Here is a 56846-nt window from a genome sequence, read left to right as displayed (position 1 = left end):
AGGAAGGACCCCCATGCCCCCGCGCCGCCGCAGCGCCGAGACCGAGCAGACCTCCTGGCGCGGCGTGGAACCGGCTCCCGTGATCTTGCTCAGCGGTTCGGAGGAGCACTTCGCGACCCAGGCCCGACGTCGCGTGCTCGCCCGGATGCGCGAGCAGCGCGGGGAGGTCGAGGTCCACGAGCTCTCCGCCCGGGACTACGCCCCCGGAGCCCTGGCCCAGGCCACCGGCCCCTCCCTGTTCGGGGACGCCCGCCTGGTGCGGGTCCAGGAGCTGGAGCGGATGTCCGAGGAGTTCCTCACCGAGGCCCTCGCCTACGTCAAGGCCCCGGACCAGGAGTCCGTGGTCCTGCTGCACCACGGCGGCGGCAATCGCGGGAAGAAGCTGCTGGACGCGATCGGCAAGGCCGGGCACCCGGTGGTGTCCTGCCGGCCGCTGAAGACGGACCGGGACGCCTCGGAGTTCCTGCACGCCGTCGTGCGCGAGGCCGGGCGGCGCATCGAACCGGATGCCGTGCGGCTGCTGATCGCCGCGACCGGGCGCGACGCCGCCGAGCTGCACGCCGCGGCCCGGCAGCTGCTGGCCGACGGGCCCGCCACGATCACCGATGCCGTGGTGGAGCGGTACTACGGGGGACGCACCGAGGTCACGGCCTTCAAGGTCGCCGACGCCGCCGTCGCCGGGAACCCCGGATCGGCGCTGCGCGCGCTGCGCCAGGCCCTGGACTCCGGGGTGGACCCGGTGCCGCTGGTCGGCGCCCTGGCCATGCGGGTGCGCACGATCGCCCAGGTGCACGGACGCCGGGACAGTCCCGCCCAGCTGGCCCGGGACCTCGGCATGGCGCCCTGGCAGGCCGAGCAGGCCCAGCGGGACGCCCGCCGCTACGCCCCCGAGGCGCTGGGGGAGGTCATCCGGGCCCTGGCCGAGGCCGACGCGCAGGTCAAGGGCGAAGCCCAGGACCCGATCTACGCCCTGGAGCGGGCCGTGCTCACCCTGGCCACCGCGGGACGCCGCCGCTGACCAGCCGCCCGAGGCCTCCTCCCGCAGGATGGGTCTCCGGGTCTCCCACCCTGCGCGCGCAGCGGCGCGCCCGGGGCGGGGCCGAGCGGATGGGGGCGGGCCGTGCGGATGCGACGAGGCCCCGTCGCCTCCACCCCCGGAGGGGAGTGAGGGAACGGGGCCTCGAGCGGCTGGCCGTGAGGGGGCGTTACGCCAGGGAGTTCACCCGAGCGGCCAGACCGGACTTCTTGTTGGCCGCGTTGTTCTTGTGCAGCACGCCCTTGGAGACGGCCTGGTCGAACTTGCGGGAGGCGACGCGCAGGGCCTCGGCGGCCTCTTCCTTGCTGCCGGACTCCACGGCCGCGTTGACCTTGCGCACCGCGGTGCGCAGCTCGGACTTGTAGGCGTTGTTGCGCAGGCGGGCCTTCTCGTTGGTCAGGATGCGCTTCTTCTGGGACTTGATGTTCGCCACGTGAAAAGTTCTTTCTGTTCCGTCGAATGGGTCAGTGAGGGCAAACGCAGCGGATCGCGACTGAGCGGCGTGGGGATGCCGAGGGTTCCGTCATCGCTGCGCAGTGCCCGATGACCATCGGACACACAGCCGTCCACTCTAGCAGACCGCGGAGGTTCAGGCCACCGGTGGGGGAGCGCCGTCGGCCGCGACGACGAGGCCCCCGCCCGTCGCCTCAGCGGCGGCGGGGCACGGCGCGGACCACCCGCTCGAAGACCTCGCGCGGCAGCACCGCACCCTCCCGGCGCACAGTTCCGGGATCCACGCGGATCACCCGGTCCACCAGGATCTCGGAGGCCCGACCCTGCCGGTCCCACGGGCCGGAGCCGATGTCCAGGTAGCGGTCGTCGCGGTGCGCGGCGTTGGTGTGATCCTTGCTGGTCAGCATCAGCCCCAGCAGCCAGCGCCCGTCCCGACCCACCAGCAGCACCGGCCGGTCCTTGCCGCGCCGGTGATCCTCCTCGTAGGGCACCCAGGTCCACACGATCTCCCCGGGATCCGGCCGCCCGTCCGGGCGCGGCCCGTGGACTGCATCCAGGGCCCCGGCGTAGTCCCCGGGATAGGCTCCGGTGTTCCCGGCGCGGTGCTCGGACGGGGCGGCGACCGCCCCGGAGCCCCGCCGCGAGGAGGAGCTGCGGGTGGTCTCCGGCTGCTGGGAGGCGTACCGGCGCCAGAGGCGCTGGGCGGTGCGCAGCACGCGGGTCACGGTGCGGCGATCGATCTGCATGCTCCTCACCCTAGGCCACCGTCGGTCCCGCACGGGGCCGCCGCCCCCGCCCCGCGTCCACCCCGGGGCCCTCGCGCGGCGAGGAGCGGATGCGGGGAAACGGGCCCGCTCGTGGGAAACTGGGGCGAGGCGCGGATCAGCGTCGGGTCCCGTGGTCGGACCCGCTCGGCATCCCCGCGCCTGCCGAAAGCACCCGTTGACGAGCGGCGCCGTCTCCCCGCGCCAGGAAAGGATGCCCGTGGCCCCCCAGGCAGCCCACGCCCCGCAGCCCGCGGCGACGGACCCCGCGGTCCTGCGCAACTTCTGCATCATCGCGCACATCGACCACGGCAAGTCCACGCTGGCCGACCGCATGCTGCAGGCCACCGGCGTCGTGACCCCGCGGGAGATGAAGGCGCAGTACCTGGACCGGATGGACATCGAGCGCGAACGCGGCATCACCATCAAATCCCAGGCGGTGCGCATGCCCTGGGAGGTGGACGGCACCGCCTACGCCCTGAACATGATCGACACCCCCGGGCACGTGGACTTCACCTACGAGGTCTCCCGCTCCCTGGCCGCCTGCGAGGGCGCCCTGCTGCTGGTGGACGCCGCCCAGGGGATCGAAGCCCAGACCCTGGCGAACCTGTACCTGGCCATGGAGAACGACCTCACCATCATCCCGGTGCTGAACAAGATCGACCTGCCGGCCGCCCAGCCGGAGAAGTACGCCGAGGAGCTGGCCAACCTCATCGGGGTGGAGCCGGAGGACGTGCTGAAGGTCTCCGGCAAGACCGGCGAGGGCGTGCCGGAGCTGCTGGACCGGATCGTGCGCGACCTGCCCGCCCCCCAGGGTCGGCCCGACGCCGCGCCGCGGGCCATGATCTTCGACTCCGTCTACGACTCCTACCGGGGCGTGGTCACCTACGTGCGCGTCGTGGACGGGCGGCTCACCCCGCGCCAGAAGATCCAGATGATGTCCACCGGCGCCGAGCACGAGCTGCTGGAGATCGGGGTGATCTCCCCGGAGCCCAAGCCCACCGAGGGCCTCGGCGTCGGGGAGGTCGGGTACCTGATCACCGGCGTGAAGGACGTGCGCCAGTCCCGCGTCGGGGACACCGTCACGGACGCGAAGAAGCCGGCCGAGCAGAACCTCGGCGGCTACGAGGACCCCAAGCCCATGGTCTTCTCCGGGCTGTTCCCCATCGACGGCTCGGACTACCCCGTCCTGCGCGACGCCCTGGACAAGCTCAAGCTCAACGACGCCGCCCTGGTCTACGAACCGGAGACCTCCGCGGCCCTGGGCTTCGGCTTCCGCTGCGGCTTCCTGGGGCTGCTGCACCTGGAGATCGTGCGCGAGCGCCTGGAGCGGGAGTTCGACCTGGACCTGATCTCCACCGCGCCGAACGTCATCTACGACGTCGTCGCCGAGGACGGCACCTCGATGCGGGTGACCAATCCCTCCGAGTTCCCCGAGGGCAAGATCGCGGTGATCGAGGAGCCGATGGTGGCCTGCACGATCATCGTGCCCAGCGAGTTCATCGGCGCGGTTATGGAGCTGTGCCAGTCCCGGCGCGGGCAGATGGGCGGGATGGACTACCTCTCCCAGGACCGCGTGGAGCTGCGCTACCGGATGCCGCTGGCGGAGATCGTCTTCGACTTCTTCGACCAGCTGAAGTCCCGCACCCGCGGCTACGCCTCCCTGGACTGGAAGCTGGACGGGACCCAGGAGGCCGACCTGGTCAAGGTGGACATCCTGCTGCAGGGGGAGCGGGTGGACGCCTTCTCCGCGGTGACCCACCGGGACAACGCCTACTCCTACGGCACGGCGATGGCCGCGAAGCTGCGGGAGCTGATCCCGCGCCAGCAGTTCGAGGTGCCCATCCAGGCGGCCATCGGTTCGCGGATCATCGCCCGGGAGAACATCCGGGCCATCCGCAAGGACGTGCTGTCCAAGTGCTACGGCGGGGACATCTCCCGCAAGCGCAAGCTGCTGGAGAAGCAGAAGGAGGGCAAGAAGCGGATGAAGATGGTCGGGCGCGTGGAGGTCCCCCAGGAGGCGTTCATCGCCGCCCTGTCCTCCGGGGAGCAGACCAAGGACAAGCCGAAGAAGTGAGCCCGGCCCAGCCCACGGGGGATCCGGCCCCGTCCGACGGCCTGCTGCCGGCCTCTGTGCTCGACGGCGCCGAGCGGCGCAGCCTGAGCCTCTACGTGCACGTGCCGTACTGCTCGGTGCGCTGCGGGTACTGCGACTTCAACACCTACGCCGCCGAGGACTTCGGCGACGGCGTGAACCGGCTCAGCTACGCCGAGGACGCGATCCGCGAGCTGGACCTGGCCGCCGGCGTCCTCACCCGCTCCGGCCTGCCGGCCCGCCCGCTGAGCACGGTGTTCTTCGGCGGGGGCACCCCGACCCGTCTGCCGGCCGAGGACCTGGCGCGGATCCTGCGCGCCGGGATCGAGCGCTTCGGCATCGTCGACGGCGCGGAGGTCACCACCGAGGCCAACCCGGATTCGGTGACCCGCGAGGACCTCGCCCTGCTGAAGGAGGCGGGGTTCACGCGCGTCTCCTTCGGGATGCAGTCCGCGGTGCCGCGGGTGCTGGCCGTGCTGGATCGCACCCACACCCCGGCCAACGTCCCCAAGGTGGTCTCCTGGGCCAGGGAGGTGGGCCTGCAGACCTCGGTGGACCTGATCAGCGGGGCGCCGGGGGAGACCCTGGCGGAATGGGAGACCTCGGTGCGCGCGGCCATCGACTGCGCCCCGGACCACATCTCGGCCTACTCGCTGATCGTGGAGCCGGGCACCAAGCTCGCCGCGCAGATCCGCCGCGGGGAGCTGTCCCCGGTGGACGACGACGCCCAGGCGGACATGTACCTGCTGGCCGACCGCCTGTTCGGGGAGGCCGGGTACTCCTGGTACGAGGTGTCCAACTGGTCCCGCTCCGAGGACACCCGCTCCCGGCACAATCTCGCGTACTGGCGCAACCGGGACTGGTGGGGGATCGGCCCCGGCGCGCACTCGCACATCAACGGCGTGCGCTGGTGGAATCTGAAGCACCCCGTGCCTTACGCCCATCGCGTGCGTCAGGGCCTGTCCCCGGCGGCGGCTCGGGAGCACCTGGATGCGGACACCCGCTACGTCGAGGACGTGATGCTCGCCGCGCGCATCCGGGAGGGCGTCGCGATCGAGGATCTGCGGGGGCCTGGCCGGGAGGCGGTGGGCTGGCTCGAGGGCCAGGGGCTGATCGAGCCGCAGGCCCGGGCCGAGGGCAGGGTCGTGCTCACGCTGCGTGGGCGGCTGCTGGGGGACGCCGTCGTGCGCACCCTGCTGGGGGACTGAGCCGCAGGGACGTCCTCCAGACGGGGCTCGGGGCGAGCCGACCCCGGGGTTCGACGTCGGGGTCCCGGATCCGAGCCCGGTCGGGATCAGCCGCGGCGGGCGGAGATCCGATCCAGCAGCCGGGTGTTGAAGCGGTACTGGTAGGGGTTGCCCCGGTTCACGTGCACCCCGGCCACCAGGGAGGACAGCGCGAGGAAGACCCAGACCACGGCCGCGATGAGGCCGAACAGCCACCCGATGGCGGGCACGGGGGACAGGGCCACGCAGACCACGATCAGCACGCTCGGCAGGAGGGTGAAGTTCAGGGCCTCCCGGGACTCCTGGGCCGTGAAGCGACCCCGGGCGCGCAAGGTCAGGTAGATCAGGCCGGAGGGGATGCACCCCACCACCCCGCCGAAGTGGGCGAGGGTGGCCATCGTGCGGTCATCCTTGACGCTCAGCGGCTGCGGCATCGCGTTGGTCCCCTCGAAGGGAGGAGTCTGCTCGGTGGTGGAAGTGGTCCCCAAAACTTCTCGCTTCATCCTGTCTCGTCAGCGGCCGCGCGGGTCGTGCGGGCATCGCCTCCAGCTTACCGGGCCCGAACCGGCGACGGCGGAGGCCGGGATCACCCATGGCGAAGATCACATGAGGCGGTGGGGGTCAGGGGTGATCGGTGAGGAAGTCGATGATGTGCTCCACGGGACCGAGGATCCCGGGATCCAGGTCCGTGTAGCTGTTCACCCCGGCCAGGATCCGGCGCCAGGCCCGGCCGCGCTCGGCCGCGCTGGCATGGGGCCACCCGATCCGCCGCAGCACGCCGGTCTTCCAGTCCTCCCCCCGCGGGACCTGCGGCCAGGCGGACAGCCCCACGGCGCGCGGGCGCACCGACTCCCAGACGTCCACGTAGGGGTGGCCCACGAACAGCACGTGCTCGCGGGCCCCGGGCAGGCCCAGAGCCTGCTCGGCCAGACGGGACTCCTTGGAGCCGGGCACCAGGTGATCGGCCAGCACCCCCAGGCGTCGGCCCGGACCCGGCTGGAAGTCGCGGATGGTCTGCTCGACGTGATCCAGTCCGTGCATCGGCTCCACCACGATCCCCTCGACCCGCAGGTCATCCCCCCAGACCTTCTCCACCAGCTCGGCGTCGTGCACCCCCTCGACCAGCATCCGCGAGGCCCGCGCCGTGCGGGCCGGGGCCTGGGGGAGGGCGACCGAACCCGACCGGGTCCGGGCGGGCCCGCTCGGGGCGGCCCGGGGCGGCGGGGGGACCAGGCGCACGGGGCGGCCCTCGTACAGGAAGCCGTAGCCCAGCGGGAAGGCCCGCACCGCGCCGTGGCGGTCCTCCAGGCTGACCACCCGCTGCCCGCCGATGGTCTCCAGGCGCACCGCGGCCCCGACCCACCCGGTCTCCAGCTCCTCCAGGACCATCCCGGCGCGCACCGGCAGGTCCTCGGTGCGCGGGCCGCGGCGGGCGGCGGAGAGCTCCTCGAGGGACTGCGGCCCCCAGTCCTGTGCGTGCATCCTCGTCGCTCCTCCCTCGGCGGCCCGGTCGGCGATCTGCGACCGGCGGATCATCCCGACGTCGGCGGCCGGCGCGCTCCGGACCCGGCCCGCGCTTTCCTCGATATCGGCACGGGCGTAGGATTAGCACTCGGGTCATCCGAGTGCCAGATCGGACCGCGCCGCGCGCCCCCGACTCTAGCGCCGCAGCCGGCCCCCGGCCCAGCCCGGGCCCCGCCGATCCGACCCGTGTCCTCGGCCATCGCCGTCCCCGGCAGAACACCAGGAGCCAGACCGTGAACCATCCGCGCCGCCTCGAGGTGCTCAGCGCCATCGTGGAGGACTACGTGCATTCGCGGGAGCCGGTGGGATCCAAGGCCCTCGTCGAGCGGCACCGGCTCGGCGTCTCCAGCGCGACGGTGCGCAACGACATGGCCGCCCTGGAGGATGAGGGCCTGATCGCCGCCCCGCACGCCAGCGCCGGGCGCATCCCCACGGACAAGGGCTACCGCGCCTTCGTGGACCGCATCGACGCCGTGCGGCCGCTGACCCCGGCCCAGCGCCGGGTCATCGTCGAGTTCCTCGGCTCCTCCCACGATCTCGACGAGGTCATGGCCCGCACGGTGCGCCTGCTCTCCCAGCTGACCCACCAGGTCGCCGTCGTGCGCTATCCCCGGCGCACCGGGGAGCGGGTCCGGCACCTGGACCTGGTGCCCCTGGAGCCGGACACGGCCCTGCTGATCCTCATCACCAGCCGCGGGCGCGTGCTGCAGCAGCCGGTGCCCCTGCCCGTCGACGCCGGGCACGCGGGGGAGGACCTCGCCCTGCTGCGCACCCGCCTGCTGGAGGAGCTGGTCGAGGCCCCGCTGGATGCGGCTGCGGCCCGCGCCGACACCGTGCTCGCCACCCTGCCGCCCGGGGCGCGCGAGGCCGGGGCGCGGGTGATGGCGGGCCTGGCGGGCCTGGCCGACGGCGGCGCGCAGGACCGGCTGCTGATGGCCGGGACCAGCTACCTCGCCCAGTCCACCCGGGACTTCCGCAGCAGCATCGCCCCGATCCTGGATGCGCTGGAGGAGCAGGTCGTCATGCTGCGCCTGCTCTCGGAGCTCGGGGAGGAGCACCCCGGAGCCACCGGCGTCTCGGTGCGCATCGGCGCCGAGAACGCCGCGACCCCCCTGACCGACGCCTCGGTCGTGGCCAGCGTGTACGGTCCGGCCGGCAGCGCCCAGCTGGGCGTGGTCGGACCGACCCGCATGGACTACCCCGAGACCATGGCCGCCGTGCGGGCCGTGGCCCGCTACCTCTCGCGCCTGCTGCGCGAGGACCAGCCCTGACCCGCACCCGACCCTGACCATCGACCCCGCCACGCGGTGAGCACACCGCGAGAAGAAGGAACGAGCACACCGTGAGCAGCCACTACGAAACCCTCGGCGTCTCCCGCGACGCCAGCCCCGAGGAGATCAAGAAGGCCTACCGGAAGAAGGCCCGCACCCTGCATCCCGACGTCAACCCCTCCCCGGAGGCCGCCGAGGAGTTCAAGCGCGTCTCCCACGCCCACGACGTCCTCTCCGACCCGGAGAAGCGCCGGATCTACGACGCGACCGGCAACGAGAACGGCACCGCCGGCGGCTTCGGCGGTGGCGGCGGATTCCCCGGCGGGGGCTTCGGCTTCTCCGACATCTTCGAGACCTTCTTCAACGGCGCCCAGTCCTCCCGCGGCCCGGCCAGCCGGGCCCGGCAGGGCCAGGACGCCCTGATCACCGTGCGCATCGACCTGCGCGAGGCCGTGTTCGGCGCCGAGAAGGAGGTCATGGTCGACACCGCCGTGACCTGCCCGGAGTGCTCCGGGAAGGGCACCCAGGACGGCACCGAGCCGGAGACCTGCGAGGTCTGCCACGGGCGCGGGCAGGTCCAGCGCCAGGTCCAGTCCATCCTCGGCAACGTGGTGACCACCGCCGAGTGCCCGCACTGCCACGGCTTCGGCACCGTCATCAAGCACCCCTGCCAGGAGTGCTACGGCGAGGGCCGGGTGCGCCAGCGCCGGCCGCTGACCGTGAAGATCCCGGCCGGGGTGTCCACCGGCACCCGCATCCGGCTGTCCGGGCAGGGCGAGGCCGGCACGGGCGGGGGATCCAACGGCGATCTCTACGTGGAGATCCGGGTCAGCCCGGACGAGGTCTTCACCCGGGAGGGAGACGACCTGCACGCCAGCATCACCGTCCCGATGACCGCGGCCGCCCTGGGCACCTCGGTCACCCTGGAGACCTTCGACGGACCGCGCGAGGTCACCGTGGAGCCGGGCACCCAGAACGGGCAGACCATGACCCTGCGCGGCCTGGGCGCGACCCGCCTGCGCGGCAGCGGCCGCGGCGACGTGATCGCGCACCTGCAGGTCACGACCCCGACCCGCCTGAACGACGAGCAGCGCGAGCTGCTGCGGAAGCTGGCCCAGCTGCGCGGGGAGGACGACGGCGCCGGGCAGACCGTGCAGCGCGGCTCCGGGCAGGGCTTCTTCTCCCGGCTGCGCGACCGCTTCCAGGACTGACCCCGCCACCGCACAGGAGCCGCCATGACCCGCCCCGTCTTCCGCGTCCCCACCGATCTCCTGCGCGACGCGCGTTCGGAGGACTCCGTCGAACTGACCGGCCCGGAGGGCCACCACGCCCGCACCGTGCGTCGCCTGGGCCCCGGCGAGGAGCTGGATCTGGTCGACGGGCGCGGGCTGCGCGCCCCCGGCGTCGTCCGGGAGCTGCTGCCCGAGGGCCTGTTGGTGCGCCTGATGGCCGATCCCGCCCCGGAGCCGGTCGGCCGACTCGTGCTGGTCCAGGCCCTGGCCAAGGGGGACCGGGACCTGATGGCCGTGGAGATGGCCACCGAGCTCGGGGTCGCGGCGATCGTGCCGTGGCAGGCCGAGCGCAGCATCGTGCGCTGGAAGGGGGAGCGGGCCGCGCGCTCCCACGCCAAGTGGGAGCGCACCGCGGCGGCGGCCGCCAAGCAGGCCCGGCGCGCCGTCGTGCCCGACGTGCTGCCGCTGGCCGATCTGGAGGCCCTGCTCGGGCAGGTGGGCCCCGAGGACCTGGTGCTCGTGCTGCACGAGCAGGCCCGGAACCCGCTGAGCCGGGAGGTGCCCGCCCGCCTGCCGGATCCGCAGGGCCGGGGCCGGGTCCTGCTCGTCGTGGGTCCGGAGGGCGGGATCTCGCCGGAGGAGACGCGCCGGCTCGTCGCGGCCGGCGCGCACCCGGTGCGCCTGGGCCCGGAGGTGCTGCGCACCTCCACGGCCGGGGCCGCCGCCCTGGCCGTGCTGCAGGTCCTGTCCGGGCACTGGTCCCAGCTCGGTCCGGGGTCCGAGGGCGCCGATCCCGACGGGACGGATCCCCTGACCCCCGATCCCGACGAACCCGCCGCATCCTCCTGAGGATCCCTCCCGCCGGACCCCGGGCGCAGACGAGCCCGGGGGCGGGCGGGTAGGCTGGGATGGAGCATCCCGCCCCCGCGCACGCCCACCGTCGAAAGGCTCTCCGCCGCCGTGCTCTCCGATTCGCCGACCGGCGACTCCCGCCCGCTGTCCGTCTCCCGCACGTATGCCTTCGCCTCGCGCGAGGCGATGATCGGGGCCTTGGGCCCCCAGGACTCCTCGCTGCTGGTCATCGAACAGGCCTTCCCCGACGTCTCCCTGCACCTGCGCGGCCTGGAGGTCGGGGTCAGCGGTCCCTCCGCCCAGGTGCAGCTGGTGCTGCGTCTGCTCGAGGAGCTGGAGGCCCTGGCCCGGCAGGACACCCGCATCACCGTGCAGACCGTCCAGCGGCTCACGGACCTGCTCGTGCGCAACATGGCCCAGGCCGCGCCGAGCCTGACGCAGAACATCCTCTCCAGCCGGGGCCGGAAGATCCGCCCCAAGACCGTCAACCAGTCCGCGTACGTCGAGGCGATCGACGCGAACACGGTCGTGTTCGGCATCGGCCCGGCCGGCACCGGCAAGACCTACCTGGCGATGGCCAAGGCCGTGCAGGCCCTGCAGGCCAAGGAGGTCAACCGGATCATCCTGACCCGCCCGGCGGTGGAGGCGGGGGAGTCCCTGGGCTTCCTGCCCGGCAGCCTCAACGAGAAGATCGACCCGTACCTGCGTCCCCTCTACGACGCCCTGCACGACATGATGGACCCGGATTCCATCCCCCGGCTCATGGAGGCCGGGACCATCGAGGTCGCGCCGCTGGCCTACATGCGCGGGCGCACCCTCAACGACGCCTTCGTGATCCTCGACGAGGCGCAGAACACCACCGCGGAGCAGATGAAGATGTTCCTGACCCGCCTGGGCTTCGGCTCCAAGATGGTCATCACCGGGGACGTCACCCAGGTGGATCTGCCCCGGGGGGCCGCCTCGGGGCTGCGGCAGGTGCAGACGATCCTGCGCGATGTGCAGGACGTGCACTTCGCGCGCCTGGAGGCCGTGGACGTCGTGCGCCACCAGCTGGTCAGCGACATCGTCACCGCCTACGGGCGGTGGGAGCAGGATTCCGCCCACGCCCGGGACAAGCGGGCGCGCGACGCCGCCCGGGCGGGTTCCGCGGACTCCCGGAGAGACTCGCGGGACGCCGGGAGCGCCGGGGCGGATGCGGGGGAGCGGGCATGATCCTGGACATCGAGGTCTCCGAGCCGAGCACCGACGCCGAGCGCACGGCCTTCGCGGAGGTGGACCTGGCCCAGCTGCGCGCCCTGGTGGACTTCGCCGGCGCCCGTCTGCACCTGGGGGAGGAGGTCGAGCTGTCCCTGGCCGTGGTCACCGACGAGCAGATGGCCCAGCTGCACCGGCAGTGGATGGATCTGCCCGGGCCCACGGACGTGATGTCCTTCCCGATGGACGAGCTGAGGCCCGGCACCGCCGAGGACCCGGCGGCCGGGGTGCTCGGCGACGTCGTGCTGTGCCCGACGGTGGCCCGGGAGCAGGGTGAGCGCGCGGGGCACGGAACGGCCGATGAGCTGTGCCTGCTCACCGTGCACGGGATCCTGCACTGCCTGGGCTATGACCACGCCGAACCCGAGCAGGAGCGGGAGATGTTCGCTCTGCAGCGGCGGATCCTGGAGGACTTCCTCGGACACCCCGCCCCGGTCGAGACCCGCCACTAGAAGGAGGCCGTCATGAGCACCGTCCTGCTGATCCTCGCCGTCCTCGTCCTGCTGGGCCTGGCCTTCCTGATGACCGCCGCGGAGTCCGCGTTCACCTACCTGCCCCGCCACGAGGCGGAGACCGTCAGCCGGGAGGAGGGGCGGGCCAGCCTGCGTGCGGTGCTGGCCGATCCCCGGCCGCACATGTACGCACTGCGCTTCACCCGCATCGTGGGGGAGTCCGCGGTCAGCGTGATCCTCCTGCTGCTGCTGATGCGGGTGCTGCCCTGGGTCTGGCTGGCGGCGGTGCTGACCGTGCTGCTGGCCTCCCTGGCGGGCTTCGTGCTGGTCGGGGTCGCCCCGCGCCACCTAGGCCGGGCCCATCCGCTGCGGGTGGCCGGTGCCACGGCGAAGCTGCTGCGGGCCCTGACCCGAGGCATGGGGCCCGTGCCCCGCTGGCTGATGCGACTGGGGGCGCGGATCTCCCCGGCCACCGAGGAGAACGCCGGATTCTTCACCGAGGAGGAGCTGCGCGAGTTCGTGGACCGGGCCTCCACCACGGATCTGATCGAGGACAGCGAGGCGGCCATGCTGCACTCGATCTTCGAGCTGGACGACACCCGCATCCGCGCCGTGATGGTGCCGCGCCCGGACATCGTCAGCTTCGAGGCCGAGGACACCCTGGACAACGCCCTGAACCTCTTCCTGAGGTCCGGCTACTCCCGCATCCCCGTGCTGGGCGAGGACGTCGACGACGTGCGCGGCTTCCTGTACCTGAAGGACGTCGCCGAGGCGATGCTCGCGGATCGGGGCCGGGCCCGCGAGCGCGGCGTCGGGCAGCTGCTGCGTCCGGCCAGGTTCGTCCCCGAGTCCCAGAAGGTCTCGGAGCTGCTGCCCCAGATGCAGCGGGAGGGGACCCACATCGCCGTCGTGGTGGACGAGTACGGCGGCACGGCCGGGCTGGTCACGCTGGAGGATCTCATCGAGGAGCTGGTGGGGGAGATCGTGGACGAGTATGATGCCGCGGCCCCGGAGGTCAGCGCCGAGGGGGATGCCTACCTGGTCTCGGCCCGGCTGTCGGTGGGGGACCTGGGAAACCTGTTCGACCTGGACCTGGAGGACGACGACGTGGATACGGTCGGGGGGCTGCTGGCCAAGGCCCTGGGGCGGGTGCCGATCGTCGGGTCGGAGGCGCAGATCTACGGGCTGAAGCTGAAGGCCGTTAGGCTCGAAGGACGCCGCAACCGGGTGGGCACGGTCCTGGCCAGCCCCGTCGCCCCGGAGCCGGCCGAGTCCGCCGCCGAGCACGAGGAGTGACCATGGAATTCGCCGCCGTTCCCGAGGGCTTCCGGGCGGGCTTCGCCGTGCTCGTCGGGCGCCCCAATGCCGGGAAGTCCACCCTGACCAACGCCCTGGTGGGTCAGAAGGTGGCCATCACGTCCAACCGTCCGCAGACCACCCGGCACACGATCCGGGGGATCGTGCACCGTCCCGAGCACCAGCTGATCCTCATCGACACCCCGGGGCTGCACCGGCCGCGCACCCTGCTGGGTCAGCGGCTGAACGACCTGGTGGCCGAGACCCTGGCGGAGGTGGACGTCATCGGGTTCTGCCTGCCGGCCGATGAGCGGATCGGTCCCGGGGATCGCTACATCGCCGCGCAGCTGGCCGCGGCCGGGAACCGGCCCGTCGTCGCGATCGTCACGAAGGCGGATGCGGTGCCTCCGCAGCGTCTGGCCGAGCAGCTGCTGGCCGTGCAGGCCCTCGGCGAGGAGACCATGGCCGCCGAGCAGGAGGCCCGCCGGCAGCGTCGGGCCCGACGCCGCGGCTCCGGCGCGGGTGCGCCGAAGGCCGAGTCCGATGCCGGTCGCTCCGGCTGGGCCGACGTCATCCCCGTCTCCGCGGTCAGCGGCTACCAGGTGGAGGCGGTCGCGCAGGTGCTGGGCTCCCACCTGCCGGTCTCCCCGCCGCTGTACCCGGAGGGGGATCTCACGGATGAGCCGGAGGCGGTGATGATCGCCGAGCTGGTGCGCGAGGCGGCCCTGGAGGGGGTCCGGGACGAGCTGCCGCACTCGGTGGCCGTCACGGTCGAGGAGATGGTCGACCGGGAGGGTCGCCCCGCCGAGGACCCGATGGTGGATGTGCACGTGAACCTGTACGTGGAGCGGGAGTCCCAGAAGGCCATCATCATCGGGCGCCGGGGCTCGCGGCTGAAGGAGATCGGCACCAAGGCCCGGGCCGGGATCGAGCCCCTGCTGGGGGCGAAGGTGTACCTGAGCATCCACGTGAAGGTCGCCAAGGACTGGCAGCGCGATCCGCGCGCCCTGGGCCGGCTGGGGTTCTGATCCCGACTCACGGGCGGCATTCAGCCGGGCGTCGTAGAATCGAGCGCGACCCCGGCCTCTTCCCCCAGGAGACTCCGTGCCAGAAACCTCCAGCGCCCCCGAGCAGGACGTCCGCGCCGTGCCCCGCGGTCGGCACTTCCGCAACGACGGACTGGTCTCGCGCAGCGGCCTGTGGGCCGCGCTGTGCTGCATCGCCCTGCTGCTGGTCGTGATGGGCGCCGGCGGCGTCGCGGCCCTGCGGCTGCGGCACAACGTCAGCACCGACGCCCTGAACCTCGGGGGCAGCGAGAACCTCGAGGACGGTCCCCTGGACATCCTGGTGATCGGATCGGACACCCGCGCCGGGGCCAACAGCGCCTACGGCGACGCCGCCGATGCCTCCTCGGGGGCCCGCTCGGATGTGATGATGCTGGTGCAGATCAGTCAGGACCGGCAGAACGTCAGCGTCGTCTCCTTCCCCCGGGACCTGATGGTGGACATCCCGCAGTGCACCAACCAGAAGACGGGGCAGACCTACCCTGAGTCCCCGGACACCCAGATCAACGAATCCCTGGATCACGGCGGGCCGGGGTGCTCGGTGGCCACGATCAACAAGATCACCGGGATCAACATCGACCACTTCATGCTCGTGGACTTCAACGCCGTCAAGCAGCTCAGCTCCGTGGTGGGAGGGGTGCAGGTCTGTGTGGACCAGGCGGTCGATGATCCCTACTCGGGGCTGAAGCTGCCCAAGGGGGAGTCGGAGGTGGAAGGGGAGCAGGCCCTGTCCTTCCTGCGCTCCCGCCACGGCTTCGGCGACGGCTCGGACACCACCCGGATCAAGGCCCAGCAGGCGTTCCTGGCCTCGCTGCTGCGCAAGGTCAAGGCGCAGGGGACCCTGACCAACCCGGGGACGATGTACCGGATCGCGGAGGCGATCACGCAGAACGTGACCGTGGATTCCGGGCTGACCGATCCCAGCACCCTCGTGTCGATCGGCAGCATCTTCGCCGGCGTCGACCTGGACAAGGTGGTCTTCGCGACGGTGCCGAACGAGGCCTATCCGGCCAACCCGAACAAGCTGCAGCTGTCCGACTCCGCGCAGCAGGTCTTCGCGACCCTGCGCAAGGACGGATCCCTGGCGGCGAAGGAGCAGCCCTCCGCCTCCGCCTCCGCGCAGCCCTCCCCGTCGGCGTCGGTGGACCGCTCCGTGCCGGTCTCGGTGATCGATGCGACCGGCACGAGCTCCCAGGGGGAGCACGTGGCCGACCTCGTGGAGAAGCTGGGCTACACGCAGGTCACGCACCAGCAGGCCCAGAACCAGCTGGCCGGCACGACCGTGTACTACAGCACCGGCTATGAGGAGCAGGCGGAGCAGATCGGTCAGGCCCTGGGGGTTGCGGCGGAGCAGATCCAGCCCAGCGAGGCCTACGCCGGGGTCGCGGTGCTGCCCGGGCTGGACTTCACCTCGGGCGACAAGGTCAAGGCCGATGACCAGGAGATCGTCGGCGGCGCCTCCGGGCAGACCGCGCAGGAGTCCCCCTGCCAGCAGGCCTTCGGGTACTAGGCCCGGGCGGCCCGCGCGGTGCGGGAACGCCCGAGCCGGTCCCGGTTCGTCCATTATCTGGACTCCGGGGCGGGCAGGGGGCGTGCGGCGGGGCACGGTGATACGTTGCTGATGTGATGCACACGGCAGTACTCCGACGCCTTAGCCGCCGCAGCGAGGTCAGCTTCCCCTAGGCCGACCCCCTCGCTGCGGAGCCGCCGCCCGCGTCGACCGCCCATCCTGACCCAGGAAGAAGGCGAGTGCCTTGCCCAACCGCCAGCAGCCCTCCCCGATGCCCACCCATCGGTATCGTCCCTATCTCGAGCAGCTGCCCGTGTCCCTGCCGGACCGCACCTGGCCGGACCGGGTCATCACTCAGGCCCCGCGCTGGTGCGCGGTGGACCTGCGCGACGGGAACCAGGCCCTGGCCGATCCGATGGACACCGACCGCAAGCTGGCCATGTTCAAGCTCCTGGTGGCCATGGGCTACAAGGAGATCGAGGTCGGCTTCCCCTCGGCCTCCCAGACGGACTTCGACTTCGTGCGCACCCTCATCGAGGGTCGGCACATCCCCGAGGACGTCACGATCCAGGTGCTGGTCCAGTGCCGGGAGCACCTGATCGAGCGCACCTACGAGGCCATCGAGGGCGCCCCCTCCGCGATCGTGCACTTCTACAACTCCACCTCGGTGCTGCAGCGCCGGGTGGTCTTCCAGGCGGATCAGGACGAGATCCTGGACATCGCCCTGCGCGGGGCCCGGCTGTGCGCCAAGTACGAGGAGCAGCTGGGCAGCGCCGTGCCCATCACCTACGAGTACTCCCCGGAGTCCTACACGGGCACCGAGGTCCAGTACGCGGCCCGGGTCGCCAACGCCGTCGCCGCCGAGCTGGGGGTCGGCGACGGCCGCGAGGTCATCATCAACCTGCCGGCCACCGTAGAGATGGCCACCCCCAACATCTACGCCGACTCCATCGAGTGGATGCACCGGCACCTGGAGCACCGGGAGAACGTGGTGCTGTCCCTGCACCCGCACAACGACCGCGGCACCGGTGTGGCCGCGGCCGAGCTGGGGTACCTGGCCGGGGCCGACCGGATCGAAGGGTGCCTGTTCGGCAACGGCGAGCGCACCGGCAACGTGGACCTGGTGACGCTGGGACTGAACATGCTGACCCAGGGCGTGGATCCGCAGATCGACTTCTCCGACATCGAGCACATCCGCCACACCGTGGAGTACGCGAACCAGCTGCGCGTGCCCGAGCGCACCCCCTACGGCGGGGAGCTGGTCTTCACGGCCTTCTCCGGGTCCCACCAGGACGCCATCAAGAAGGGCTTCGATGCGATGGCCCAGCGGGCGGAGCAGACCGGGCAGGACCCCGCGGACATGGAATGGGCGGTGCCGTACCTGCCGATCGACCCGAAGGACGTCGGGCGCGACTACGAGGCCGTGATCCGGGTAAACTCCCAGTCCGGCAAGGGCGGGATCGCCTACCTGCTGCAGCGGCAGAAGGGCCTGGAGATGCCCAAGCGGGCGCAGGCCGAGTTCTCCGCGCTGGTCCAGGCGCGCACCGACGAGCAGGGCGGGGAGATCACCAGCGTCGCCCTGTGGGAGATCTTCCGGGACGAGTACCTGCCGGCCGAGGAGCCGGGGGCTGCGCGCTGGGGCCGGTTCCGCATCGCCTCGATGACCACCGAGGCCGCAGACACGGGGGACACGACGCTGCGGGTGCGGCTGGAGGCCGGGGGCCGTGTCCTGGAGCGCTCCGGCACCGGCAGCGGCCCGATCGACGCGATGACGCAGATCCTCTCCCGCGAGGGAGTGGATGTGCGCGTGCTGGACTACTCCGAGCACGCGCTGAGCTCGGGGGAGTACGCCCAGGCCGCCAGCTACGTCGAGGCGGCCGTGGGGGATCGGGTGCTGTGGGGCGTGGGCATCGACGCCAACACCACCCGCGCCGGGCTGAAGGCCGTGGTCTCCGCGGTGAACCGCGCGCTGCGCTGAGTCGGGGCGTTCGGATCGGCCCGTGCCGTGGCCGCCGTCGGCCGGGACCCTGCGCTCCCGGCCTCGAGCGGGCTGCCGTGGGAGAATGGAGGCGTGCCTCTGACCGCGATCCCCGCCCGCAGCTCCCGGGACCTGCTGCTGATCCTCGCGACCCACCCCCTGGGGGAGGCCGACCGGATCATCGTGGGTCTCACCGCCCACCACGGGATGCTGCGCGCGGTGGCCAAGGGGGTGCGGCGGGCCTCGTCGAAGATGGGGGCGCGCCTGGAGCCGTTCATGGTCGCGGACGTCTCCTTCGTCTCCGGACGCTCCCTGGCCACGATCACCCAGGCCGTGACCGTCAAGGCCTACTCCGCCCCGCTGGTGGCCGATTGGGACGCGTATGTGGCGGCCAGCGCGATCTGCGAGGTCGCCGACCGCATCGGGCAGGGGGAGCAGGACACGGCCGCGGCGCTGTTCCCCCTCACGGCCGGGGCGCTGTCGGCCCTGGCGCGGCACCTGCACGATCCGCGCGACGTCCTGGACTCCTACCTGCTGCGCGCCCTGGCAGCGGCCGGCTGGTCGGTCAGCACGAACCGCTGCGTGCGCTGCGGGGGTGAGGCGGACCTTCTCGGGTGGTCCGTGCGCGACGGCGGCGCCGTCGGCTCCGGATGCCTGGAACCGGGGGACCGGCCCCTGCGCGCCGGGGATCTGGACCGCCTCGACGCCCTGGCCCGGGGTGACTGGGCCGCGCTGGACTCGGCGGACGACGATGCCTCGCGTCGTCGGACCGGGCGGCTGGTGCGGGCTTCGGTACAGTGGCACCTGGACCAAGCGTTCCGGTCCTTCGATCTGCTGGAAGAAAGGCCTCGATGAATCAGCCGGTGCAGCCCTTCCTCCATCCCAGCGGTCGCACCGCGCCGGACATCCCCCGGCGCTTCGTGCCGCAGCACGTCGCGGTGGTCATGGACGGCAACGGCCGGTGGGCCAACGCCCGCGGTCTGCCGCGCAACGAGGGCCACAAGGCCGGGGAGCAGGCGCTGCTGGACGTCGTGGCCGGGGCCATCGAGATGGGGATCCCGTATGTCAGCGCCTACGCCTTCTCCACGGAGAACTGGAAGCGCTCCCTGGACGAGGTCAGCTTCCTCATGCGCTTCTGCACGGACGTGCTGGAGCGCCAGCTGGAGACCCTGAAGTCCTGGGGGGTGCGCATCCGGTGGGCCGGGCGCAGACCCCGACTGTGGACCTCGGTGATCCGGCAGCTGGAGCAGTGCGAGCGGGAGACCAGAGAGAACACGGTGTGCACGCTGGTGATGTGCGTGAACTACGGGGGCCGCGCCGAGATCGCCGATGCCGCCGCCGCCATCGCCGCCGACGCCGCGGCAGGGCGCCTGAAGCCGGGCTCGGTCACGGAGAAGACCTTCGCCCGGTACCTGGACGAGCCCGAGGTGCCCGACGTCGACCTGTTCCTGCGCACCTCGGGGGAGCAGCGCTTCTCCAACTTCCTCCTGTGGCAGTCGGCCTACGCGGAGATGGTCTTCATGGACGTGCTCTGGCCGGACATGGACCGGCTCGTGCTGTGGCGCGCGGTCGAGGAGTACGCCCGGCGGGACCGACGCTACGGGGCGGCCGTCGACAAGGCTTCAAGCAACACCTGAGATTGAACAACAGACCTTCAACTGCAACCTGAGATATAACGAGCGAGGATGAACATGGTGCGCTTCTACCCGACCTTCTTCCGCGTGGTCTTCTCCGGGATGGATCCCGAACGAGCCCACCGCATCGGCTTCGACGGCATCAAGGCGGCCCGGGCCACCGGCGCCTCCCGGCTCCTGCGGGTCCTGTGCGCCCCCCACCCGCAGCTGCGCACCCGCGCTCTGGGGCTGGACTTCCCGTCGCCCTTCGGTCTGGCCGCCGGCTTCGACAAAGGCGCAACCGGCGTCGCGGCGCTGGCGGATCTGGGGTTCGGGCATGTTGAGGTCGGCACCATCACGGCCCAGGCCCAGCCCGGCAATCCCCGCCCGCGGCTGTTCCGCCTCGTGCGCGACCGCGCCGTGATCAACCGCATGGGCTTCAACAACGACGGCGCCGGGGCCATCGGCCCGCGCCTGGCCGCGGCGCACGCGGACCTGGAGGGGGCTCGGAGCGGACGCCGCGTCCGCCCCGTGATCGGGGTGAACATCGGCAAGACCAAGATCGTGCCCCTGGAGGAGGCCACCGCGGATTACCTGGAGAGCACCCGCGCCCTGGCCCCGCAGGCCGATTACCTGGCCGTGAACGTCAGCTCCCCGAACACTCCCGGCCTGCGGGATCTGCAGACCGCGCAGAGCCTCGAGCCGCTGCTGCGCGCGGTCGGGGAGGAGGCGGACCGGGTGGCCGGGCGTCACGTGCCCCTGCTGGTGAAGATCGCCCCGGATCTGGAGGACGAGCAGATCCGGGAGATCGCCGAGCTGGCCGAGCGAGTCGGTCTGGACGGGATCATCGCGGTGAACACCACGATCGCCCGCGAGGGCCTGGGCCTGCGCAGCGACCCCGCGGAGGTGGCCGAGCGCGGCGCGGGCGGGCTCTCCGGCGAGCCCCTGCGTCGACGGGCCCTGGAGGTCCTGGATCTGCTGCGCGGCATCGTCCCGGAGTCCATGGCCGTCGTCTCGGTCGGCGGCATCACCACGGCCCAGGATGTCTACGAGCGCCTGGAGCACGGGGCAGACCTCGTGCAGGGCTACACCGCGTTCCTCTACGAGGGCCCGTTCTGGGTCCGCCGGATCAACCGCGGCCTACGCCGGCTGATGGCTCGGCGGGATCCCCGCCGCTCCCGCTGAGGCGGGGATCAGGCGGGGCGCTCCCCGTGGCGGACCTGGGGCTTGGGCAGACGCAGGCGGCGGATCATCATGGCCCGGTTCCACGCGTACCAGGCCGAGCCCTGCTGGACCGTGGTGAACTTCTCGACCAGGCGGGATTTCAGCTTCCGCCACATCAGCCAGGTGTCGATGATCCATACGAGGATCAGGATCCACATGATGTTCACCAGGATGGGCTGCTGGGCCGGCAGGAACATGCTTCCGATGAACAGGATCAGCAACACGACGATGAAGAAGTCGCCGATGTTGCGCCGGGAATCCACGAAGTCGCGCGCGAAGCGGCGCTGCGGGCCCCGATCGCGCGCGGGCAGGTAGCGTTCGTCGCCGGTCTGCATCGCCTGGTTCTGCAGGATCCGCGCCTCGCGGGCGGCCTCGCGGTTGGCTTCCTTGGCCGCCTTGCGATCCTGGGGGACCAGCGGACGACGCCGGGCGGCCTCCTGCTCCTTGCGGCTGGGGGTGGGGCGGCCCTTGCCGGGGGTCGTTCCGCGCCCGCCGTCGTGTGGGCGGGTCGGCGATTCCCGGACGCTCTCCTGGGCGGGATCGGGCCGATCTTCCTGGGATTTCTTCTTCTTTCCGAACACCCGACCATGGTACCGGTCCGCCGTCCCGGTGCGGCCCGGGCGCACGACCTGCCGGGCGGGCCGGTGGGAAGCCCGCGCGGCGGCCCGGGCCGGTGCATGCGGGGCGGGCGCGGATAGGCTGGAGGGCATGAGCACCGATGCAACACCCCACACGCCCGCCGACCGCCCGCAGGAGCACGCCGCGCTGATGCGCGCGGTGGAGGAGGACTTCCCGCGGATCCTCGAGCAGCTCACCGAGCTGGTCGCCATCCCCTCGATCGCCTGGGAGAGCCACGACCTCAGCCAGGTGTCCCGCAGCGCGGAGGCCGTCGCCGAGCTGGCTCGCCAGGCCGGGCTGGAGCAGGTGGAGATCCTCACCGCCGCCCGCCCGGACGGATCCCAGGGGATGCCCGCCGTCGTCGCCTCCCGACCGGCCGCCCCGGGGTATCCGACCGTCATGCTCTACGCCCACCACGACGTGCAGCCGGTCTCCGATCCGCAGCAGTGGAACACCGAGCCCTTCGTCGCCACCCCGGTGGGCGATCGGCTCTACGGCCGCGGGGCCGCCGATGACAAGGCCGGGGTCATGGTCCATCTGGCCTCGGTGCGCCACCTGATCGACACCCTCGGGGATGACCTGCGCCTGGGCATCACCCTGTTCATCGAGGGGGAGGAGGAGGCGGGCTCGCCCAGCTTCGAGAACTTCCTGGCTCAGTATCGGGACAAGCTGGCCGCGCAGACCATCGTCGTCGCTGATTCGGCGAACTGGCGGGCCGGGGTCCCGGCCCTGACCTCGAGTCTGCGCGGGGTCGTCTCCGGCACGGTCACCGTGCGCATGATGGACCACGCGCTGCACTCGGGGATGTTCGGCGGGCCCCTGCTGGATGCGACCACCGTGATGGTCCGGCTGCTGGCCACCCTGCACGATGCCGACGGCGCGGTCGCCGTCGAGGGCCTCGTGCGCGCGCCGGAGCCGGAGCTGGACTACGACGAGGCCGACTTCCGGGCCGACGCCGGGGTGGCCGAGGAGGCGGCGCTGGCCGGGCGCGGATCCCTCACGTCGCGGCTGTGGGCCCAGCCGGCGCTGTCGGTGATCGGAATGGACGTGACCCCGGTGGAGCACTCCTCCAACACGATGGTCGAGACCTGCCGCGCCCGGGTCAGCCTGCGGCTGGCACCGGGCCAGGACCCGGCCGAGGCCCACCGACTGCTGGAGCGGCACCTGCGCGAGCACGCTCCCGCGGGCGTGCAGGTGACCTACGACGCGGGGGAGGCAGGCAGCCCGTTCGAGGCCGACACCTCCTCGGCCTCGGCCCAGGCCGTGCTCGCCGCGATGGGCGAGGCCTGGGGCGTGCAGCCGGTGCTGACCGGCATGGGCGGCTCCATCCCGTTCGTCGCCTCGCTGACCGAGACCTTCCCGCAGGCCGCGATCCTGATCACCGGCATCGAGGATCCGGACACCCGCGCCCACAGCGCCAACGAGTCCCTGTACGTCCCGGACTTCCGCCGGGCCATCGAGGCGCAGGCGCTGTTCCTGGCGCGGATGAACGAGAACGGCTCCGGGTCCGAGGCCGCCGGGGAATAAACGGAAGGCCCACCGCCGTTGGCCACAGGTGCACGGCGGACTAGGCTTTCGGAACACGAGGACGGATCCGCCAGATCCCCGATCGGGAAAGGAACACGACCATGAGCGTCGCCACCGAAGAGACTGCCACCGAGATGCCCACCCACGGGGTGACCCTGACCGAGGTCGCCGCCGAGAAGGTCCGCTCCCTGCTCGAGCAGGAGGGCCGCGAGGACCTGCGGCTGCGGGTCGCCGTGCAGCCGGGCGGCTGCTCCGGGCTGATCTACCAGCTGTACTTCGACGAGCGCGTGCTCGACGGCGACGCCGTGCGCGACTTCGACGGCGTCGAGGTCATCGTGGATCGGATGTCCGTGCCGTATCTGGACGGCTCGACCATCGACTTCGAGGACACCATCCAGAAGCAGGGCTTCTCCATCGACAACCCCAACGCCCAGGGCTCCTGCGCCTGCGGGGACTCCTTCCACTGATCCGCCCACGCGGATTCCCGAGCGTAACGTGGCCCGCATCCCCCCTCCCAGGAGGGCGGATGCGGGCCGCGTTCGCGTGCGGCTGCTGCCCCGGGATCACGCGGCGGCGCGGTCCTCGAGACCGGGATGTCGCAGCCGGGCGAGGCGCGCGACACGGGATATCCTGATGACACAGTGTCAGTGCGAACTCGCAGGTGCGGGTAAGCTTCTGAAGAGAAAACCAGGCTAGGGTCGGTCCCGGCTTCCCCTCCGGGAGGCACACCGGACCGCCCCTGCGCCGCATCACACGCATGGATTTAGAGGAAGGGCAGTCTGTGAGTTCGCAGCATCGAACCGGCTCCCGGTGGACCAAGACGCTCGTCGTCGGGGCATCGGCCGCGGCCACCCTGCTGATGACGGGGTGTTCGGACGTCGCGCAGCGAGGCTTCCTGCCGACGCAGCGGGGCACCACCAACCACGTGGACACGATCATGGATCTGTGGATCGGGTCGTGGATCGCGGCGCTGGCCGTGGGCCTGATCACCTGGGGTCTGATGCTGTGGTGCATCATCGCCTACCGGCGTCGCAAGAACGAGACCGGGTACCCCAAGCAGGTGGGCTACCACCTGCCGCTGGAGATCTTCTACACGCTGGTCCCGATCATCCTGATCGTCAGCCTCTTCTCCTTCTCCGATCGCGTCGAGCGCGAGGTGGACGCCCGCTACGACCACCCCGACGTCACCGTCGAGGTCTACGGCAAGCAGTGGGCCTGGGACTTCAACTACGTGGACTCCAACGTGCACACCTCCGGGGCGCAGGCGGACCTGACCGGCAAGGAGGGCGTCGAAGAGAAGCTGGACACCCTCTACCTGCCGGAGCACTCCAAGGTCGAGCTGCAGCTGAAGAGCCGCGACGTCAACCACTCCTTCTGGGTTCCGGCGTTCCTGCAGAAGCTGGACACGATCCCCGGCCAGACCAACTACATGAGCTTCACCACCGGCGGTACGGGGGAGTACCAGGGCAAGTGCGCCGAGCTGTGCGGTGAATACCACTCCGAGATGCTCTTCAAGGTCAAGGTGGTCTCCCAGGAGGACTACCGGAAGCAGATGGAGCTGTTCGCCGACGAGGGTCACCCGCAGAACCACGGGATCCTCGGCGACGAGTACAACCGGAACCCGAACAAGACCAAGACCGACCAGTAGGGAAGCACCGATGTCTACCTTCGAGTATTCAGCGGACCAGACCCAAGTTGCTCCGCGCGCCGTGCCCCGCTCCCGCGGGCGCATCGTCGTCAACTGGCTGACGTCCACCGACCACAAGACCATCGGGTACATGTACCTGATCGCGTCCTTCACCTTCTTCTGCCTCGCCGGCGTGATGGCGCTGATCATGCGCCTGGAGCTGTTCGAGCCGGGGATGCAGATCCTGGAGACCAAGGACCAGTTCAACCAGCTGTTCACGATGCACGGCACCCTGATGCTGCTGATGTTCGGCACGCCCGTGTTCGTCGGGTTCGCCAACGTCATCGTGCCCCTGCAGATCGGCGCGCCCGACGTCGCCTTCCCGCGGCTGAACGCGCTGGCCTTCTGGTTCTTCCTGTTCGGCTCGCTGGTCGCGATCGCCGGGTTCCTCACCCCGCAGGGTGCGGCCTCCTTCGGCTGGTTCGCCTACGCCCCGCTGAACTCCACCACCTACAGCCCCAGCGTGGGCGGCGACCTGTGGGTCTTCGGCCTGGCGCTGCAGGGCTTCGGCACCATCATGGGCGGCGTCAACTTCATCACCACGATCCTGTGCATGCGCGCCCCGGGCATGACCATGTGGCGCACCCCGGTGTTCACCTGGACCACCCTGATCACCGCGATCCTGATCATCATGATCTTCCCGCCGCTGGCCGCGGCGCTGTTCGCCCTGGGGATGGACCGTCGCCTGGGCGGTCACATCTACGACGCCGAGAACGGCGGGCCGATCCTGTGGCAGCACCTGTTCTGGTTCTTCGGGCACCCCGAGGTGTACGTCCTGGCGCTGCCGTTCTTCGGCGTCGTCTCCGAGATCATCCCGGTGTTCTCCCGCAAGCCGATCTTCGGCTACAAGGGCCTGGTGTACGCGACCATCGCGATCGCCGCCCTGTCGGTGACCGTGTGGGCGCACCACATGTACGTGACCGGCGCCGTGATGCTGCCGTTCTTCTCCTTCATGACGATGATGATCGGCGTGCCCACGGGCGTGAAGTTCTTCAACTGGATCGGCACGATGTGGCAGGGTTCGATGACCTTCGAGACGCCGATGCTGTGGGTGTTCGGCTTCCTGCTGACCTTCCTGTTCGGCGGCGTCACCGGCATCATCCTGGCCACCCCGCCGCTGGACTTCCACCTGTCCGACACCTACTTCGTGGTGGCGCACTTCCACTACACGATCTTCGGCACCGTGGTGTTCTGCGCCTTCGCGGCGACCTACTTCTGGTGGCCCAAGTTCACCGGCAAGATGCTGAACGAGCGCCTGGGCAAGATCCACTTCTGGCTGCTGTTCATCGGCTTCCACACGACCTTCCTGATCCAGCACTGGCTGGGTGTGGACGGCATGCCGCGTCGCTACGCGGACTACATGGTCGAGGACGGCTTCACCTGGATGAACCAGATCTCCACGATCGGCTCGATGATCCTGGCGGTGTCGATGATCCCGTTCTTCTGGAACGTGTACATCACCACCCGCTACGGCAAGAAGGTCGAGGTGGACGATCCCTGGGGCTTCGGCGGTTCGCTGGAGTGGGCGACCTCCTGCCCGCCCCCGCGGCACAACTTCACCGCCCTGCCCCGGATCCGCTCCGAGCGCCCCGCGCTGGATCTGCACCATCCGGAACTGTCCACCAACCACGACGTCGCCGCGGCGGCCCGCAAGGCCGCCTCGGTCAGCGCCTAGGGGAGGAGACACGCTATGCGCATCACCGGTCTGATCTTCGGAGGCCTCGCGGTCTTCCTGGTCCCCGTGGCCATCGTCTACGGCTTCATGACGGGCTTCGAGGAGTGGGTCGGATTCCCCGCCCTGCTGCTGACCGCCATCATGTGCGGGTTCCTGGCCTTCTTCATCTTCTTCACGGAGAAGCACCACCCCGATCAGCCGTCGGACAACCTGGACGGTGAGATCGTGGACGCCGCCGGGGACTACGGGTTCTACTCCCCGTGGAGCTGGTGGCCCCTGATGCTGGGCATCGTCTGCGCCATCGCCGTCGTCGGCATGGCCGTGGGCTGGTGGATCCTGGCGATCGCGGCCCCGCTGGCCGTGGTCGGCCTCGTCGGCTGGGTCTACGAGTACAACCGCGGGGCCCACGCCCACTGACACCCCTCCGCCGCGGATCCCCGGTGTGGGGAACCGCGGCCGCCGGGTAGGTACCGGCACGATACGGGAGCGTCCCCCTCGGTGCAGAGCATGCTCTGCACCGAGGGGGACGCTCCTTTTTCGTATGCTTGCGCCCCTGTGCCCCTGTCTGATGCCCTCGCGGGGCCGCTGCGCTCGGAAGCCGGCTTTCTTCTCCCGGCCCGCGGCCTTGCGGGGATGCGCACGCCTCGGGCCCGCGGACAGTCTGCCCGAGGGGCGTCCGTTCTCGTGGCGAGCAGCTGTCGCCGTGGCGCCCGTCGATGCCGGGCCCCGCCGGGCGCCATCGGCCCGGTGGGGGACCGGGGACCATCTGCCGAGGGCTGCCTCATGCTGGAGCCCCCCGCAGGGTCCGATACCGGTCCCACGGGCCCCGGTTCTCCGCCGGAGGCAACCCTCTGTCTGTCCCCTACGGGCGAGCCAAGTCGGGGGATCCGGGTGGTCTCGTTCCCGGACTGACCCTGGGCCGATCCCAGACCGACGGGGGCGACGCTGGGCCGACCGGGGAGTGCTCCTCTGGTTTTCGCCAAACCGTCGGCGCCATGCCGGAAGCCGGGGCGGGTCCCCGGCAGAAGGACCTACCCCGGATCATCGGATGCAGGACGCCCGCCCCGCGTCCGGCTCCGGCGATGCCTTCCCGGTGATGCCGCGTGCCCGCAGCGTCGTGAGTGCAGCACTCCCGAGTGCGTTGAGATGAGGGTTTAGTGCTGGGGTACACTGTTCGTTCTCAGGTGCGTCCCGTCGTGCGGTATCCCAACACGATCCCCGCATCTCAGCACGCATCCGGTATCTCCGCGGGGGCGGGGAGAGAGACGAGTCAGGAAGCGACGCCCAGGACGCTGGATCGGCCCTGCGGCTCCTGCGGCTCTCCCCGGCGGGGACCAAATCCACCGTGTGACCGCACGTACTCAACGTGATGACCGAGACCCGACCGAGAGCCTGCCCCTCGTCCCCTCTCGCGCTCCCACCTGGAGCCGGGCACCGCGCCGCAGCACCCGCCCAGCCCGGATATGGCACCCCCGGCCTGCGCCCGCCGCGCCGGCCCCGTGCTCCAGCGCCTCTCTGCGTCTGTGTGCGCCTCCGAACGCAAGTCAGCGGGCAGCCCCGCAAGAGTGGTGACGGTGGGCCGACGCCGCCAGAGGGGGCGCCGGATCCGCTCCGGGACAGGGCACCGGCTCCGGAACAGGGACCTCAGGGCCTCGCCAGTGCGGCGCAGGGCGACGTGGAGGCGAGGGCGGGTCCCCGTTCGGACCCGGTGGGTGTGTGCCGGCCGGGTCTCACGTCATGAGCACCAGGGGACCGGAACCGGCATCGGCCGCGTTTGGGGACGGGTTCGTCGCTTCGGGACGGGGTATTCCGGTCCCGAAACGACGAACCCCTCCCGAACGGCCCGCGAGGTGAGCCCGGTCCGAACCCGGCCCAGAGTATGCGAAGAGACCCCGCGCATCAGCCGATGCGCGGGGCCTGTCCAGACCGGGGGAGCGGATCAGTGCTTCTCGTCGGACTCCAGCTCGTGGTGGTGCTGTGCCGCCTCCAGCTCACGCGGGGTGACCGGGGCGACCCGGTCGTGGAAGAACAGGCGGGACAGGGCCCCGCGGATCTTCTCCTTGCCGCCGATCTTCCCGTCCTCATCCGGGGTGGCCGGCTGGTAGACGGGGGACTCGAAGGAGACCAGGCGGTACCGGTCGTACTCGTTCAGCGGCTCGTGGATCTCGATGAACTCGCCGTGCGGCAGCTGGACGACCCGACCGGACTCGACGCCGTGCAGGACCAGCTCCCGGTCCTTGCGCTGCAGGGACAGGCAGATCCGCCGAGTGATCTCGAAGGCGATGAACGGGCCGAAGAAGAACAGGAACCGCAGCACGTAGAGCACGTCGTTGAAGGCCACGTGGAAGTGGGTGGCGATCAGGTCGGAGCTCGCGGCGGTCATCATCACGGCGTACCAGGTGATCCCGGCGACCCCGGCACCCGTGCGGAACGGGGCGTTGCGGGGACGATCCAGGATGTGGTGCTCCCGGTTGTCCTTGGTCACCCACCGCTCCAGCCACGGCCAGGTGAAGAACACGCCCAGCAGGATAGCGGCGGGGATCATCGGCAGCAGGACCGCCAGGACCCAGGTGCCGCCGGCCTGCAGCTGCCAGTGCCACGGCCAGGAGCCGGGCATCAGGCGCAGGGCGCCGTCGACCCAGCCGATGTACCAGTCCGGCTGCGTACCGGCCTGCACGGGGGAGGGATCATAGGGGCCGTAGTTCCAGATCGCGTTGATCGTGGTGGTCGCCCCGAGCAGGGCGATCACGCCGAAGACGATGAAGAAGAACCCGCCGGCCTTCGCGGCGTAGACGGGGCCCACGGGGAAGCCCACGACGTTCTTCTCGGTCCGGCCCGGACCCGGGTACTGGGTGTGCTTGTGCACGACGACCATGAACAGGTGGATGGCCACCGTCAGCAGGATCAGGGCCGGCACGATCATGATGTGCAGCGTGTACAGGCGCCCGATCACGTGGTGGCCCGGGAACTCCCCGCCGAAGAAGAACAGGGAGAGGTAGGTGCCGACCAGCGGGATCGCCTTCATGACGCCGTCGATGATGCGCAGGCCGTTGCCGGAGAGCACGTCATCGGGCAGGGAGTAGCCGGTGAACCCGGCGGCCATGGCCAGCACGAACAGCGTGCCGCCGACGACCCAGTTCAGCTCGCGCGGGCGGCGGAAGGCGCCGGTGAAGAACACGCGCATCATGTGCACCGCGATCGCGACGACGAACATCAGCGCGGCCCAGTGGTGGACCTGGCGCATGAACAGCCCGCCGCGGGTCTCGAAGGAGATGTCCAGCGCCGAGGCGTAGGCCCCGGACATCTCCACGCCCTTCATGGGCACGTAGGCGCCGTCGTAGATGACGGTGTCCATGGTGGGGTTGAAGAAGAAGGTCAGGTAGGTCCCGGACAGGATGAGGATGACCAGGCAGTACAGGGCCACCTCGCCGAACATGAAGGACCAGTGATCCGGGAAGATCTTCCGGCCGAACTCCTTGATGATCCCGGACATCCCGACGCGGGAGTCGACGAAGTTGGCAATGCGGCCGGTGCGGGTCTCCGGCTGGTATTCGGTCACAGCGTTGGACATGATCAGGCCTCACTCGCCATTTCTTTTTTCTGCTTGCCGCGCTCCCAGTAGGCCGGGCCGACGGGCTCGTGGAAGTCGCTGCGCGCCTCCAGGTAGCCCTCGGCGTTGACCCGGATGGGCAGCTGGGGCAGGGCGTGCGCGGCGGGGCCGAAGATGACCTCGCACTCGTGGGAGGCGTCGAAGGTGGACTGGTGGCAGGGGCACAGCAGGTGGTGGGTGCGCTGCTCGTACAGGGCGATGGGGCACCCGACGTGCGTGCAGACCTTGGAGTAGGCGACGATGCCGTCCACGTTCCAGTCCTCGCGGCCCTTGGAGACGTGCATCTCCTCGGGCTTCATGCGCATCAGCAGGACGACGGCCTTGGCCTTCTCCTCCAGGTAGCCGTCCTGGTGGGAGATCCCGAGGATGTTCTCCGGCAGCACGTGGTAGGCGGAGCCGATGGTCACGTCCGCGGCGCGGATGGGGGTCCCGGAGGGGTCCCGGACCAGGCGCACGCCCTCGCCCCACAGGGTCTGCTTGAGCACGCCGGGGTTGATGGGGCCGAGCTCGCGGAACAGGGTCACGAAGGTCAGCGGCGCGAGGATCACGGCGCCGATCAGGGTGTTGCGCAGCAGCGGGCGGCGCTTGACCCCGGACTCCTCGATGATGGTCTCCACGATCTCCTGGGCCTCGGCCCGGTCGGGCTCGGCGGAGATCTCGTGGCGCATCTCGACCATCTCGTGATCGGGCATCAGGCTGCGGGCCCACTGCACGATCCCGACGCCGATGCCGAACATCGCGAAGGAGATGCCCAGCCCCAGCAGCAGGTTCTGCAGGCGCAGCCGCGCGGTGGGATCGGGATCCATGACGTCGTAGATGTCGCCGTCCACGCGGACCCCGAAGAAGCCCACGAAGAACAGCAGCGAGCCCAGCATCGAGAGCACGAACAGCCAGGAGACGCGGTGCTCGGCCTTCTTGGCGGCCTTCGGATCCACATCCGTCAGGCGCGGACGGTGGTGGGGAAGCCCCGGATCGGGGAACGAGCCCTCGCGGTGCTGATCGGAGGTAGCGACGGCGCCGGAGCTCTCCGGTGCTGCGTCACGATGGTTGCCCATGTGTTCCTCTATCTTCCTAGGTACGAATTCTTGTGTGTGAGCGCGGCCTGTCCGCTCAGGCGGAGCGGGAGGTCAGCCAGACGGTGAAGGCGATGACGATGCCCAGCCCGATGGTCCAGATGAACAGGCCCTCGGAGACGGGGCCCAGGGAGCCCAGCGCGAAGCCGCCGGGGGTCGTGTTGGTCTCCAGGGACTTCAGGTAGGTGATGACGTCGCGCTTCTCCTCGGGGGTGATGTTCGCGTCGTTGAACACCGGCATGTTCTGCGGGCCGGTCTCCATGGCCTCCCAGATGTGCTTCTCGGAGACGCCCATCAGGGTCGGGGCCCACTTGCCGCGGGTCAGCGCACCACCGGCGCCGGCCGCGTTGTGGCACATGGCGCAGTTGGCCAGGAAGACCTTGGCGCCGTTGGCGGCGTCGCCCTTGGACACGTCCACGTCCTCGTCGTCGGGCACCCCCGGGCCCGCGCCGAGGGAGGCCACGTAGGCGGCGAGCTGCTTGATCTGCTCGTCGTTGAACTGGCCGGGCTTGACCTGGGCCTGCACCCCCTGCATCTCCAGCGGCATGCGCCCGGTGCCGATCTGGAAGTCGACGGCGGCAGCGCCCACGCCGATCAGCGACGGGCCCGCATCGGTGCCGGCGGCCTCGGTGCCGTGGCAGGTGGCGCAGTTGGCGCTGAACAGCTTCTCACCCTGCTCGATGTCCTGGCTGGTGTACGCGGCGGTGTCAGCCTGGGCCTGGTTGGAGGCGGTGGCAACTGCGTAGAGACCGCCGGTGAGCACCAGGGCGATGGCCAGGAGGACGACGGCCGCCAGCGGGTGACGCCGCTTCTGGGAAAGTGCCTTCACGTCAATGATCCTTCGGTGTGTGAGTGAGTACGTGGGGGAGCCCGCGGGACGGTGCTACTTCAGGAAGTAGACGACGGCGAACAGGACGATCCACACGACGTCGACGAAGTGCCAGTAGTAGGACACGACGATCGCGGAGGTGGCCTCGTAGTGCCCGAATCGCTTGGCCACCAGCGCCCGTCCGATGATGAACAGGAACGCGATGAGCCCAGCGGTCACGTGCAGCGCGTGGAATCCGGTGGTGATGTAGAAGGCCGAGCCGTAGGCGTTGGCGGCGATGGTCACGCCCTCCTGCACCAGGGTCGCGTACTCCATGGCCTGCAGGCTCACGAACACGGCGCCCATGATGAAGGTCAGGAAGAACCACTCGACCATGCCCCACTGGCCGATCTGGAAGATCGAGCCGGTGCGGCGGGCCTTGAGCTGCTCCGCCTTGAACACGCCGAACTGGCAGGTCACGGAGCTGAGCACCAGGACCACGGTGTTGCCGAAGGCCAGGGGCACGTCCAGCAGCTTCGTGTCCTCCGCCCAGATCTCCGGCGAGGTGGCACGCAGCGTGAAGTACATGGCGAACAGGCCGGCGAAGAACATCAGCTCGCTGGCCAGCCACACCACCGTGCCTACGGACACGATGTTGGGCCGGTTCAGGGTCGGTGCCGCCGACTGACTGGGGGTATGGGATGCAGTTGTCACACAGACATTATGTCGGTAAAACTCACAGGCCACCAACAGGCGCGCCCATGTCGACCCCTCGGCGTGTCCCTCACAGGGCCTGCGGCCCGCCGAATCCCGCGTGTTTCCGGCCGCCGACCATCGTAAAGATCACGTAACCCGTACCGGCGCGGATGGCAAGGGCAGGGGAGCGGTTCCCAGCAGACTCCCAGAACACGTGCGGATGCTCCCCAGGGTGGCGGCGCACCCTGCGCGCGTGTTCTCCTAGTCTTTAAGGCATGACGACGCAGCAGAGCACCGGAACCAGCTGGACGCAGCTCCTCCTCGCCATCGAACGGCGGGAGGACCTCACCGAGGAGCAGGCCGCCTGGGCCATGCGCGAGATGATGAGCGGGAGTGCGGACCCCGTGGTCGTGGCCGGATTCCTGGTCGGGCTGCGCACCAAGGGGGAGACGGCCGCCGAGCTGCGGGGCCTGGCCGAAACCATGCTCGCCATGGCCCGGCCCTATGCCGGCTCACGGGAGGCCGTGGACATCGTGGGCACGGGCGGGGACCGGCACAACACGGTGAACATCTCGACGATGGCGGCCCTGACGATCGCCGGCGCGGGGGAGAAGGTGGTCAAGCACGGCAACCGCGCCTCGACCTCCGCGACCGGCTCCGCGGATGCCCTGGAGCGCCTCGGGGCGCCCCTGGATGCCCCCCAGGAGCGGATCGAGGCGGCCGCCGACGCCGTCGGATTCAGCTTCCTGTTCGCCAACACCTACCACCCGGCGATGCGCCACATCGCCCCGGTGCGCCGCGCCCTCGGCGTCCCGACCGTGTTCAACGTGCTGGGGCCGCTGGCCAACCCCGCCCGGGTGCGCTCCTCGGTGATCGGCGTCGCGGACCCGAGGATGGCTCCGCTCATGGCGGAGGTCTTCGCCCGCCGCGGGGACCGCGCCCTCGTCTTCACCGGCGCCCGGAACCTCGATGAGCTCAGCCTGATCGGGCCCAACGAGATCTGGGAGACTGCGGACGGGCAGATCCAGCGGGTGCGCCTGGAGCCGGCGGACGTGGACCTGCCCGGAAACACCCTGGAGGACATCACCGGCCGGGACGCCGCGCACAATGCGGAGGTGATCCGCCGGGTGCTGGCGGGGGAGCCGGGTCCCATCCGGGACACCGTCGTGCTCAACGCCGCCGCCGGGCTCGTGGCGCGCCGGGCGGACGTCGGCCGCCCGCTGGCCGAGCGGATCGTCGAGGCGATTCCGCGCGCGCAGCGGGCCCTGGATTCGGGGGCCGCGCAGCGGTTGCTGGAGCGCTGGATCCGGTTCCTGACCGATGGAGAGCTCGACGAAGACACAACCTCAGCTTGAGGTTGACCTCTGCCGGATGTCCTCAGGGGCAACGGCGGGCGAGCAGCCGCCCCAGCGCACGGTGCCCGAGCAGGAAGATCCCGGTGACGATCAGGGTCACGACGACGAAGCTCCAGTGTGTGCCCTCACCGACGAGGCGGCGCAGCACCATGCCGAGCAGCACCGTGCCCAGCCACACGACGATCCCGGTGGGCCAGAGCCCGCCCGGGGCGCGCCAGGCGCGGCAGACCAGCCAGGTGACGGCCAGGCCGACGAGGAACGGCCAAGCCGTCACCGGGGTGCCCAGCAGATCTTCGCCGTGCGAGAGCCTGCCGAGGCCGGCGAACACCACGACAGCGAGAACGTCGGCCGTCAGAACGGGCCACACCGCCCGCGTCGGCGCGGCGTCGGAGGATGATGCGGTGGTGCGGGGATGCCGAGAGCTCATGATCTCCGAATCTACCGGGGACCTCGTTTCGAGCCGCATCCGCCGCCGCCGGAGGAGGGGCGCTCCGCGCTCAACTTTACATAATGTCGATTATCGGCGTGTTATGGGGCGGCGGGATCCCGCGCATGAGGTGGCCCTCGGTGCCCGGATTCGGCAGGATGGTGAGCACGAGCCGACATCGCCACCGGAGAGGAACCCACCCGCCATGTTCGACTGGTTCGCACAGAATCCCTGGGCCCTGTGGCTGCTGGTCGTGCTCCTGCTCGGCGTGATCGAGATGTTCTCGCTGGAGTTCGTCTGCCTGATGATGGCCGGCGGCGCGGCGGCCGCCGCGGTGACCGCCGTCGCCACCGGTTCCTGGCCGATCCAGGTGCTGGTGTTCGCCGCGGTCTCCCTGGCCCTGCTCGGTCTGGTGCGCCCGTCCATGGTCCGGCGGCTGAACCGCAACACCCCGGAGACCCGCAACAACGCCGAGGCGCTGGTGGGTCGACCCGTGCAGGCCCTGGAGCGGGTCACCGGCCTCCAGGGGCTGGTGCGCCTGGAAGGCGACGTCTGGACCGCTCGCAGCGCGGGCGGGCTGAGCCTGGACACCGGCGCCTTCGGACGGGTCGTGCGCATCGACGGGGCGACCGCTGTGGTCGACCCCGACGCCGATGCCGGCGAGTCCTCCGTCTCCGCCCACTGACCCTCGACACCATCCACCATCACCGGCGGGGCCGCGTCCCCTCCCTGACCCCCGAGGAGAAACCATGAACGGCGGAACCGCAGGACTGATCCTGCTGGCCCTGCTCATCCTGTTCGTCGCGGTCGTGCTGTTCAAGGCCGTGCGCATCATCCCCCAGGCTCGTGCCGGGATCGTCGAGCGCCTGGGCAAGTACCACACCACCTTGAACCCCGGTCTGCACTTCACGGTGCCGTTCATCGACCGGGTGCTGCCCCTGATCGACTTGCGCGAGCAGGTGGTCTCCTTCCCGTCCCAGTCCGTGATCACCGAGGACAACCTCGTGGTCGGCATCGACACCGTGGTCTACTTCCAGGTCACCGATCCGCAGGCGGCGACCTACGAGATCACCAATTACATCCACGCCGTGGACGAGCTGACCAGCGCGACCCTGCGCAACGTCGTCGGCGGGCTGAACCTGGAGCAGACCCTGACGTCCCGCGATCAGATCAACGCCGAGTTGCGCGGGGTCCTGGACTCGACCACCGGGCGCTGGGGGCTGCGCGTGTCCCGCGTGGACATCAAGGAGATCACCCCGCCGGCCTCCATCCAGGATTCGATGGAGAAGCAGATGCGCGCCGAGCGGGACCGGCGTGCCGCGATCCTGACGGCCGAGGGCGAGAAGCAGTCCCAGATCCTCACCGCGGAGGGTGAGCGCCAGGCCGCGATCCTCTCCGCGGAAGGCGACGCGAAGGCCGCGATTCTGCGGGCCGACGGCGAGGCTCAGGCCGTGCACAAGGTGTTCACCGCGATCCACCGGGCTAAGCCGACCCAGAAGCTGCTCAGCTACCAGTACCTGCAGACCCTGCCGAAGCTGGCCGAGGGCAGCGCGAACAAGCTGTGGTTCGTGCCGACCGAGCTCGGCGACGCCCTGCGCGGCATCGGCAAGGCCTTCGGCGACGGCACCCCCGGGGATCCCCTCTCCCCCTTCGGCGGGACGGATGAGCAGGAGCCCGCCCCGGAGCCTGAACCGGAGGACGAGCCGATCGTGGACAGCCCAGAGCTTCGCATCACCGATGAGGACCTCACCGCGGATCCCACGCGCACCAGCGTGGATCCCGACGAATTCGAGATGCCGCCCTCCAGCATCGACCCGGAGGCCCCGGCGTCCGCGGCGGATCCCTTCCCCCGCACCCCCGCCTCCGGCACCGCAGCCGAACCCGAGGCCGGCGCCGAGCCCGACGAGGGACCCGCCCGCTCCTGAACCGCCGGTGCGGGTCGGCCCAGGATGAACCGGGCATCCCGGGGAATAACGGGCCGGTCCGTCCGGTTGTAGGGTGACAGAAAAGCGCGTCCCCGGCTCGCGAGCCGGAGACCGGGACGAGACATGCGAAGGGATCACCGATGAGCGATCGCAGCCTCCGGGGCATGCGCCTGGGCTCTCAGTCCATGGAGACCGAAGCCGGTGTGGAGCCGGCCCCGCGCCAGCGGGTGGAGTACCGCACCGAGGACGGCGAGCGGGTCTTCGTGATCTTCGCCGCCGAGGCGGAGATCCCCCCGACCTGGACCGCCAAGTCGGGCAAGGAGGCCGTGCTGGTGGACGGGTCCAAGCCGGACGCCTCCCACGAGAAGCCCGTGCGCACGCACTGGGACATGCTGCTGGAGCGGCGCAGCATGGAGGAGCTGGAGCAGACCCTCCAGCAGCGCCTCGAGTACTACCGGGAGCGCCACGCCGTCTGAGGCGCCGGAAGACCCACGCCGCGCTCCTTGCGCCGCAGACGGTGCGACCGCGGAGCGCTGAGGGCGGCGAAAGGCCCCCGCCCACCCTTCACGGGTGCGCGGGGGCCTTTCTCATGCTGTGGGAACGGGCCCGACGGCGCCGGCTTACTCCCCTGCCGCCTGGGCTGCTCAGGCTCGGGAGAACAGCTGGCGCACGCGGCGGCCCAAGGTTGCGGCCCGCGCACTCAGGCCCCACCGGGCCACCTTCGTCATGGACTCCAGGATGACCCCGGAATCCATCTTGGAGTTGCCCACCTCGCGCTCGACGAAGGTGATGGGCACCTCCACCACGCGCATCCCGGCCAGCTCCGCTCGCCACCCCAGATCCACCTGGAAGCAGTAGCCCACGGATTCGACGCCGTCCAGGTCGATCCGCTCCAGGGTGGTCCGTCGGAAAGCCCGGTAGCCGGCGGTGATGTCCTTGACCCCGGTGCCCAGCATCACCTGGGTGTACACATTCGCGCCGCGGGAGAGCGCCTGCCGGTACCACGGCCAGTTCTCGGTCTCGCCGCCCGGGACGTACCGGGAGCCGATGGCCAGATCCGCGCCCCGCTCCACGGCCTCCAGCAGGCGGCCCAGCTGCTCGGGCTGGTGCGAGCAGTCCGCGTCCATCTCCACCAGCACGTCGTAGTCCCGCTCCAGGCCCCAGCGGAAGCCGGCCAGATAGGCCGCGCCGAGGCCGGCCTTACCCTGCCGGTGCAGGACGTGCACGTGCTCATCGGCGGCCGCGATCTCATCGGCCAGCTGTCCCGTGCCGTCGGGGCTGTTGTCATCGACCACCAGGATGTGCACCTGCGGCTGCGCGGCGCGCAGGCGACGCACCACCACCGGCAGCGCCTCCCGTTCGTCATACGTGGGGATCACGGTCAGGGTCTTCAGTCGCACAGGGCACTCCTCATCGCCGCGTCCCAGGGCGCGCGGCGAGCATAGTCTCGGGTCGCTGGCCAGTATATCGGCCAGCCCTTCCCCGCACCGACCCAGCGACCGGGCACCCCGTCCGACGGGCCTCTCACCAGGTCAGCTCCGAGGTGCCGATCAGGGAGAGGCGGGCCTGCGGGAGCGGGACATCCGGCCCCAGCGCGGGCAGCAGCGGGGTGCGGGCTCGGGGATCCGTGCTCCATGCGGCGATCCTCTCATCGGCGGTCTGCACCATGAGCGCCTCCGTGCGCCACCCGATGAGATCCGCGGGGGCCTCCGGCACGAGCTGGCCGCCGAAGGGTCCGTCGACGCCGCAGACCCGACGCACCCCGCGGGTCTGCAGCCCGAAGCAGCCGCGGGTGGAGATCCCGGGGCCCTGCTGCTCAAGGCGCAGGGCCGCCAGCGTGAGCCGCCACGGCCGCGGGGCCGTTCCGGGTTCGAGGACCTCGGCCACGCCCAGGGGTCGCCCGGCGCTCAGGCCCGCCCGGGCCACGTCGATCCATCCGCCCGGCTCCGGTGCGTCCTCCGGGGCCAGCACGAGCAGCGGATCGCCCTCCGCCTGCTCGGCCTGCGCCGGATCCAGGGGTCCCTGCGGGCCCAGGCGCCGCACGCGCGCGGGAAGCGGGCTGCGCTGACCGGCGGCGTCCACCCACCCGCGCTGCGGATCCAGGACCGCGTGCACGCCGGCCCGCCGCAGGTCCAGCCAGCCCCGCTCTTCCGAGGGCTCCGGTCCGGCGGCCGCGAAGCTGGGGGTCAGCAGCAGGCCGTCCAGGTCCACGGTGTGCACGTGCGCGTCCGTGAGGGAGTCGGCCCCGGCTTCCTGCCCGACCCAGCGGATCCGGCCGTCCTGGACCAGCAGCGCGGTGGCGAAGGGATCGACCGGCGAGTACACGGAGCCGTTCCGGTAGATCACCGTCGCCGCGCTCCGATCGGCCGTTCGTATCTGCTGCTGCGCGCTCATCGCCGCTCCTCCTCGATCGGTTCCTCCCCGCGCGGTGCCTGCGCTCGGGGCTCCTGCGCCGCGGCCTCATCGGGGGTGCGCGCCTGCGGGTCCAGCTCGTGCAGCACGACGCCGCGGCGCACGCGGGCCGCGGCGGCCTCGCACAGGGTGCGCCAGTCGGGATCCTCTGCGCGGGCGTGTCCGAGCTGATCCAGCGCGTCGATGACCTGCTTCGCGGCGCGTACGAAGTCCCCGGCCGCCAGCCCGGAGTTCTCCAGGGACTGCGCGAGGCTGTCCCCCCGGGCCCAGCGGTGCATGGACCACATCAGCCCGACGTCCGGCGCGGGGGTCTCGGGCAGGCGGTGGTGCCGCTCGGCCTCGGTCAGCCGCTGCCAGAGCCGGCGCAGCTGGGCCATCCGCTCCCCCAGGCCCGCGGGATACCGGCCGAGGAACTCCGTGGCCTCGCGCTTGCCCTCATGCACGACGGCGGTCACGGCCGCGGCCAGGGCCGCCGGGTCCAGATCGTCGAAGACCCCGTCGCTCAGGGCAAGGCTGGTCAGTAGGTCCCGCTCCCCGTAGATCCGGCGCAGCGGCGCCGCCAGCGGGGTCAGTCTCAGCTCCTCGCGCTCGCCGCCGCGCTCGACGTAGCCGTAGTCGGTGAGCAGGTCGGTGATGCGCTGGAACCGGTGGGCGATGGTGCTCGTGCGGGAGTCGATCTCCCGGCGCAGGGCGTCGGTCTCCCGGCGCAGGCGCACCCACCGGTTGAACCAGCGGGCGTGCTCCTCGCGGTGGGAGCAGCCGTGGCACGGGTGGGACTCCACCGCGGTGCGCAGTCGATCGATCTCCTCCCGGCGGGTGTCCCGGGCCGGATCGAAGTCGGCCTCCCGCGCCCCGGAGATCGAGCGGGGCGGTTTGTGCTCGCGCAGGGCGGCGAACATGCGCGAGGCCATATCCCGGCGCTCCTGAGCGCTGCGGGGGGCGAAACCCTTGGGCATCTTGGCCCGGGAGACCGGGCGCACAGCACCCGCGAAGTCCTCCGGACGCAGCTGACGCAGCTGAGCGGCCTCGGTGACCACCCCCACCTGCACGTCCCGGGCCTCCTGAGGCCGGGCGATCACGACGGCGTGCCCGGCGTGCTTCCCATGGGGGACCTCGAGGATGTCCCCGGGCTGCAGCAGCCGCAGGTCGTCCGCGGCGACGGCCCGGCGGGCGAAGCGGCGGTCCCGGGTGGACTTCTTCTCCAGCTGATTCAACCTGTACTTCAGGTCCACATATTCCGCGTAGTCCCCGAGGTGGCAGGTCATGGACTCCTCGTACCCGGCGAGGGCCTGCTCCTGGCGGCGGACCTTCGCGGCCTGGCTGACCACGGAGCGATCCGCCTGGAACTGGGCGAAGGAGGACTCCAGAATGGTCATCGTCCGCTCGACCCCGAAGCGATCCAGCAGGTTCACGGACATGTTGTACGTGGGCTTGAAGCTCGAGTAGAGGGGATAGGTTCGGCGGGAGGCCAGCCCGGCGATGGACTTGGCGTCCATCCCGTCGTTCCACAGCACCACGGCGTGGCCCTCGACGTCGATGCCGCGCCGCCCGGCCCGCCCGGTCAGCTGGGTGTACTCCCCCGGTGAGATGTCCACGTGGCGTTCGCCGTTGAACTTGGTGAGCTTCTCCAGCACGACGGAGCGGGCCGGCATGTTGATGCCCAGGGCCAGGGTCTCGGTCGCGAACACGGCCTTGACCAGCCCCTGGGAGAACAGCTGCTCCACGATCTCCTTGAACAGCGGGAGCATCCCCGCGTGGTGGGCGGCGATGCCGCGGGTCAGGCCCTCCCGCCAGGTGTCGTATCCCAGCACGCGCAGATCCTTCAGCGGCACCCCGACCGTGGCCTCCGCGAGGTAGGCCCGGATGAGCCGGGCCTGGCGGTCGTCGGTCAGGCGCAGATCGGCGTCGATGCACTGGCGCACGGCGTCGTCGCAGGCGGCTCGGGAGAAGATGAACACGATCGAGGGCAGCAGACCCTCCCGATCCATCTCCTGCAGCACCACCGGGCGCGGGGCCCGGCGGGTCCGCGGGGTGCGGGGTCGCTGCCCGCCGCGGCGCCCGCGCCGGGGACCTGTGCGGTGGGAGGTGGCCTGCAGCAGGTCCGGGTTGACCCTCACCTGGTCGGCCCCGCGATCGCGCACGATGTCCGCGGCCTGGGCGATCGTGGTGTCCCCGGAGAACAGGTCGAACAACCGCGAGCCGACCATGACGTGCTGCCACAGCGGCACGGGCCGGTGCTCGGAGACCACCACGCGTGTGGAGCCGCGCACGGCGTCCAGCCACTGCCCGAACTCCTCGGCGTTGGAGATGGTCGCGGACAGGGAGATGACGCTGACCGAGGCCGGCAGGTGGATGATGACCTCCTCCCACACGGCCCCGCGGAAGCGGTCGGCGAGGTAGTGCACCTCGTCCATGACCACGTAGCGCAGGCCCCGCAGCGTCGGGGAGCCGGCGTAGAGCATGTTGCGCAGCACCTCGGTGGTCATCACGAGGATCGGCGCCTCGGTGTTGACCGACACGTCCCCGGTGAGCAGGCCGACGCGGTCCGCGCCGTGCACCCGCACCAGGTCCTGGTACTTCTGGTTGCTCAGCGCCTTGATGGGGGTCGTGTAGAACGCCTTGGCGCCCTCGGCGCGGGCCAGATGCACCGCGAACTCGCCGACGACGGTCTTCCCGGCCCCGGTCGGCGCCGCCACGAGCACCCCTTCACCGTCCTCGACGGCGCGGCAGGCCTGCAGCTGGAAGTCATCCAGCTCGAAGTCCAGTCCGGCGGCGAAGCGCCCCAGCGGGGTCTTGGCGAAGGAGGAGCGGTCCCGGGCGGCGAGGTACTGGTCGGCGTAGCTGGGCATGTCCCCATCCTATCGGCGCAGCTGTGCGGCTCATCCGGGATTCGGCGGGCGGCGGACAGCCCCGAGACAGGTTCAGCGGCCCAGGGTGCGCAGCTGATCCTCCGGGGTGGCCGCATCCGATCCGACGCCGGCATCGTCCAGCGCGGCGGCGGCCCTGCGGTCCCGTCGTCGGTCCCCCCACAGGCACAGGCCGATGGCCAGGAAGAACAGGATCAGCAGCGGGGCCATGAGGTAGAACATGGTCAGCACGTCCGAGCCGGGAGCCGCGATCGCGGCGAGCAGGGCCACCAGCACCACGACCCAGCGCCAGGACTTCAGGATGGTGCGGCCCCGGATCAGCCCCATCATGTTCAGCCCCACCAGCACGACCGGCAGCACGAAGGCCACGCCGAAGGCCAGCAGCAGGCGCAGCACGAAGGCGATGTAGGTCTTGGCGTCGATGAAGTTGTCCCCGCCCTCCGGCGTGAACATGGTCAGGGCGATGACCGCCGCCGGCATGCACAGCCACGCGATGACCACTCCGCCCAGGAACAGCAGGACGGAGCTGCAGAAGAACACCAGGGCGTAGGCCTTCTCCTTCCGGTGCAGAGCCGGCAGGATGTACGCCCACAGCTGGTAGAGCCACACCGGGGAGGCCAGGATGACGCCGATGGTCAGGGAGACCTGCACCATGAGGTCGAAGGGGGACCCGACCGCGGAGTAGTTGATGGAGATGTTGCGGGAGGGATCCTGCGCGATCTGGTGCAGGGGCGCCTGGATGGCCTGCATCGCCGGGTCGTAGAGGAAGAACCCTCCGACCATGCCGGCCAGGGTCGCGACGGCGGATTTGATCAGACGGTTGCGGAACTCCCTCAGGTGCTCGCGCAGCTCCATCTGGGCGCCGGGCGTGCGCTTGCGACGGCGCGGGCGGTCCGCCCTCTGGGTACGTGCCATGGCTCCCGGTCAGCTGCGGGTGGAATCCGAGCCGGTGCTGGTCTGCTCGGCGCGGGACTGGTCGGCCGCGGTGGAGCCTTCGCCGGAGGAGGCGGACCCGTCCTTGACGACCTCACCGTTGACCACGGTGGTGGACTGGCCGGAAGCGGGTTTCTTGTCGTTGCGCATCTCGGAGACCTCCGACTTGAAGATGCGCATGGACTGGCCCAGGCTGCGGGCCATGCCGGGCAGCTTGGGCGCCCCGAACAGCAGCAGCAGGACCACGAGGAGGATGAGCAGGTGCGTGGGGCTGTGGAAGAGGTTACCCATGGTTGTTTCCTTTCTGTGCGCCGCGGCGCAGGTCATCCACGCGCTGCGGCTGGCCTCGGCGGTCACGACGGGCGATGCGGCGGGCGGCCAAGCGGTCCCGACGTGCCTCCCGCCCGGTCAGGTACTCCCGCCGCGCCTGATCCAACGGAACCAGGATACCGGGCACCGGGGTCCGGCGGATGTGATGTGCGACCGCCGCGGAGCCCTGCTCCCAGCGGCGGGTCATGTCCTCGCCGAGCTCGGAGACGGCTTCCAGCGCGGCCAGGGCTCGGCGTCCAGTGCGCAGCGTCAGGATCGCGAGCACGGCGAGGCCCGTCAGCGCGAGCACGGCCCAGAGCAGGACCCAGAACCACCACGGCATGGGCCCCAGTATACGCAGACGAGGGGCGCCGGGACCGCAGCGGCGAGCACCGGATACCCGCTTCCGGGGCGGCTCAGGTGGCGGGTGTGACGTCGGGGATCTGCTCCCAGGCCGCCATCTGCCCGCCGTGGCGGCGCAGGACCCGGCGCAGCTGGTCGGGATCGCGCACGGGGATGCGCCAGAGCCCGGCCCGGGCCAGGTCCGCCGGGGCGAGGACCTCGGCCTCACGGATCGCGCCCAGCTCCCGGGCCGCGTCGGCCTCGACGTCGGGGTGCACCCACAGCAGCATGCTCGCCTGCGCCGCTGCGCCCGTCCGCACCCGGGCCCGCGCTTCCTCCGGCTCCGTGGCCGGGAGATCCGGCTCCCCGGGCCGGCCGGGGCCGGCGTCGTGCACGCCGTGCACCGCGTCCAGCCGGTAGGTGCGCTCCTGATCCCGGGCGAGGTCTCGGGCCCGCAGGTACCAGATGCCTCGCCGGGATTCGACCGCCAGGGGCTGGAGCAGCCGCTCCCGCGGTCGGTCATCGCCCCGGGAGCGGTAATCCAGCCGGACCCGTCCCCCCGTGCGGGCGGCCTCCCGCAGGCGTCCGGCGAGCCGACTGAGGTCCTCCTCCAGACGCACGGACAGGGCCGGTACGGGGGCGGCCGCCTCGTCCGGGCGCGGCAGCGTGCGGGCGAGCATCAGGGCGAGCTCGCCGAGCTCGGCGTCGTGGTCGGGCAGCAGCTCGGCCAGCAGGCGGGTGCCCAGCAGCAGTCGCAGGGTCTGCTGGGGCCCCAGGCGCACCGGGCCGGCCAGGCGGGTGCTCAGGCTCAGGCGCACGTCGTCCTCGTGCGCTTCGACCCGCAGGTCGGCACCGTCCCCCACGGCGTCGCCCGCGTCGGCCAGGATCTCCAGGTCCTTCACGATCCTGCGGCGATCCACCCCGAACTCCTCGGCCAGCTGCGAGACCTCCGCCCCCGGGACCTCGGACAGGCGCACGATCAGATCAGCCAGGCGGGCGAACCGGGCGTAGCGGCTCTCCCGCTCCGGGCTGCGGCGGACCGGGCGGGTGCGTACCCGGCCCTCCGCCCGGGCCCGGCGGATCAGCTCGCGTCGGTCCTGCGCCGCGTCCACCAGATGTCGGGCCCGGGTTCGCACCGCCTCCAGGCCTCGTGTTCCCAGCTCCGGGGACTCCACGGTGACGGCGCCGTCGGCTTCGGCCAGGCAGCGAGCCAGCTCCAGCACGTCGAGGATCCGCACAGGAACCCCGTCCTCCGGTGTGATCGGGGTCTCCGGATCCGCCCGCAGCGCCAGGCCCTCCTCGATCCAGTCCCGCACCAGCGGAGCGAGGGCGGCCGGTGCGCGCAGCACGGCACGAGGCCCGGAGACCTCGGTGATGCCGTCCAGCACGGCCGACAGGTCCAGGTCCGTCGGGACGGACCGCCCCTGGGCGGGGGCCCTCCGCAGCTGGGCCATGCGCGAGAGCCGGAACAGCCGGGGCGCCCGCCGCTGCGGATCCCAGCCGTGGACGTACCAGTGCCCGAAGCGCTGGCCCAGGCCCCACGGGCGCATCCGTCGCTCCCGCCCGGTCAGTTCCAGGGCGCCGCGGTAGGTGAAGCGCAGGTCCTCGCCCAGCGCCAGGGCATCCAGCACCTGGTCCAGCCCCGGGGCGGAGCTCAGCCGCACCTCGAGGCGATCCAGGCGCGCCGTGGTCACCGGGTCTTCATCGGGGATGTCGGTCACCGGCCCGGACTCCGCGGGCCCGGGGAGCTCGGCCTCGGCCTCTCGGTCCGAAGCGGCCTCGGGGGTCAGCACCCGGAGGCGGCGCAGGGCCTGGTCGCCCTCGCGCACCAGCTCCGGTTCCTCCCACAGTCGGGAGGCGAGGCCCAGGAAGAGCCGCTGGCGTGCGCTGAGACTCAGCCGGGGCAGCCACAGCCCGTCCTGATCCAGGACGTAGGCCGGGCCATCGGCTCGGTGCACAGTGCGCAGGGGGAGACCGACGGCGCGCAGGGCCGCCTTGTCCCGCTCGAAGCTGCGCTCGAAGGCCTCCTCGCTCGGGGCCTGCCGGTAGTCCTGGATGGCCTCGCGGATCCTGGCTCGGTCCGCGGGAAGCTCCCGGGTGATCAGGAAGGCGTACAGGGCCAGCAGACGCTCGGAGACCCCGGCCGGCACGGTGCTGCTCATCGGCGCCGCCTCTGGCGCGCGGCGGATCTGTGCCCCACGACGGCGGTGCCGCTCAGCGGGCGTCGACCAGATCGACGACGAAGATCAGCGCCTCGTTCGGTCCGATCACCCCGCCGGCCCCGCGCTCACCGTAGGCCTGCTGCGCCGGGATCTCCAGGCGGCGGCGTCCGCCCACCCGCATCCCGAGCAGGCCCTGGTCCCACCCTTCGATGACCTGCCCGACGCCCACGGTGAATCGCAGCGGCTCCCCGCGGTTCCAGGAGGCGTCGAACTCCTCCCCGCCGGAGAAGGTGACGCCGACGTAGTGGCAGCTGACGGTGTCGCCGCGCTGCGCGGCCTGCCCGGCGCCTTCGATGAGGTCGGTGACCACCAGCTCGGTGGGCGCCGGGCCCTCGGGGAAGTCGATCTCGGGCTTGGTTCGATCCAGGGTGCGCTGGCCGAAGGACATGGGATGCTCCTTATCGTCGTCGGGGTGGGATGCTCACTTGCTCTCGGCCGAGGCCGAAGGAGCCGCCGAGGCGGGGGCCGAGGAGGCCTGTCCGGAGGGGCTCGGGGAGGGTGTGGTCTGCTTCGGGGTGGGCTGGGTGCCGAGGATGTCCACCACGAAGACCAGGGCCCCGCCCGGGTTCTTCGTGCCCTTGACCTCCTCGTCGGTGCCGTAGGCCTGGTCCGCCGGGACCACCAGCTCCACCCGATCCCCGACGTGCTTGCCCTTCAGCCCGTCCTTCCATCCGGCGATGACCTGGTCCAGGGCGAAGCTGGTCGGGTCCTTCGTCCAGTTGGAGTCGAACTGCTTGCCGTCGGACCACTTCACCCCGGCGTACTTCACGAACACGGTGTCCGTGGCCTTGACCTCCGTGCCGGAGCCGTTGATGAGGTTCTGGGCGGTCAGCTCGGTGGGCTGCTCGGTGTCCTTCGGGATCGTGATCTTCGGGCCGTCGTCCTCGATCTTCACGCTGGGCAGCCCGGAGGGCAGGTCCTTGACCTCATCGCCCTCGGCGTGGTCCAGGATCTTCTCGGACACGGTGTAGACCTCCAGCACGGAGGCGTCCTTCGAGCCGGTCTTCGCCTCATCCGGGGCCTGGGCGAAGGCGAAGGTCGTGCCGACCTTGGCGTTGACCAGCGCGTCGTAGAGCTCGGGCAGCTTGTCCTTCACGTCGTCGTTGAGCACGACGGTCATCGGCTGCTGGCTCTGGTAGGTGTCCTGCACCTCCTTGCCGTCCTCGCCGTTGTACAGCGCGGCGTTGACGATGACGGTGTCCCCCGGATCGACGTCGGCGCCGTCGCCTTCCTTGAGGACCTTGGTGGTCGCGTCGTCGACCTTGAACGGGGTCTGGAAGCTGACCTCGGGGGCCTTGTCCGCTCCCTTGTCCGTGTAGTCGATGGAGTCCATCGCGTGCTGGCCGCAGCCGGTCAGGGCCAGGGCCAGGATGGCCGCGGCGGCGGAGAGCTTGAGGGGTTTGCGCACTGGGATTCTTTCCTCGCTGACGGGATCGGTGGTCTTCGCGGTGCCTCACCGGTGGATGCGTGCCCGACTCTAGTACATGCGCCGGGGCGCACCCTGCGCCGGACTAGACCAGCGGGACGCCGGCCTGATCCTCGGGCGGGTCTGCCGGAGCCCGGCGACCCACCAGGGTGCGCACGGTCTCCTCGACGGCCGGGTCGCTGGCCGCGAAGGGATCCTGGCACACGTGGGAGAGGTCGGGACGCTGGTTGATCTTCAGGTGCACCCAGTCGACCGTGAAGTCCTGGCCGGCCTCGCGGGCGGCGCGGATGAATCCGCCGCGCACCCGGGCCCGGGTCCGCGGACCCTCGGCGATGGACTGGGCGATCTGCTCCTCCGTGACCCACCGCCGGGTCAGGCCCCGCCGCTGCAGGAGGTGGAACAGCCCCCGGGAGCGGTTGATGTCGTGGTAGGCCAGGTCCACCTGCGCCAGGCGCGGGTCGGCGGGATCCAGGCCGTGGCCCCGTGAGACCCGCTCCATCAGCCGGCGCTTGATGGCCCAGTCGATCTCCGTGTCGATCCCGGAGATGTCCTGGGTCTCGATCGCCTCCAGCGTGCGCTCCCACAGGTCCATCACGACGTCGGTCTCCGGGCGGTCCGAGCCCTGGGCATCGAGGAAGTCCGCGGCGGCCTCCAGGCAGATCCGCTGCAGCTGCAGCCCGCTGAGCCGGCGCCCGTCGGCCAGCTCCACCTCGGCGGCACCCGTGGGGTCGTGGGAGACCGCGCGCAGGGCCTGCCCGGGGTGGCGCAGCTGCAGATCCGGCAGGCCCACCCGGTGCTCGATCATCCGCAGCATCAGATCCGTCATGCCCGCCCGCGCCAGCAGGGTGGTCTCGGACATGTTGGAGTCCCCCACGATCACGTGCAGGCGCCGGTAGGCCGAGGGATCCGCGTGCGGCTCGTCCCGGGTGTTGATCAGGGGCCGGGAGCGGGTGGTCGCCGAGGAGGCCGCCTCCCAGACGTGGTCCGCGCGCTGGGAGAAGGAGTAGGACCCGCCCTCCCGGCCGGCCTGCACGGCGGCCGCGGAGCCCGGGGGATGCAGTCGGCCCGCGCCGACCACCAGCTGCCGGGTCACCAGGAACGGCACCAGGTGGCGCACCAGCCGTGGGAACTCCACGCGCCGGGAGATCAGGTAGTTCTCGTGCGAGCCGTAGGAGTTCCCGGCCGAGTCCACGTTGTTCTTGAACAGGTGCAGCCGGCCCGGACGGTCCCTCAGCGCCAGCGCGTCCTCGGCCTGCTCGGCGAGATCCTCGAAGATCCGCTCGCCGGCCTTGTCCTGACGGACCAGATCGGTCAGGCTCGCGCACTCGGCCGTCGCGTACTCCGGGTGGGAACCGACGTCGAGGTACAGCCGCGCGCCGTTGCCGAGGAACACGTTGGAGGACCGCCCCCACTCCACCACGGGCCGGAACAGCACGCGGGCGGCCTCCTCGGGAGCCAGCTGCCCCAGCCCGTCCGGGGCGAAGCGGAGGCCGAACTCGGTCTCGACGCCGAAGATCCTGCTGCGCATGGGGCCTACTGGCCGCCCTTCTGCACGAAGCCGCGCACGTAGTCCTCGGCGTTCTCCTCCAGGACGCTGTCGATCTCGTCGAGGATGTCATCGGATTCGCTCACCAGCTGCTGATCCACCGGGCGCGCGGCGCCCAGCAGCTCCTGGTCCGTCTCGGTACCGGTCTCGGTCTGCCGCTGCTGCGCGGCGTCGCGGAACTGCGCCATCTCGATCTGTCCTCTCCTCCGGGGTCGCGGGCCTGCTCAGCCCAGGGTCTGCATCCCGAGTCTACGCAGGGCCGCCACGGCGCTCGGTGAGGTCTCCAGCACGTGCTCGGTCTCGGCCCGGGTCCCGCGCAGCGGGTCATCAACGACCCAGCGGTGCACCCGATCGGTGTCCGGGTCGCGCAGCGCCAGCACCTCCCAGCCGGCCGAGTGCACCTGATCCGGCCAGAGGACGATCAGCCGACCCCGCAGCCACGCGCGGGTGTCCTCCGGGGGCGTGCGCACCGCCTCCTCGATCCGCTCCTGCGGCACCAGGGTGCGCATCCGACCCAGGGCGACCAGCTTGGCGTACAGGCTGCGCTCCGGGCGCAGATCCGCGTACTGCAGGTCCAGGGCCTGCACCTTCGGGTGCCCGACGTCGATGCCGCGCTGGGCGTAACCGCGGATCAGGGCGTACTTGGCGACCCAGTCCAGGCGATCCGCCTGGCTCAGCGGATCCCGCGCGAGCCCATCCAGCACCTCGAACCAGATCCGGAAGATCTCCTCGTCCCGCGGCTGCAGAGCGCCCAGGGCCTCCGCGCGCTCGCGGGAGGCCTCTGCGTAGATCCGCTGGATCTCCAGACCCGTCAGGCGCCGCCCGTCGGTCAGCTCCACGCGGGTGGTCAGCGAGGGGTCCCGGGAGATGAGCTGCATGGCATGCACGGGGGCGGCCAGCTCCAGGGCCGGGGCTGCGTCGTGCTCGATGAGGGTGAGCACGGCCGCGGTGGAGGCGAACTTCAGCAGCGTGGAGGTGTGGGAGAGGGTGGCGTCCCCGGGGATCACGTGCAGGCGCCGCCACCGGGCGGCATCGGCGTGGGGCTCGTCCCGGGTGTTGACCAGGGGACGCCGGATGGTGGTCTCCAGGCCGATGGTGCGCTCGAAGAAGTCCGCGCGCTGGCTGATCTGGAAGCCGGGGCGCACGCCCTGCGCCCCGAGTCCGGCCCGCCCGGCCCCGGCCAGGACGGGGCGGGTGGCCAGGAAGGGGATCATGACCGCGGCGATGCGGGAGAAGTCGATGCGGCGGGGCACGAGGTAGTTCTCGTGGTAGCCGTAGGACACAGCTTTGTTGTCCGTGTTGTTCTTGTGCAGCACCACCGGATCCGGCCAGGAGGCGCCGTAGCGGGCGGGCACCGCCTGGGCCGCCCGGCCGGCGATGAGGTCTCCGGCGGCGTCGCGCACCAGCGCCTCCCACGGGTGGGTGGTCTCCGGGGCGGAGTACTCCGGGTGGGCGTGATCCACGTAGAAGCGCGCGCCGTCCGGCAGCACGCGGTTCATCGCGGCCCGCTCCCAGAACCGCGGATCCGCGGCCTGCGGGGAATCGGCGATCAGCTCCCGGGCCACGTCCTGGCTGGTGAGCACCCGGCTGCGGTGGGTCAGCTGGCTCGGGTGGGCCTGCTCCTCCTCCATCCGCCCGCCGCGGGCATCGCGCAGCGGCGTCTCCCCGGCGTAGTCCCAGCCCGCGTCCCGGGCCGCATCCGGGTAGGAGTCGACGACCAGCGCGGACAGGATGGTCTCGTGGGCGCCGGGGCGCGTCGGGCAGCTGACCCCGAACTCGGTCTCGGAGCCCATGGGCCGGGTGAAGATCACGAGCGCCCCTCCCCCGACGCCGCCGCGGGCCGCTCCAGCCCCTGCAGGGCCACGGAGTGCCCGAGGCTCTTGAGCCAGTCCTCCACATCCGCCCGGGAGGCGGCGTCGCGCTGCTGGGCGAACTCCTCGGCCGCGCTGCGCACCAGGTGCCGGGTGGCCAGGCCCTTCTCCCCGGTCTCCAGGTACTCCTTGATCGCGTGCTTCTTGGCCCGATCCACGACGTTGCGCAGCAGCGCCCCGGAGACGAAATCCCCCCAGTGCGCCGGGATCCGGTGGCCGTCGGCGAGGATCGCGTCCAGGTACCGGTGCCGCTCGTCCCGGGCGAAGATCTCCTCGGCGGTGGTCTCGATCATCGCCGCGACGGCGGCCGCCCGGTCCCCGCCGTGGGCGCGCACCTCCTGCGCGTCCAGTGGCAGCTCGGTGGTCACGTAGAGTCCGAGGATCTGGGCCGAGCCCTCCCGGTCCGGGCGGTCCACCCGCACCTTCACGTCCAGGCGGCCGGGGCGCAGCACGGCCGGATCGATCATGTCCTCCCGGTTGGTGGCCCCGATGACGATGACGTTATCCAGCGCCTCGACGCCGTCGATCTCGGCGAGCAGCTGCGGGACGATGGTGGTCTCCACGTCCGAGGAGCGCCCGGCCCCTCGGGTGCGGAACAGGGACTCCATCTCGTCGAAGAAGATCACCACGGGGCTGCCGGCGTCGGCCTTGTCCCGGGCGCGGGAGAAGATCGCCCGGATCTGGCGCTCGGTCTCTCCCACGAACTTGTCCAGCAGCTCCGGGCCCTTGACGTTGAGGAAATACCCCCGCACATCGGCCCCGCCGGCGGCGGCCTCCATCCGCTGGGCCAGGGAGCGGGCCACGGCCTTGGCGATCAGGGTCTTGCCGTTGCCGGGCGGGCCGTAGAGCAGGATCCCCTTGGGGGCCTTCAGATGGTGCTCGCGGTACAGCTCGGGATGCAGGAACGGCAACTCGACGGCGTCGCGGATCTGCTCGATCTGCGCGGAGAGCCCCCCGATGTCCGCGAAGGTCGTCTCCGGGGTCTCCTCCAGGACCAGCTCCTCGGCCTCGGTCTTGGGCACGGTGCACAGGGCCAGGCCCGCCGCCGGATCCCAGGCCACCGCGTCGCCGATGCCCAGCGGGACCTCGGCCAGCAGCCCGGATCGACGGGCCACGGCCTGGGTGGACTGTCCGGTGCCCACCACGAGGCGGTCCTCGTCCAGGATCTCCCGGACTGTGGCGATCTCCCCGGAGAGCCGGTAGCCGAGGTTCGCGCAGGCCCCCGCGGACTCGGTGAGCAGCACGACCATCCCGGGGCGCAGCTGCTCCGGGTCCAGCAGGAGGCTGACCGGCACCCGCATCCGGCGCCCGCCCAGCAGCACGTCCAGGCTGGCCTGGGTCAGGATCGCCGGGGTCTCGGCCTCCTGGGTCAGCGCCCCCGCGCGCACCGGCGGGTTCACCCGCAGCACCAGCGCCTCGTTCATCGGGGCCTCGAGCTCCTGGGCCAGGGCCTGGCGCAGCCGGCGGATGTCGTCCTGGGCGGTGCGCAGGGTTCCGGTGAGCCGCTCGTTGCGGGCCATGGCCTCGCGCAGGGCGCGGTCCAGGCTCAGCCGCTGCTGGCGCAGTCCTGCGGCCTCGCGACGCAGCCGCTCGCGCTCTCGGTCGGCGGGGGGATTCTCGGCGGTGGACATGCCTCTCAGCATCTCACCACCGGGCGCACCGGGCCGAATCCGTTGCGCCGGGATGCGGCTAGTCCTCGTCCGCCTCTCCGGCGGCGTGGCGGGCCAGGGAGCGGGCATCGCGGGCGGCCCGACGCAGCTTCCGGTCCGAGACCGCCCGCTCCCCCAGGGCCTGCGGGGTCCAGGCCTCCAGGTCCTCCGCGGTGTAGTCGGTCTTGGAGGCCCGCCGCTTCGGAGCCAGGCGCTGCTCGCCGTCGGCCAGGCGCCGGGCGCTGATGAGGAAGCCGGTGTGCGCGACCATCCGGTGGTCCGGGCGCACCGCCAGCCCCTCCACATGCCAGCCCCGGACCATGGTCTCGAAGGACTCCGGCTCGGTGAAGCGGCCATCGGCGCGCATCGCCTCCGCGGTGCGCGAGAGCTGGGTGACGGTCGCGACGTAGCAGATCAGCACCCCGCCCGGGGCCAGGGCCGTGGCGACGGCGTCCAGGCACTCCCAGGGGGCCAGCATGTCCAACACGGCCCGATCCACGGTCCCGGGCTGCTCGTGCTCCCCGAGGGCCTCGGCGAGGTCCCCGAGAGTCAGCTCCCAGGCCGGGTGGGGCCCGCCGAACATCGTCTCAACGTTGCCTCGGGCGATCTCGGCGAACTCCTCGCGCCGCTCGAAGGAGCGCAGGTGCCCGGCCTCCCCGACCGCGCGCAGCAGCGAGATGCTCAGGGCCCCGGAGCCGACCCCGGCCTCGATGACCCGGGCCCCGGGGAAGATGTCCGCCATGGTGATGATCTGCCCGGCGTCCTTGGGGTAGACCACCGCGGCCCCGCGCGGCATGGACAGCACGAAGTCCTTCAGCAGCGGACGCAGCGCCTGGTACCGGAAGCCCGCGGAGTTCTCCACGACGATGCCCTCGGGCCGCCCGATCAGCTGCTCGTGGTGCAGCACGCCGCGGTGGGTGTGGAACTGCCCATCCTCGACCAGGGTGATGGTGCTCATCCTGCCCCGCTCGTCGGTGAGCTGCACCCGCTCCCCCGGGCGCAGCGGGCCTCGGCGGCGCGCCGCCCCCACCGGCTCGGCGGGGGCAGCCGGGCCCTTCCGCGCCTCGTCCGCAGCGTCGGCCGGGTGCGTGGGATTCTCGGGGCTGGGGGTCATGGGCGGGGCACCTGCTCCTGGTCGGGGTCAGCTCTCCCCGGAGCACGAGCTCCGGGCAGCTGCCAGTATCTCATGCGCCGCGGGAGCGGGAGCCGGCGGCCAGGGCCCCGGTCACGGCCCGGCGCACGTCCTCCTCGGCCAGGATCGCGGGAGCGGGCAGCCCCGTGACCGGCCACCACCCGCCGGGCAGCGCCTGGGCGGTGCGCACCAGCTCCTCCCCCGCCAGGTCGGCGGCGACGGCAGGGCCGAACGGCGCGCGGCGCAGCACCGCCTCGACCGGCGTCGAGACCGCACCCGCCTCGGCCACGCGACCCAGGGCCTGGGCGTCGACCACGCCCAGGGCCTCGGGACCCGCGGCGACCACCAGGACCGGGGCGGGCGCGCCGTCCGGCGGCACGCCCTCCTGCAGCCGCAGGGCCCGGGAGACGGGGTCCCGGGGATCCAGCACGCGCAGCGGACGGGCCAGGTCCCCCGCGCGCAGCGGGGCGAGCCGGTCGCGGGTGCGCTGGGCCAGCACGGCCCGGCGGGCCCCGTCGAGGAGGAAGACCGCGAGCAGGAACGTGATGACCAGCTCCGTCACCCCCGCCGCCCGTCCGGGCAGGAGCAGGCGCAGCACCAGGGCCGCGGCCACGAGCCCGCCGAGGACCGCCGCGGTGCGCACCCCGGCCCGGCGGGATCCGCTGATCCGCCAGATCAGGGCGGCGACGGCGTGCCCGCCGTCCAGCGGCAGACCGGGCAGGAGATTGAAGGCCCCGACCAGCAGGTTGGCGGTCGTGACCAGCTCCACGACCAGCCGCGGCAGGCCGCCGGGGTCCAGACTCCCCAGCAGGATCGCCCCCAGCAGGGCCAGCACGAGGTTCGCGGCGGGCCCGGCGAGGCTGACCAGGGCGGAGCGCCCGGGGGCCTCCCGCGCGGCCTCGAAGGCCGTGTGCCCGCCCATCAGGGTCAGCCGGATCTCCCGCACCTGCCAGCCGAAGGCCCGGGCAGCCCCGGCGTGGGCGAGCTCGTGGACCAGCACGGACAGGCCCAGCAGCACGGCGAAGGCCAGGGCCGCCAGATAGGCCCGGGCGCCGAGCCACGGCAGGCGCTGGTGCAGGTAGCCGCCGTAGCCGACGACGATCAGCCCGGTCAGCAGGAACCACGAGCCGGAGACCCGCACCACGGGAGTCCGCACCCCGCGTTCGGCTCCCCGCTGCGGTGCCACGGCGCTCAGAGGGCGACGCCGAGGCGGGCGGCGATCAGGTCCCGGACCAGACCGGCCTGGCCCGCGCCCTCGCCGCGCAGGGCCTGATCCGCCCAGGCGTCCACCGCGCGCAGCGCCCCGGGAGCGTCGAGGTCATCGCCGAGCCGCTCCCGCACCTGGCGCAGCAGCCGACGCGCCGGCGACTCGTCGGCTTCGGCCTCGCCCTCCCGAGGGCCGGTCAGTTCGGCCTCGCGGGCCGCCTGCAGAGCCTGGCGCCAAGTGCGCAGGCGCTCGCGGGAGCGCTCCAGCAGCTCGTCGGTCCAGAACCAGTCCTCCCGGTAGTGGTGGGCGAGGATGGCCAGGCGGATGGCCCGCGGGTCCTCCCCGCGCTGGCGCAGGGTGGAGACCAGCACCAGGTTGCCCCGGGACTTGGACATCTTCTCCCCGTCCAGCCCCACCATCCCGGTGTGGGCGTAGCGCAGGGCCATCTCCTGCCCGGTCACGGCGAAGGCGTGCCCGGCGCCCATCTCGTGGTGGGGGAAGCGCAGGTCGGAGCCGCCGCCCTGCACGGTGTAGGGCATGCCCAGGAAGCGGTCGGCGATCACGGTGCACTCGATGTGCCAGCCGGGGCGGCCCCGCCCCAGGGCGGCGCCGTCCCAGGACGGCTCGCCGTCGCGGTGGACCCGCCACAGCAGGGGGTCGAAGGGGTCGCGCTTGCCCGGGCGCTGCGGATCCCCGCCGCGCTCGGCGAACAGCGGGCGCATCTGCTCCTCGGTGTATCCGCTGACCCGCCCGAGGAACCACCGGGCGGGATCGTGCTCGGTGTCCGCGGCGGCGCGCACGTCGAAGTACACGTCCCCGTCCGGCTGGGGGACCCCGTGCTCGTCGGGGCCGCCGGGCACGCGGTAGGCGGTGCCCCGCTGCAGCATCGCCTCGACCCACGGCACGATCCACTCCACGGCTTCGGTCGCGCCGATGTAGTGGGCCGGCGGCAGCACGTTCAGGGCGCGCATGTCCGTGCGGAACAGCTCGGTCTGCTCGGCGGCCAGCTCCCGCCAGTCCACCCCGGTGGCTTCGGCCCGCTCCAGCAGCGGGTCGTCCACGTCGGTGACGTTCTGCACGTAGGTGACTTCCTGCCCGGCGTCGCGCAGGGCGCGGTGCAGGAGGTCGAAGGCCACGTAGGTCGCGGCGTGTCCCATGTGGGTCGCATCGTAGGGGGTGATGCCGCACACGTACAGGCCCGCGGCCGGGGCCTCCGGGAGGGCCTCGGTCCGGGCGAGGCGGGTGTCGTACAGGGTGGGGGCCGGCGCGTGACCGGGCAGCGGGGTCCAGGGGGTCGCGGTCCAGGACTTCATGGCGGGCGCCTTTCGTCGGGTGGGATCCGACGCCGCGGCGTCGGATCCCGGTGCGGATGCGGGGGATGCGGCGGGGATCAGGGCACGAGCACGCCGGTGCCCAGCAGCACGAAGACCAGCGCGCCGAGGCCGATCCGGTACCACACGAACAGCGTGTAGCTGTGGGAGCTGACGTACTTCAGGAACCAGCCGATCATGACGTAGCCGACGCCGAAGGCGACCACGGTGGCCAGCAGGGTCGGGCCCGCCGTGTAGTAGGCGTCGAAGCCGTCGCCGATGGACTTGGCGAATTTGTACAGGCCGGACAGGAACACCGCGGGGATCGCGAGGAGGAAGGAGTAGCGGGCCGCGGCCTGGCGGGTGTACCCCATGAGCAGGCCGGCGGTGATGGTCCCGCCGGAGCGGGAGACCCCCGGGATCAGGGCCAGGGCCTGCGCGAAGCCGTAGAGCACGCCATCGCGCAGGTTCAGGTCGCTCAGGCGCAGCTGCTCCCGGCCGACCCGGTCCGCCAGCCCCAGGAACACGCCGAAGACGACGAGCATGGTCGCCGTGATCCACAGGCTGCGGAACTCGGTGTCGATGTAGTCCTGCAGCAGCAGCCCGAGGATGCCGATGGGCAGGGAGCCCAGGATCACGTACCAGCCCATCCGAGCGTCGGGGTCGGAGCGGGGGACGGTGCCGCGCAGGGATCCGAACCACCGGGTGATGATCCGGACGATGTCGCGCCAGAAGAAGATCAGCACGGCCGTCTCGGTGCCCAGCTGGGTGATCGCGGTGAACGCGGCCCCGGGGTCCGAGTCATGGGGCAGCAGCTGCCCGACGATGCTGATGTGCCCCGAGGAGGAGATCGGGAGGAATTCCGTCAGGCCCTGCACCAGGCCGAGGATGAGTGCTTGTAACCATGCCACGGATGCTGACTCTACCGAAACGGCCCCGCCGCGCAGACACCGTCTGCGCGGCGGGGCCGCAGCATGGCCGCCATCCGCCGGGGCGGGTGGGGCGCAGATCACCCGAGGGGCTCAGTCGAGCTCGCCCTCCGGGTCCTCGTCATCGTCGTCCTCGAGGTCCTCCTCGTCGAAGTCCTCGTCGTCGTCTTCTTCGTCCTCATCATCGTCCTCGACGAAGACCTCCAGGGGCGTCACCTCGTCGTAGGTGACGTAGAGGGCGTCCTCGTAGACCTCGAAGGCGTCGGCGATGCCGAGATAGGCGGCATCCACGGCCGGGTCCTGGTCCCCGCGGCGGGAGGCGACCGCGTTCAGGTGCTCTTCCAGGGCTTCGGTCAGCTGGGTCAGCGCGGTGCGGGGATCTGTCGTCATGGTCTCCAAACTAGCCCCTTTCGGCGGTCAGGGGAACACGAGCACGCTGTGGGCGG

At 71.4% G+C, this 56846-nt stretch carries 53 protein-coding genes (1 of these 53 running past the window's edge); 25 read left to right on the top strand and 28 right to left on the bottom strand.

Translation table 11 applies throughout. The features are described 5' to 3' along the window. Both KKR01S_RS05745 and holA read left to right on the top strand, forming a co-directional pair. Positions 1-83, top strand: partial view of a ComEC/Rec2 family competence protein gene (locus KKR01S_RS05745; RefSeq protein ID WP_061225519.1) — the final stretch only. 1813 nt of this gene lie to the left of the window's left edge; only the last 83 of its 1896 coding nucleotides appear in the window; its start codon lies off the left edge, out of view; it ends in the stop codon at positions 81-83. Further along, the gene (gene holA / locus KKR01S_RS05740) at positions 14-1018 is read left to right on the top strand and encodes a DNA polymerase III subunit delta (protein ID WP_061225518.1); all 1005 of its coding nucleotides are present in this window, start codon (positions 14-16) and stop codon (positions 1016-1018) included. Before KKR01S_RS05745 ends, holA begins: the two co-directional genes overlap by 70 nt. Before the next feature lie 187 nt (positions 1019-1205). Here holA and rpsT read toward each other — a convergent pair whose 3' ends face one another. Both rpsT and KKR01S_RS05730 read right to left on the bottom strand, forming a co-directional pair. Further along, on the bottom strand, positions 1206-1469 hold the full coding sequence (gene rpsT, locus KKR01S_RS05735) for a 30S ribosomal protein S20 (RefSeq protein WP_058731236.1): 264 nt from the start codon (positions 1467-1469) through the stop codon (positions 1206-1208). Positions 1470-1683: 214 nt separating this feature from the next. Next, positions 1684-2235, bottom strand: a complete 552-nt coding sequence (locus tag KKR01S_RS05730; RefSeq protein ID WP_099049733.1) for a type II toxin-antitoxin system PemK/MazF family toxin — start codon at positions 2233-2235, stop codon at positions 1684-1686. A gap of 232 nt (positions 2236-2467) precedes the next feature. Between KKR01S_RS05730 and lepA the strand changes: the two genes are divergently transcribed. Next, positions 2468-4330, top strand: a complete 1863-nt coding sequence (lepA, locus tag KKR01S_RS05725) for a translation elongation factor 4 (RefSeq protein WP_174520372.1) — start codon at positions 2468-2470, stop codon at positions 4328-4330. Then, positions 4327-5556: a radical SAM family heme chaperone HemW gene (hemW, locus tag KKR01S_RS05720; RefSeq protein WP_058731235.1), complete on the top strand. Its 1230-nt coding sequence runs from the start codon at positions 4327-4329 to the stop codon at positions 5554-5556. Before lepA ends, hemW begins: the two co-directional genes overlap by 4 nt. Before the next feature lie 86 nt (positions 5557-5642). On the opposite strand, the gene KKR01S_RS05715 is transcribed toward hemW, so the two are convergent. After that, positions 5643-6062 (bottom strand): DUF4870 domain-containing protein, encoded by a 420-nt coding sequence (locus tag KKR01S_RS05715; protein WP_224799492.1) that lies wholly within the window; start codon positions 6060-6062, stop codon positions 5643-5645. A gap of 133 nt (positions 6063-6195) precedes the next feature. Continuing rightward, on the bottom strand, positions 6196-7056 hold the full coding sequence (locus KKR01S_RS05710) for a DUF3097 family protein (RefSeq protein ID WP_061225517.1): 861 nt from the start codon (positions 7054-7056) through the stop codon (positions 6196-6198). Between the two features lie 275 nt (positions 7057-7331). Here KKR01S_RS05710 and hrcA point away from each other — a divergent pair, with 275 nt between their 5' ends. From hrcA to KKR01S_RS05650, 12 genes are all read left to right on the top strand, one after another. Then, positions 7332-8369, top strand: coding sequence for a heat-inducible transcriptional repressor HrcA (hrcA, locus tag KKR01S_RS05705; RefSeq protein WP_061225516.1), 1038 nt, complete (start codon positions 7332-7334; stop codon positions 8367-8369). Positions 8370-8440: 71 nt separating this feature from the next. Next, entirely contained in the window at positions 8441-9580 is a 1140-nt protein-coding gene (gene dnaJ / locus KKR01S_RS05700; protein WP_061225515.1) for a molecular chaperone DnaJ, read from the top strand. Between the two features lie 24 nt (positions 9581-9604). Continuing rightward, positions 9605-10450: a 16S rRNA (uracil(1498)-N(3))-methyltransferase gene (locus KKR01S_RS05695; RefSeq protein WP_064725342.1), complete on the top strand. Its 846-nt coding sequence runs from the start codon at positions 9605-9607 to the stop codon at positions 10448-10450. Positions 10451-10639: 189 nt separating this feature from the next. Then, on the top strand, positions 10640-11665 hold the full coding sequence (locus KKR01S_RS05690; RefSeq protein WP_081101595.1) for a PhoH family protein: 1026 nt from the start codon (positions 10640-10642) through the stop codon (positions 11663-11665). Continuing rightward, positions 11662-12159, top strand: coding sequence for an rRNA maturation RNase YbeY (gene ybeY / locus KKR01S_RS05685; RefSeq protein ID WP_058730855.1), 498 nt, complete (start codon positions 11662-11664; stop codon positions 12157-12159). The genes KKR01S_RS05690 and ybeY overlap by 4 nt, the downstream gene beginning before the upstream one ends. Before the next feature lie 12 nt (positions 12160-12171). Further along, positions 12172-13455 carry a hemolysin family protein gene (locus KKR01S_RS05680; protein ID WP_061225514.1) on the top strand — a complete coding sequence of 428 codons (1284 nt, stop codon included), beginning with the start codon at positions 12172-12174 and terminating at the stop codon, positions 13453-13455. 2 nt (positions 13456-13457) lie between these two features. Further along, entirely contained in the window at positions 13458-14483 is a 1026-nt protein-coding gene (locus KKR01S_RS05675; RefSeq protein ID WP_058730857.1) for a GTPase Era, read from the top strand. A gap of 76 nt (positions 14484-14559) precedes the next feature. Continuing rightward, positions 14560-16029 (top strand): LCP family protein, encoded by a 1470-nt coding sequence (locus tag KKR01S_RS05670; protein ID WP_099049732.1) that lies wholly within the window; start codon positions 14560-14562, stop codon positions 16027-16029. 244 nt (positions 16030-16273) lie between these two features. Next, positions 16274-18007 carry a 2-isopropylmalate synthase gene (gene leuA / locus KKR01S_RS05665; protein ID WP_058730858.1) on the top strand — a complete coding sequence of 578 codons (1734 nt, stop codon included), beginning with the start codon at positions 16274-16276 and terminating at the stop codon, positions 18005-18007. Between the two features lie 93 nt (positions 18008-18100). Continuing rightward, positions 18101-18862 (top strand): DNA repair protein RecO, encoded by a 762-nt coding sequence (gene recO, locus KKR01S_RS05660; RefSeq protein WP_061225513.1) that lies wholly within the window; start codon positions 18101-18103, stop codon positions 18860-18862. Then, positions 18859-19644 carry an isoprenyl transferase gene (locus KKR01S_RS05655; protein WP_058730859.1) on the top strand — a complete coding sequence of 262 codons (786 nt, stop codon included), beginning with the start codon at positions 18859-18861 and terminating at the stop codon, positions 19642-19644. The genes recO and KKR01S_RS05655 overlap by 4 nt, the downstream gene beginning before the upstream one ends. Positions 19645-19701: 57 nt before the next feature. Beyond that, positions 19702-20805, top strand: a complete 1104-nt coding sequence (locus KKR01S_RS05650; protein WP_061225545.1) for a quinone-dependent dihydroorotate dehydrogenase — start codon at positions 19702-19704, stop codon at positions 20803-20805. Positions 20806-20813: 8 nt separating this feature from the next. Here the strand turns inward: KKR01S_RS05650 and KKR01S_RS05645 are convergent, their stop codons facing one another. Beyond that, a complete protein-coding gene (locus KKR01S_RS05645) occupies positions 20814-21425 on the bottom strand; it encodes a DUF3043 domain-containing protein (protein WP_061225512.1) in 612 nt (203 codons plus the stop codon). 127 nt (positions 21426-21552) lie between these two features. Between KKR01S_RS05645 and KKR01S_RS05640 the strand changes: the two genes are divergently transcribed. From KKR01S_RS05640 to KKR01S_RS05620, 5 genes are all read left to right on the top strand, one after another. After that, a complete protein-coding gene (locus KKR01S_RS05640) occupies positions 21553-22989 on the top strand; it encodes a dipeptidase (protein WP_061225511.1) in 1437 nt (478 codons plus the stop codon). A 101-nt stretch (positions 22990-23090) separates the two neighbouring features. After that, positions 23091-23456: a HesB/IscA family protein gene (locus KKR01S_RS05635; RefSeq protein ID WP_058730862.1), complete on the top strand. Its 366-nt coding sequence runs from the start codon at positions 23091-23093 to the stop codon at positions 23454-23456. A 314-nt stretch (positions 23457-23770) separates the two neighbouring features. After that, the gene (gene ctaC / locus KKR01S_RS05630) at positions 23771-24637 is read left to right on the top strand and encodes an aa3-type cytochrome oxidase subunit II (RefSeq protein ID WP_061225510.1); all 867 of its coding nucleotides are present in this window, start codon (positions 23771-23773) and stop codon (positions 24635-24637) included. Positions 24638-24647: 10 nt separating this feature from the next. Then, positions 24648-26351 carry an aa3-type cytochrome oxidase subunit I gene (ctaD, locus tag KKR01S_RS05625; protein ID WP_061225509.1) on the top strand — a complete coding sequence of 568 codons (1704 nt, stop codon included), beginning with the start codon at positions 24648-24650 and terminating at the stop codon, positions 26349-26351. 15 nt (positions 26352-26366) lie between these two features. Next, the gene (locus KKR01S_RS05620; protein WP_058730865.1) at positions 26367-26768 is read left to right on the top strand and encodes a cytochrome c oxidase subunit 4; all 402 of its coding nucleotides are present in this window, start codon (positions 26367-26369) and stop codon (positions 26766-26768) included. A gap of 1522 nt (positions 26769-28290) precedes the next feature. On the opposite strand, the gene qcrB is transcribed toward KKR01S_RS05620, so the two are convergent. Genes qcrB through ctaE form a run of 4 tightly spaced genes read right to left on the bottom strand, consistent with a single transcriptional unit; the run spans position 28291 to position 32556 of the window. Continuing rightward, positions 28291-29922, bottom strand: coding sequence for a cytochrome bc1 complex cytochrome b subunit (gene qcrB, locus KKR01S_RS05615; protein ID WP_058730866.1), 1632 nt, complete (start codon positions 29920-29922; stop codon positions 28291-28293). Positions 29923-29924: 2 nt separating this feature from the next. Beyond that, a complete protein-coding gene (gene qcrA, locus KKR01S_RS05610; protein ID WP_061225508.1) occupies positions 29925-31016 on the bottom strand; it encodes a cytochrome bc1 complex Rieske iron-sulfur subunit in 1092 nt (363 codons plus the stop codon). A gap of 55 nt (positions 31017-31071) precedes the next feature. Beyond that, a complete protein-coding gene (gene qcrC, locus KKR01S_RS05605; protein ID WP_058730868.1) occupies positions 31072-31863 on the bottom strand; it encodes a cytochrome bc1 complex diheme cytochrome c subunit in 792 nt (263 codons plus the stop codon). 54 nt (positions 31864-31917) lie between these two features. Next, positions 31918-32556, bottom strand: coding sequence for an aa3-type cytochrome oxidase subunit III (ctaE, locus tag KKR01S_RS05600; RefSeq protein WP_058730869.1), 639 nt, complete (start codon positions 32554-32556; stop codon positions 31918-31920). Between the two features lie 257 nt (positions 32557-32813). Here ctaE and trpD point away from each other — a divergent pair, with 257 nt between their 5' ends. Beyond that, a complete protein-coding gene (trpD, locus tag KKR01S_RS05595; RefSeq protein WP_058730870.1) occupies positions 32814-33893 on the top strand; it encodes an anthranilate phosphoribosyltransferase in 1080 nt (359 codons plus the stop codon). A gap of 22 nt (positions 33894-33915) precedes the next feature. Here the strand turns inward: trpD and KKR01S_RS05590 are convergent, their stop codons facing one another. Further along, positions 33916-34320, bottom strand: coding sequence for a DUF3054 domain-containing protein (locus tag KKR01S_RS05590; protein WP_081046185.1), 405 nt, complete (start codon positions 34318-34320; stop codon positions 33916-33918). A gap of 205 nt (positions 34321-34525) precedes the next feature. Between KKR01S_RS05590 and KKR01S_RS05585 the strand changes: the two genes are divergently transcribed. The 3 genes from KKR01S_RS05585 (at position 34526) to KKR01S_RS05575 (ending at position 36721) form a co-directional block, all read left to right on the top strand. Further along, positions 34526-35005 (top strand): NfeD family protein, encoded by a 480-nt coding sequence (locus KKR01S_RS05585; RefSeq protein ID WP_058730871.1) that lies wholly within the window; start codon positions 34526-34528, stop codon positions 35003-35005. Between the two features lie 64 nt (positions 35006-35069). Further along, on the top strand, positions 35070-36245 hold the full coding sequence (locus tag KKR01S_RS05580) for an SPFH domain-containing protein (protein WP_058730872.1): 1176 nt from the start codon (positions 35070-35072) through the stop codon (positions 36243-36245). A 140-nt stretch (positions 36246-36385) separates the two neighbouring features. Then, positions 36386-36721, top strand: coding sequence for an RNA polymerase-binding protein RbpA (locus tag KKR01S_RS05575; RefSeq protein ID WP_058730873.1), 336 nt, complete (start codon positions 36386-36388; stop codon positions 36719-36721). Positions 36722-36889: 168 nt separating this feature from the next. Here KKR01S_RS05575 and KKR01S_RS05570 read toward each other — a convergent pair whose 3' ends face one another. From KKR01S_RS05570 to KKR01S_RS05485, 18 genes are all read right to left on the bottom strand, one after another. After that, on the bottom strand, positions 36890-37639 hold the full coding sequence (locus KKR01S_RS05570) for a polyprenol monophosphomannose synthase (RefSeq protein ID WP_058730885.1): 750 nt from the start codon (positions 37637-37639) through the stop codon (positions 36890-36892). Positions 37640-37769: 130 nt separating this feature from the next. Beyond that, complete coding sequence (locus tag KKR01S_RS05565) at positions 37770-38639, bottom strand: hypothetical protein (RefSeq protein WP_058730874.1); 870 nt, start codon at positions 38637-38639, stop codon at positions 37770-37772. After that, complete coding sequence (locus tag KKR01S_RS05560) at positions 38636-41506, bottom strand: DEAD/DEAH box helicase (RefSeq protein WP_081101584.1); 2871 nt, start codon at positions 41504-41506, stop codon at positions 38636-38638. The genes KKR01S_RS05565 and KKR01S_RS05560 overlap by 4 nt, the downstream gene beginning before the upstream one ends. A 72-nt stretch (positions 41507-41578) precedes the next feature. Then, positions 41579-42439, bottom strand: a complete 861-nt coding sequence (tatC, locus tag KKR01S_RS05555; protein WP_244884114.1) for a twin-arginine translocase subunit TatC — start codon at positions 42437-42439, stop codon at positions 41579-41581. Between the two features lie 9 nt (positions 42440-42448). Further along, positions 42449-42748, bottom strand: a complete 300-nt coding sequence (gene tatA / locus KKR01S_RS05550; protein ID WP_058730876.1) for a Sec-independent protein translocase subunit TatA — start codon at positions 42746-42748, stop codon at positions 42449-42451. Further along, positions 42741-43109, bottom strand: a complete 369-nt coding sequence (locus KKR01S_RS05545) for a hypothetical protein (RefSeq protein ID WP_061225506.1) — start codon at positions 43107-43109, stop codon at positions 42741-42743. Before KKR01S_RS05545 ends, tatA begins: the two co-directional genes overlap by 8 nt. Positions 43110-43182: 73 nt before the next feature. After that, positions 43183-45270 carry a helix-turn-helix transcriptional regulator gene (locus tag KKR01S_RS05540; protein ID WP_058730878.1) on the bottom strand — a complete coding sequence of 696 codons (2088 nt, stop codon included), beginning with the start codon at positions 45268-45270 and terminating at the stop codon, positions 43183-43185. 52 nt (positions 45271-45322) lie between these two features. Continuing rightward, entirely contained in the window at positions 45323-45718 is a 396-nt protein-coding gene (locus KKR01S_RS05535) for an FKBP-type peptidyl-prolyl cis-trans isomerase (RefSeq protein WP_058730879.1), read from the bottom strand. Positions 45719-45751: 33 nt separating this feature from the next. Next, positions 45752-46738 carry an FKBP-type peptidyl-prolyl cis-trans isomerase gene (locus KKR01S_RS05530; protein ID WP_058743676.1) on the bottom strand — a complete coding sequence of 329 codons (987 nt, stop codon included), beginning with the start codon at positions 46736-46738 and terminating at the stop codon, positions 45752-45754. A 103-nt stretch (positions 46739-46841) separates the two neighbouring features. Next, positions 46842-48284: a Pup--protein ligase gene (gene pafA / locus KKR01S_RS05525; protein WP_058731721.1), complete on the bottom strand. Its 1443-nt coding sequence runs from the start codon at positions 48282-48284 to the stop codon at positions 46842-46844. 5 nt (positions 48285-48289) lie between these two features. Beyond that, on the bottom strand, positions 48290-48490 hold the full coding sequence (locus tag KKR01S_RS05520; RefSeq protein WP_058731722.1) for a ubiquitin-like protein Pup: 201 nt from the start codon (positions 48488-48490) through the stop codon (positions 48290-48292). 36 nt (positions 48491-48526) lie between these two features. After that, the gene (gene dop / locus KKR01S_RS05515) at positions 48527-50113 is read right to left on the bottom strand and encodes a depupylase/deamidase Dop (protein WP_224799498.1); all 1587 of its coding nucleotides are present in this window, start codon (positions 50111-50113) and stop codon (positions 48527-48529) included. Beyond that, positions 50110-51804 carry a proteasome ATPase gene (arc, locus tag KKR01S_RS05510; protein WP_058731723.1) on the bottom strand — a complete coding sequence of 565 codons (1695 nt, stop codon included), beginning with the start codon at positions 51802-51804 and terminating at the stop codon, positions 50110-50112. Before arc ends, dop begins: the two co-directional genes overlap by 4 nt. Before the next feature lie 58 nt (positions 51805-51862). Next, positions 51863-52936, bottom strand: a complete 1074-nt coding sequence (locus tag KKR01S_RS05505; protein ID WP_081046162.1) for a tRNA (adenine-N1)-methyltransferase — start codon at positions 52934-52936, stop codon at positions 51863-51865. A 70-nt stretch (positions 52937-53006) separates the two neighbouring features. Next, positions 53007-54140, bottom strand: a complete 1134-nt coding sequence (locus KKR01S_RS05500; protein WP_131800587.1) for a site-2 protease family protein — start codon at positions 54138-54140, stop codon at positions 53007-53009. 5 nt (positions 54141-54145) lie between these two features. Next, the gene (gene mshC / locus KKR01S_RS05495) at positions 54146-55474 is read right to left on the bottom strand and encodes a cysteine--1-D-myo-inosityl 2-amino-2-deoxy-alpha-D-glucopyranoside ligase (RefSeq protein ID WP_061225504.1); all 1329 of its coding nucleotides are present in this window, start codon (positions 55472-55474) and stop codon (positions 54146-54148) included. 77 nt (positions 55475-55551) lie between these two features. Next, entirely contained in the window at positions 55552-56382 is an 831-nt protein-coding gene (locus KKR01S_RS05490) for an undecaprenyl-diphosphate phosphatase (protein ID WP_058731592.1), read from the bottom strand. Positions 56383-56493: 111 nt separating this feature from the next. Continuing rightward, the gene (locus KKR01S_RS05485; RefSeq protein WP_058731591.1) at positions 56494-56790 is read right to left on the bottom strand and encodes a hypothetical protein; all 297 of its coding nucleotides are present in this window, start codon (positions 56788-56790) and stop codon (positions 56494-56496) included. Between the last annotated feature and the right edge of the window lie 56 nt (positions 56791-56846).

The organism is Rothia kristinae NBRC 15354 (assembly GCF_001570865.1).
In the GTDB taxonomy this organism is placed as follows: Bacteria; Actinomycetota; Actinomycetes; order Actinomycetales; family Micrococcaceae; genus Rothia; species Rothia kristinae.
The sequence above is the reverse complement of the archived record's forward strand: the minus strand, read 5'-3'. Positions and strand labels throughout refer to the sequence as shown.

What these genes read in the sequence shown, in the direction of transcription:
- holA (WP_061225518.1), top strand. Translation starts at nt 14, where the DNA reads ATGCCCCCGCGCCGCCGCAGCGCCGAGACCGAGCAGACCTCCTGGCGC.
- KKR01S_RS05730 (WP_099049733.1), bottom strand. Translation starts at nt 2,235, where the DNA reads ATGCAGATCGATCGCCGCACCGTGACCCGCGTGCTGCGCACCGCCCAG.
- lepA (WP_174520372.1), top strand. Translation starts at nt 2,468, where the DNA reads ATGCCCGTGGCCCCCCAGGCAGCCCACGCCCCGCAGCCCGCGGCGACG.
- KKR01S_RS05710 (WP_061225517.1), bottom strand. Translation starts at nt 7,056, where the DNA reads ATGCACGCACAGGACTGGGGGCCGCAGTCCCTCGAGGAGCTCTCCGCC.
- KKR01S_RS05695 (WP_064725342.1), top strand. Translation starts at nt 9,605, where the DNA reads ATGACCCGCCCCGTCTTCCGCGTCCCCACCGATCTCCTGCGCGACGCG.
- KKR01S_RS05690 (WP_081101595.1), top strand. Translation starts at nt 10,640, where the DNA reads ATGATCGGGGCCTTGGGCCCCCAGGACTCCTCGCTGCTGGTCATCGAA.
- ybeY (WP_058730855.1), top strand. Translation starts at nt 11,662, where the DNA reads ATGATCCTGGACATCGAGGTCTCCGAGCCGAGCACCGACGCCGAGCGC.
- KKR01S_RS05680 (WP_061225514.1), top strand. Translation starts at nt 12,172, where the DNA reads ATGAGCACCGTCCTGCTGATCCTCGCCGTCCTCGTCCTGCTGGGCCTG.
- KKR01S_RS05675 (WP_058730857.1), top strand. Translation starts at nt 13,458, where the DNA reads ATGGAATTCGCCGCCGTTCCCGAGGGCTTCCGGGCGGGCTTCGCCGTG.
- KKR01S_RS05655 (WP_058730859.1), top strand. Translation starts at nt 18,859, where the DNA reads ATGAATCAGCCGGTGCAGCCCTTCCTCCATCCCAGCGGTCGCACCGCG.
- KKR01S_RS05640 (WP_061225511.1), top strand. Translation starts at nt 21,553, where the DNA reads ATGAGCACCGATGCAACACCCCACACGCCCGCCGACCGCCCGCAGGAG.
- KKR01S_RS05635 (WP_058730862.1), top strand. Translation starts at nt 23,091, where the DNA reads ATGAGCGTCGCCACCGAAGAGACTGCCACCGAGATGCCCACCCACGGG.
- ctaD (WP_061225509.1), top strand. Translation starts at nt 24,648, where the DNA reads ATGTCTACCTTCGAGTATTCAGCGGACCAGACCCAAGTTGCTCCGCGC.
- KKR01S_RS05620 (WP_058730865.1), top strand. Translation starts at nt 26,367, where the DNA reads ATGCGCATCACCGGTCTGATCTTCGGAGGCCTCGCGGTCTTCCTGGTC.
- qcrB (WP_058730866.1), bottom strand. Translation starts at nt 29,922, where the DNA reads ATGTCCAACGCTGTGACCGAATACCAGCCGGAGACCCGCACCGGCCGC.
- qcrA (WP_061225508.1), bottom strand. Translation starts at nt 31,016, where the DNA reads ATGGGCAACCATCGTGACGCAGCACCGGAGAGCTCCGGCGCCGTCGCT.
- trpD (WP_058730870.1), top strand. Translation starts at nt 32,814, where the DNA reads ATGACGACGCAGCAGAGCACCGGAACCAGCTGGACGCAGCTCCTCCTC.
- KKR01S_RS05590 (WP_081046185.1), bottom strand. Translation starts at nt 34,320, where the DNA reads ATGAGCTCTCGGCATCCCCGCACCACCGCATCATCCTCCGACGCCGCG.
- KKR01S_RS05585 (WP_058730871.1), top strand. Translation starts at nt 34,526, where the DNA reads ATGTTCGACTGGTTCGCACAGAATCCCTGGGCCCTGTGGCTGCTGGTC.
- KKR01S_RS05580 (WP_058730872.1), top strand. Translation starts at nt 35,070, where the DNA reads ATGAACGGCGGAACCGCAGGACTGATCCTGCTGGCCCTGCTCATCCTG.
- KKR01S_RS05575 (WP_058730873.1), top strand. Translation starts at nt 36,386, where the DNA reads ATGAGCGATCGCAGCCTCCGGGGCATGCGCCTGGGCTCTCAGTCCATG.
- KKR01S_RS05565 (WP_058730874.1), bottom strand. Translation starts at nt 38,639, where the DNA reads ATGAGCGCGCAGCAGCAGATACGAACGGCCGATCGGAGCGCGGCGACG.
- KKR01S_RS05560 (WP_081101584.1), bottom strand. Translation starts at nt 41,506, where the DNA reads ATGCCCAGCTACGCCGACCAGTACCTCGCCGCCCGGGACCGCTCCTCC.
- tatC (WP_244884114.1), bottom strand. Translation starts at nt 42,439, where the DNA reads ATGGCACGTACCCAGAGGGCGGACCGCCCGCGCCGTCGCAAGCGCACG.
- tatA (WP_058730876.1), bottom strand. Translation starts at nt 42,748, where the DNA reads ATGGGTAACCTCTTCCACAGCCCCACGCACCTGCTCATCCTCCTCGTG.
- KKR01S_RS05545 (WP_061225506.1), bottom strand. Translation starts at nt 43,109, where the DNA reads ATGCCGTGGTGGTTCTGGGTCCTGCTCTGGGCCGTGCTCGCGCTGACG.
- KKR01S_RS05540 (WP_058730878.1), bottom strand. Translation starts at nt 45,270, where the DNA reads ATGAGCAGCACCGTGCCGGCCGGGGTCTCCGAGCGTCTGCTGGCCCTG.
- KKR01S_RS05535 (WP_058730879.1), bottom strand. Translation starts at nt 45,718, where the DNA reads ATGTCCTTCGGCCAGCGCACCCTGGATCGAACCAAGCCCGAGATCGAC.
- pafA (WP_058731721.1), bottom strand. Translation starts at nt 48,284, where the DNA reads ATGCGCAGCAGGATCTTCGGCGTCGAGACCGAGTTCGGCCTCCGCTTC.
- KKR01S_RS05520 (WP_058731722.1), bottom strand. Translation starts at nt 48,490, where the DNA reads ATGGCGCAGTTCCGCGACGCCGCGCAGCAGCGGCAGACCGAGACCGGT.
- arc (WP_058731723.1), bottom strand. Translation starts at nt 51,804, where the DNA reads ATGTCCACCGCCGAGAATCCCCCCGCCGACCGAGAGCGCGAGCGGCTG.
- KKR01S_RS05505 (WP_081046162.1), bottom strand. Translation starts at nt 52,936, where the DNA reads ATGACCCCCAGCCCCGAGAATCCCACGCACCCGGCCGACGCTGCGGAC.
- mshC (WP_061225504.1), bottom strand. Translation starts at nt 55,474, where the DNA reads ATGAAGTCCTGGACCGCGACCCCCTGGACCCCGCTGCCCGGTCACGCG.
- KKR01S_RS05485 (WP_058731591.1), bottom strand. Translation starts at nt 56,790, where the DNA reads ATGACGACAGATCCCCGCACCGCGCTGACCCAGCTGACCGAAGCCCTG.